Raw genomic sequence first — 57,671 nt, forward strand, 5'->3', positions numbered from 1 at the left:
CCGTGGTCGATGACTGCACCCGCGAGTGCCTGGCGCTGGTGGCCGATACCTCGCTCTCCGGCATCCGCGTGGCCCGGGAACTTGACCGGCTGATGATCGGGCGCGGCGAGCCGAAATGGTGGTCAGCGACAACGGCAGCGAGCTGACCAGCAACGCCATCCTGACATGGGCGGATCAGAGCCGCGTCGCCTGGCACCACGTTGCGCTGGGCAAGCCCATGCAGAATGCGTTCATCGAGAGCTTTCAACGGCCGGCTGCGGGATGAATTGCTGAACGAGACGCTGTTCACGTCAGTGGCCCAGGCTCGCCTCGCACTCGGATGCTGGCGGGCCGATTACAACGATGCCCGACCCCGCTCGCAGCTCGGATGGAAAACGCCCTCCGAGTTCGCCTTCACCTGTCACCCGCGCCGGAATCTGGCGCTGCGCTATGCCGAAGGCTCCGCGCCAGCTCCCGTCGCTCCCACCGCCCAACCGGGCAAATCCAACGACCGGAGCGAACTCAGGATTGGGATAAAAGTTGGGGGCAAGGTCAATCCGCGCCAACGTGAGTTGGGACGTACGCATCCGACAGGGGCCGAGGTTTTGGGCGGGCCGGAGCGGCGGCGGCGCTGGTCGCAGGACGACAAGGCACGGATTGTCGAGGAAACGATGGCGCCGGGCGCGAAGGTGACTGAGGTTGCGCGTCGCAGCGGAGTAGCGGCCAGCCTGGTGTTTACCTGGCATCGACAAGCACGGACATCGGAACAAGTTGTACCATCTTTTGCGCCGGTGCAGATCGCCGCCGCAGCGGCCTCGGCTGAGGAAACTCCGAAGCTTTGGCCTACGGCTGATGGCCGAGTTCGCTCCGTGGCAGCCGCGTGTACTGGATTGATAGAGATTGATCTCGGCAACCGACGGTGCGTCCGGGTGGATGCGCACGTCGATCCGGAGGCGCTGGCGCGGGTCCTCGATGTGCTTGGACGCCGATGATTGCTATACCGGGGAATGTGCGAGTGTGGCTCGCGACAGGCTACAGGGATATGCGCAGAGGCTTTCTGTCACTGGCACTCCAAGTACAGGAGGTGCTGCGCAAAGACCCGCTCAGCGGTCATCTGTTCGTCTTCCGCGGTCGCCGCAGCGATCTTGTGAAGGCGATCTGGCACGATGGCCAGGGAGCCTGCTGTTCACAAAAACACTCGAGAGAGGAAAGTTCATCTCGCCATCGGTTGCCGGTGAATCGGTAACGATCTCGCCGGCGCAGTTGAGCTATCTGCTGTCCGGGATCGATTGGCGCAACCCTCAAGAAACCCAGCGTCCGACGCGGGTCGGATAGCCGCTTTACGGTTTAAATCTGCTGCTTGATCTGATTCAATGGGCTTCATGATATCGAAGCCGGACGATCTTCCATCGGACCTTGTGAGTGCCCTGGCGGCGCTGCAGGCCGAGCGTGAGGCGCGGCTGCGAGCCGAGGCGATGGCCGCCAGTGCACGGGCGGAGCTGTCGGACAACGAGGCGGTGATCGCACATCTCGAACTACGGATCGAGAAGCTCAAACGCGAGCTGTACGGGCAGCGCTCCGAGCGCACGGCACGGCTGCTCGAGCAGTTGGAGTTGGAACTCGAAGAACTCGTCACCACGGCGAGCGAGGATGAGCTTGCCGCGCAGGCCGCCGGCGGCGAAGACGCAGAGCGTTCGCCCCTTCATGCGCAAGCGGCCGGTGCGCAAGCCATGGGCGGATGACATCGAACGCGAACGCGTCGTCATTGAGGCTCCAACAACCTGCGCCTGCTGCGGTGGATCGCGGCTGGCGAAGATCGGTGAGGATGTGACCGGCACGCTGGAGGAGATCCCGCGCCGCTTCAAGCTGATCGAGACGGTACGCGAGAAGTTTACCTGCCGAGATTGCGAGAAGATCAGCCAGCCGCCGGCGCCGTTCCATGCCACGCCGCGCGGCTTGATCGGCCCACAATTGCTGGCGACGATCCTGTTCGACAAGTTTGGCATGCATATCCCGCTCAACCGCCAGAGTGTGCACTTCAAGGCCGAGGGGATCGACCTGCCGTTGTCGACGCTGGCCGACCAGGTCGGCTCGGGACCTTCGCCGTCATGCCGCTCTTCCACTTGATCGAACGCCATGTACTCGCGGCCGAGCGCCTTCATGGCGACGACACCACCATACGTATCTTGGCGAAGGGCAAGTGCACGACCGGGCGGATTTGGACTTATGTGCGGGATGACCGGTCGTTTGCCGGGCCTGCGCCGCCGGCGGCGGTCTATTACGCCTCGAGCGATCGACGAGGCGAGCATCCCCAGAAGCATCTGGCCGCCTTCGCGGGCATTCTGCAGTGCGACTGTTACGGTGGCTTCGAACCGTTGTTCGACCCGCAGCGGAAAGAGCTGCCGATTACGCCGGCGTTTTGCTTTGCCCATGCGCGGCGGGGGTTCTTCGAGCTGGCTGACATCGAGAAAAATGCTCGGGAAGGTAAGAAGGGCAAACCGGTCTCTCCGATCGCGCTGGAGGCGGTCAGACGCCTCGATGCGTTGTTCGAGATCGAGCGCGCCATTAACGGCTGCAGCGCTGATGAGCGGCGCGCCGTGCGCCAGGAAAAGAGCAAGCCGCTTCTCAAGGACCTGCACGCGTGGCTGCTGCGTCAGCGCGAAACCCTCTCGCGCTCCTCCGAGGTCCTGAAGCCCATGAATTACATGCTCAGGCGCTGGGACGAAGAAGCCCTGCCGTCAGTTCAAGGCAACTTTTTTTGGCTTCTCCTTCCAGGCCGCCACCATCCGCTCGTACGCCTGCTCGACGCGTGCGACGTAGCCAGCTTCCCGCTCACGCAGTTCCTTGATCCAGTAGTCCCGACCCGGGCCAGCCTTGCCATAGGCACGAGGCGCTCCAGCCTTGAGTGCCACCTTTCGGAGTTTCATCGCTGTGAACGCCGGTCGTGCGTAAGCATAATCTTTCCCGGTCGTCAGGACGTGCCAGATCATCACTGCGAGCTTACGTGCCGTCGCGACGGCCGCGACTCCGGGCCCATGCTTCTTCTGCATGCGGTTGAAGAAGGCTCGCAGAGGCCCCGGTGCCGTCTTGGCCGACCAGGCCGCTTCAACCAGCATCTTGCGGGCGTCACGATTGCCCTGTTTCGAGATCCGGCCATGCCGTGCCGGGTGCTCGCCTGACTGCCGAACCCGCGGTGTCAACCCGAAATAGCTGCTGAGCTTATCCGGCGACGGGAAGCGTGCGATGTCGCCGATGGAGGCCAGTACACTCGATGCGACAACCGAACTCACGCCGGGGATCGTCATCAGCTTGAGAGCCCGTGGATCGTCCAGAGCCTGTTGCGCTACGGCCTTGTCGATCTCCGACAGTTGCTTCGTCACGCGTTCGAGTTCCGCGATCAGACGCCGGAGCATTGCACGCTCCTCCGATGGCAGAGGCAGACTGTCCAGCCAATGCTGTCCGCGCTTACCGAAGAGATAGCCTTTGTAGGGCGGGATGAGGTTGGCATGCAGGATAGCCTTCATGCGTCCCTTAATCCGGATGATCTGCGCCAAGACACCAGCGCGCTCGGCCATCTGGCGCCGGCGGCTGTAGGTGTCCTCGTCAGCAACCCAGACCTCCGGCAAGAAGCCGGCAGCATGCAACTTTGCCAGGGTCCCAGCATCGACCTTGTCGGTTTTGACTCGCGCATAAGCGATCGCCCGAACGAGCCTCGGATTGGCGACCGCGACGCGCTTAACGTGCGGGCGCAGAATACGTTCGACCGCCGCGCTGTTGCCCGTCACCTCGATAACCACCTCATCCTCGAGGCTGAGTGTGTTGGCAAAGGCGACAAGCCGATCGTGGACGAGATCAACGCGCAGCTGTCGGATTATTGTTCCGTCCCCCAGGATCGCCACCTGGGCGAACGATCGGTGGATGTCCATGCCGACGATTTGCATGCTTGGTTCTCCTTTGTCTCAGGAGCCAGTGGCTTGCACGACATCTACGGATCCGCGCTCGCAGCGCAGCCGGGCAAGTCGTAGGGGCGGCCAAGTAACAAAGCGAGCTCACAGCTCATGGTCATGGCGGCCTGCCACCGTTTCGTGCTCCAGCGCCCCTATCCCGGCTTGCACAGACTAATCCGGACGACCGGTCCTCTCCACCGGGTTTGAGCGCTGAAAACATCATGCCCTTTAACAATTGCGCTGAGCGCGCATTGAGAGGCATCGCCTTGGGAAGGCGCAACTGGACCTTCGCTGGTAACCAGCGTGGCGCCGACCGTGCCGCCATCATGCTGACGATGATCACGACCTGTCGCCTCAACGACGTCGATCCCAATGCCTGGCTCGCCGATGTCCTGGCCCGTATCGCCGATCTTCCCGCGTCGCGCCTGCACGAACTGCTGCCCTGGGAGTGGAAGCTCCTGCGCCAAACCGACAAGCCCGCCGGTCAGCAGGCCGCCTGATCTTCACCCAACCGATCATAGAGCTCGCCGTGCTCGCGCGCATGCGTCAATTGAGCGGCCTTCGGCGTATGAGTACGTTGGGACAGCCTCACCGAACAGCATAAACCGGCGGCTGGAAACCGCTTACAAGCAGCACACGGCCGTCGATGACAAGGTCGGTGTCATTCTGGATGTTGGGGTCACGACTGGACAAACGAACGAAGGAGTGATGATCGAGCCGCAAGTCGATGAGGTTGAAGCGATTACGGGCATCGACATAAAGGTGGTCACCGCCGACTCGGGCTATGCCTACGCTAAACGCGCTCGAGAGGCGCGGGATTGATGCCCTCATCCCAGCTAAGCCGAATCAATCAAGAGTCGCGTACCGCTCAGGCGCTTCCGGTACGATGCTGCGTGTTCCAGGCGGTCGTGATCACCCATTCCAGAGCATCGTGATCACCATTTCCAGCTGATCGTAATCGCTGTTTCCAGCGATCGCGATCGAGGACAACCAGGAGGCGCGCACGGCTGACAGTCTGCAACCCGGGTAGCTTGGTCTTTTGCCTAACCGCAGGGGATCGAGATGCCGACCGAGAGACTGTCCATGCGCCACATTCTTGAAGTTCTACGCCTGCACTACAGCGTCGGCATGTCGCAACGCGCTGTAGCCCGCAGCCTGGGCTTGGCCCAAGGCACGGTCAGCAAGTACCTGAACCGAACCCGCCGCGCCGGCCTGACCTGGCCGTTGCCGCCGGAGCTCGATGACGACGTCCGGCTGGAGAACCGCCTATATCCGCCACCATCCGACCCGCCTTAGCGACGAGCGTCCGCAGCCCGATCGGGCGCTCGTGCATCGCGAGCTGCGGCGCCCGAACGTCACGCTGATGTTGTTATGGGAGGAGTATTGCGACGCAAGCTCCGACAGCTTCAGCTATTCGTGGTTCTGCGAACGCTACAACGAATGGTCCGGTCGCCCTCAAGCCGACCCTGCGTCAGGTCCATGTCGCAGGCGAGAAGCTATTCGTCGACTATTCCGGCCACACGATGGAGGTGGTTGACGGGCTCACCGGCGAGCTGCGCAGCATGCAGATCTTCGTCGCCGTGCTCGGCGCCTCGAACTACACCTATGCCGAAGCCAGCTTCAGCCAGAGCCTGCCGGACTGGATCGCCTCGCACGTTCGGGCATTCTCCTATTTCGGTGGCGTGGCCCGGCAGACGGTGAGCGACAATCTGAAGGCTGTTATCACCCGGGCCTGCTTTCACGGAACCCATGGTCAACCGGACCTATGCCGATGTCGCCCGCCATTACCGCACCGCCATCGTTCCGGCGCGGCCGTATCGGCCAAGGGACAAAGCTAAGGTCGAAGTCGCGGTCCAATCGTCGGGCGATGGATCCTGGCGCGCTTGCGCAACCGCCGCTTCTACTCGCTTGCCGCCCTCAACGAGGCGATCCACGCGCTTCTTGTCGAGCTGAACGATCGACCTTTGCGCAGCTGGGGACGAAGTCGCCGGGAAGTGTTCGAAGAGCTCGCTCGGCCGTCGCTGACCTTCTCGCCGGATGAGCCGTACGAGTATGCCGAGTGGAAGCGCTGCCGGGTCAACCTTGACTATCATGTCGAGATCGCCAAGCACTACTACAGCGTCCCTCACAGCCTCGTGCATCAGGAAGTCGAGGCGCGGATTACACAGAAGACCGTCGAGATCGTTATGCGAGACGATGCCGCTCCGTCGCGGTCGATGGCCGCATCAGGCATGGAAGGCAATCATCGGAACATGAGAGGCCCGACCGGGTCCATTGCATTGGTCGCCAGTGGGGGACAGCGGCAAGGCACTGCCAGAGCCGCGGTCCGACCTGAGGTCGGGAGTCGGACTGGCCCATAGTACCTGTCAAGTCGTCGAAGGAAACGAGACCCATGGAGGGAAGGGGCCAGCCTGAGGGGAGCCCGCGCGAGAAGGCCAGGGTCCGGACACAGAGTCGGGTTGCCTTGCCGCCGAACCTCGAGCGGGTGAACGCGGCGGCCAAGCAGGCTGCTCAAACCGGGTTCACTGCCTTGCTGCATCACGTCAACGTGGACGCTCTGCTTCGGGCGTTTCGACGACAAAAGCGGCGGCCCGGCGCGGGGGTCGATGGGGTAACGGTGGCGAAGTACGAAGATCGGCTTACGGATAACATCCGCGAGCTCTGCGCACGGGTCCACACTGCTCGCTACCGGCCACAGCCGGTGCGGCGGGTCTACATTCCCAAAGCCGATGGCGGTAAACGACCTCTCGGTGTGCCGGCGCTAGAGGACAAGATCGTCCAAAGCGCGGTGGCCGAGGTGTTGAGCGCCGTCTACGAGGCCGACTTCTTCGGATTTTCCTACGGCTTCCGGCCGGGGTGGAATCCTCATATGGCACTTGATGCCCTGCATACGGCCATCATGAGCCAGCATGTGAGCTGGGTGCTCGATGCCGACATAGGTAGCTTCTTCGACTCGGTCGACCACGAGTGGCTTTTGCGAATGGTGGCGCACAGGATCGCCGATCCACGCATAGTGCGGCTGATCGGGCTGTGGTTCCGGGCTGGCGTTCTTGAGAGCGGCGAGAAGCAGCAGACGGACAGGGGCACGCCACAAGGGGCAGGCATCAGCCCGCTCCTTGCCAACATCTTCCTGCACTACATCCTCGATCTCTGGGTCTGCCAATGGCGTCGCCGCCATGCACGCGGTCGCGTTGTGACCGTGCGTTATGCAGACGACTTCGTCATGGGCTTCGAGAGCAAGGCAGATGCGCAGGAAATGCTCTTGGCCCTCAAGGAGCGGCTGGCCAGCTTCGGCCTAACGCTCCATGAGGACAAGACGCGGCTGATCGAGTTTGGCCGGTTCGCGCCCTTCTCGCGTCAGCGGCGCGGCGAGCGGCGGCCCGAAACCCTCGCTCTCCTGGGCTTCACCACTACTGCGGGTGGACCCGCGACGGCCGGTTCATCGTGAAGCACAAGACGGAAGGGAACTGAGACGGCGCAGTTAGAAAAGTCGACACATGGGTTGGTCGGAGTTCGAAACCCTGACGGCTCGCTTCCGTCTGCCCCGTTCCACGCATCACTCGCACTTTGGCACGGGCGGGGATATGACGCGGGTTACTCTCGGAAAGAGTCGGGTAGGGGAAAGCCGCACGCCCGGATCTGTGAGGGCGAAAGCCGAATGGCTGAGCTACTCGACCAGGACCTTGAAAGCCTCAGCCGGAGAGAGACCTTCTCTGCCGAAGATCAGGTTGCCCCTAATACGACCTGGACCGTGAGCGCTGCGACCGCTGAGGGTCTCGCGGCTGCGCGTGCGGCGCCAAAGATTGGGGTCTTTCCGTGGCCTCGGTCGCGGGTATCCCGCTGCTACTACGGTGCCTCAAAGCTCACCGGCTATGTGCTTTGTCGATCAAGGATATTCCACTGGCGCGGGCGGCTCGATCAACGTGAAGGGCGCGTACACGAACGGTGCAAAGCCGTTACAACTTCCAGCCCTACACCTCGGCGACGCACGCTATGTACCGCGGCACCGGGTTGGCCGGTGCCCAGCGTCGGCCTGGATGGACTCTCCGACGCCGTGTTTGTCACTGGCGCTGGTCAGGAGTTGACCACGACCTATCGCTTCGACGGTCCTTGCAAGCATAACTGGGATCCGCACGGGAGCACCTCGGTTTAGGGCAGTTGGGCTGCTGTATGTACAACAACAGGGGCGAAGGGTATATCTGCGGCTCCTTTGTCGCGAGCCTCGCGCTCTCGAGTGGCGTCGCTGGTTGCAATCACGACTTCAACTACTCGACCGTTGGTATGATCCCTAGCTGATCTTCTTGGCCGATCTGACTTAGACTCGGCCAGAAGTACGCGTCTTGAAGCACGGTGGTTTTGCCGCGCAGGCAGGTATCGCCAAGCGGGCGCCGCCAAGGAACGAATGACCAGAATACGTTCAGCCTGTTGCTTCGAGCTCGGCGCACCTGGCCAGTCTGTGGCAAAGTGGCGGAAGAAGAAAAGAGCGCTCTCTAGCTCTTACCTCCAAGAGAAGCCTCCGGCATGCCGGCGGGCGGCCTTTTTTCAAAATCTCTGCAGGACTTCGCCGCGCTCGTGTTCACTCTTTCGACGAAGCCATTGCCTTGGTAATTGGCCAGCCGGAACACTATGCGTCACGCAATCGTGCCAACGATCGAAGGTGATGGTGAACCACTCCTCCGTTGTTGCCGAGCGCGTTGCGCCTTCTACTCCTATAAATCCCGGGTGTTATTGAATTGAACCTGCCGTTTTCATGGATAGGCAAAATGTTCATTGGCGGCCCAACTGGCTCCCAAGGCAATGCGCGCCAATTCCGGATCGAAGTCGCGGCTCAGACTTACTGCTAGAATAACATAAGTTGCGCTGCATCGGTCATACAACCTAGCCGTTTCCGACGCGCCGGTGCGCTTACGACGTCGGAGTTCCTGAACTCAGATCGGTGTCGGTACCAATCTGCCGGGATTCAAGGCTTACGCATCAAACCGCATCATTTCCGTCGGGATGCGCACAATTTCAGTAACAAACGGCGCTAAATCAGAGAAAATCGCCTCAGTGGCCCGGTAATGTTGTCGCAAAGAAAGCAACGAGTCCCACGGGACTGGTGATCAAAATCTTGGGAGTGAAATATTGGCTCAAAGCGATGAGCTGCAACCGTCTCTCACCGGCGAACCTGCCCTCTCTTGCAGCGGACGAATTGCATCCTGTCGCCGCGACGGGGCTGAGCATTCGCGAGGATCGTTGAGGTTGTCTCATCTGCGACATTTCCCGCACTGAGTCAACTTGAGATCTTAATGGCTCTTTCAGTCCCATTCTGGATCGTGCTCCGCCGGAACGCCCGCGCTTCGAGGTCGCAAAGAAGCAACCGTTTGAGGCGCGGTTTTCAAAAAGAGCGCTACGCGTGTGCGGCGATCATTCTGAGACTACCAACAGAGAGGAGAGTTCCTTGGCTATTTCTCGACGTGACCTCATGAAGACAGGGCTGGCCGCGGGAACGGCTATATCGATGCCTTCGGTCCTGCAGGCGCAGAAAGCCACCGCCTCACGGACGGTCCGAATGGTCTTGTCCGGTGACCTTCGGGTCTTCGATCCAATTGCCACGACTGCGAACGTCACGTTTGCCCATGGCCTGGCGATTTACGACACGCTGTTCGCGGCGGATTCGAAGTTCATGCCGCAGCCGCAAATGGTGGGGAAGTGGGGCGTTTCAGAAGACAAGAAGACCTATACGTTCGAGCTTCGGGATGGTCTGGCCTGGCACGATGGGACTTCCGTCACGGCCGCCGACTGCGTGGCGTCGGTCCATCGCTGGGCTCAAGTCAACGCCGGCGGCCGGCTGATCATGTCGCGGGCGAAGGACATTGCGAAGAAGGATGACAAGACCTTCACGATCGCTCTTAAGGAGCCGCTGGGACTTCTGATTAACATACTAGCGGATCCGGGAGATCTGGGCCTATTCATTATGCGCGAGAAAGACGCGAGCCGTCCCCCAACCGAGCAGGTGACCGCGAATATCGGATCGGGCCCGTTCAAGTTCAATCATGATCTTGCCAAGCCAGGTGCGAGCTTCACCTACGACCGCAATGAGAATTACGTCGCACGCAGGGAGCCGGCTGATGGACTGGCTGGCGGAAAGGTCGTCAAGGTCGATCGCGTCATCTGGGATAATATCGGCGATCAGCAGACTGCTTTCGCGGCGCTGCAGGCAGGCGAAATCGATTTCATGGAATCTCCCCCCTCAGATCTTTACTCGGCGATAGAAAGCGACCCGAACCTTGTACTCGAGGTTCTGAACAAATCAGGCAACGACCTGCTCATCCGCATGAACTGTCTGCAGAAGCCATTCGATAACGTGAAAGCACGCCAGGCGCTGCTTCATCTGATCGATCAGGAAGCTTTCATGAGGGCCGTTAACGCAAAATATGCCCATCCTCTCAAATCGATGTTTGGTAACGATACGCTCTACTCCAACGACGAGAATACCGGATGGTACAAGAAGGGCGGCAACCCGGAAAAGGCCAAGCAGCTCTTCAAGGAGGCGGGATATGCCGGCGAGAAAGTCCTTATCCTCGACCCTACGAACGCAGCATGGGCTGACATTCCTTCGCAGCTCCTCGCGGCCACTCTGCGCAAGATTGGGGTCAACGCCGAACTTGCCCCGATGGACTGGGGCCAGCTCGTCACGCGGCGGGCCAACAAGGGACCGATCGAGGATGGCGGCTGGAACATCTTTGTCTCGTCTTACCCCGATAAGAGCCTCGGCGATCCGATCGGCGCTGCCTTGCTGCTCGCGAATGGGGATAAGGCCTGGTATGGTTGGCCAAAGAACGACGAGTACGAGGCGCTGCGGGCCAAATGGGCGGATGTCGAAACTCTCGATGAGCGCAAGGCGTTGGCCCGCCAGATGCAGCGGTTATGGTGGGATTTTGTCGGCGCGGTTTTCTTGGGTCAAATTGTCTCACCTATTTCGCGCCGCAAGACCCTGACAGGCCTTATTCCCACGCCGGGAGTTCTCCCGATGTGGAACATGCAGAAGGGCTGAGGCGCAATGGCTGCTTACGTCCTGCGCAGGATGGTCTCGACCATAGCCGTCATGGCTATGGTCGGAATTTTCGTGTTTTTGCTTCTCCGCCTCTCGCCGGGCGACCCGGCAGCCATCATTGCTGGCGATACAGCCACGCCACAGATGATCGCCGGCATCCGCGAAAAGTTGGGGCTCAACGATGCGTTGCCCATTCAGTTCGTACACTGGGCGCTGAACATCATCCACGGTGACTTCGGGACGTCTATTTTTTCTGGGCGGCCTGTTCTCCAACTGATCTCGCAACGGCTGCAGCCGACCATTTCTCTTTCAATCTTGACGATGGTTCTTTCGGTGGCGTTCGGGGTGTCATTCGGCATTCTTGCGGCTTGGCGGGTTGGAGGTCTCATCGATCGCATGCTCTCTGGCTTCGCGGCGCTCGGATTTTCTGTCCCGGTGTTTGTTGTCGGCTATTTTCTCGTCTACTTGTTGGCCATCAAAGCGCGTTGGCTGCCGGTCCAAGGGTACCAGCCTCTCGATCACGGCCTCGGACCTTGGTTTGTGCACCTGATCCTGCCTACGGTGACCTTAAGTCTTCCGTATATTGCTTTTATTGCCCGGATAACGCGGGCAAGCATGCTCGAAGTTTTATCGGAAGATTACATGCGAACGGCGGCTGCTAAGGGGGCCTCCACATATTCCATGCTTTTCCATCATGCTCTGAAGAACGCGGGTGTCCCGATTCTCACTGTGATCGGAATAAGCTTCGCATATCTGATCGCTGGCGTCGTCATCACGGAAACGGTGTTCAACATACCTGGTGTGGGTCGTTTGGTGGTCGATGCCATCAACAACCGCGATTATCCCATCATCCAGGCCGTGCTGATCCTTAGTTCGGGCCTCTACGTCCTTGTCAATCTAACGGTCGATCTTGCGTACACGCTGATCGATCCTCGCATTCGGTATTGATATGACGTTCTTATCCGCACCGGTTGAAGCCGAGCCCTTGGGCCGGCGAATATCTAGCCTTCGTCGTCTGGCAAGTCGGCATCCACTAATATTTGCCGGCGCTGGCCTCCTGGCCGCGATGATTGTTCTGTCACTCGCTGCACCTCTTTTCGCCGGCGATCCGCTGAACATGGATCCATTCCAGCGCCTTCAATCTCCTTCAGCCGAGATGTGGTTCGGTAGCGATAATCTGGGCCGTGACGTGTTTGCGCGTACGGTGTTCGGCGCCCGGATCTCCCTCATGGTCGGATTAATTTCGGCGGCGAGCGCGGCTCTCGGCGGGCTTCTGATCGGTGTGATCGCCGGTTACAACCGCCGCTTCGATAGCATCGCAATGCGCATCATGGACGGCCTGATGTCGATCCCGACGATCCTGCTGGCCATCGCTCTTGTTTCTCTGACGGGTCCAGGAATCAGTATTCTCATCTTCGCCATCACGATTCCCCAGATCCCAACGGTTGCGCGGCTGGTTCGTTCGGTGGTTCTTGGCGTTCGGGAGCGTCCCTATGTGGAGGCTGCCGTCTGTGGCGGCGCGCGCCTTCCAAAGGTGTTGTGGCGCCATATTCTGCCCAGCACCATCCCGGCGCTTATGATCCAGAGCGCCAATGTCTGCGCGAGTGCGATTCTTATAGAGGCCGGGTTGAGCTTCCTCGGTGCAGGCGTGCCTCCCGTAATTCCCAGCTGGGGCAACATGATATCGAGTTCTCGCCTGTATCTCGCTATCGCCCCATTGACTGTTTTCGCTCCTGGCATCTGTCTTGCCGTCACAGTCCTGGCCGTCAATTTACTCGGAGACGGCTTACGAGATCTTTTCGATCCCCGCTCAAGGCGGAGACGCTGACATGCGAACAGAAAATGTGACCCAGGATGACGTGCTTCTCGATGTTCGGGACTTGGAGACGCATTTTTACGGAGAAGAAAGCGTCACGCGCGCCCTAGGCGGCATCAGCTTCCAGATAAAGGGCGGGGAAACGCTCGGCGTTGTCGGTGAATCCGGATGTGGCAAGAGCGTCACCGCCCTCTCAATCCTTCGTTTGCTGCCCAAGCTGACCGCTAAGACCGTTGGGGGCGAGATCCGCTTTCATGGACGCGATCTCCTGAAGCTATCGGAACGCGAGATGCGACAGATCCGCGGCGACCGGATCGCAATGATCTTTCAAGAGCCCATGACAAGCCTGAACCCAGTTCAGACCGTTGGCCACCAGATCGCTGAAGCCGTGCAGATCCATACGAGCGCTTCCCGGTCGGAAGCGATGACAAGGTCTCAAGAAATGCTCCGGCTCGTCCGGATCGCAGACCCCGAGCGTCGCCTTAAGAGCTACCCTTACGAAATTTCAGGCGGCATGCGCCAGCGTGCGATGATCGCCATGGCCCTTGCCTGCTCGCCGGAACTATTGATTGCCGACGAGCCAACGACTGCGCTTGACGTTACGATACAGGCGCAGATCTTGCGGCTGATCATCGATCTGAAAGAGCAGATGGGAATGGCCGTGATGTTCATAACGCACGATCTGGGCGTTGTAGCCGAGACGTGTCAACGCGTCATCGTCATGTATGCTGGCCGAATCGTGGAGCAAGCGAGCGTAAAAGATCTATTCGCACAGCCCACACATCCGTACACCCAAGGACTCATGCGCTCGGTGCCCGATCCGCGGCGCGGCCGGCGCCGCCGCCTTCCCGAAATTCCCGGCATTGTGCCGAGCCTGCGCGAGCCCATCGTCGGGTGCACTTTCGCGCCTCGGTGTCCGTTCGCGATCGGCATTTGTCGTGAAAAGACCCCTGTGATGCGTGATGTCGGACCGCGCCATGCTGCCGCCTGCTGGCGTGCTGAAGAGGTCGTGGGCGCATGACCGGCCCTCTGCTTAAAGTTGAGAAGTTGACTAAACATTATCCGCTTGCGAAGGGATTCCTGAGGCGGACTGGTCCGGTGGTGCGAGCCGTGGAGGACGTCTCCTTCTCGGTTGAGGCGGGTGAGACGCTCTGCATCGTCGGCGAATCCGGCTGCGGCAAGTCCACTGTCGCGCGACTCCTGATGCGCATCGTGGAGCCAACCGGCGGGCGTGTGTTGGTGGACGGGACCGATATTGCAAGCCTCAAGACACACGAACTGCGTGCGTATCGCCGACGCATGCAGATGGTCTTTCAGGATCCATACTCATCGCTGAATCCGCGCCTGACTGCCGGACAGATCATCACCGAGCCTGTCGAGAACTTTGAGCGGCTCAACCGGACCCAGCGCCGAGCGCTTGCCGCCGAGCTTCTACAAAAAGTCGGGATGTCGCCCGAGATGATGCACAGGCTCCCATCAGAATTCTCGGGCGGCCAGCGGCAACGGCTCGGCATTGCCAGGGCATTGGCTCTCCGGCCCTCACTCATCGTCGCTGACGAAGCGGTCTCAGCTCTCGATGTCTCAGTGCAGGCACAAATCCTGAACCTGCTGATGGATCTCCAGCAGCAGCTCGGCATCGCCTTCGTTTTCATTTCGCATGATCTTAGTGTCGTCGAGCATATCGGGCACCGCGTTGCGGTTATGTATCTTGGGCGGATTGTCGAGCTAGCCCCGTGCGAGGCCTTTTTCGCAGAGCCAGCCCATCCCTATGCCGAGGCGCTGATCGCGGCGGCTCCGGTCCCCGACCCCACGCGGGCTCGGCTGCAGGTGCCCGTAGAGGGTGAGGTGCCAAGCCCCGTCAATCCGCCGAGTGGGTGTGCGTTTCACCCGCGCTGTCCGCTCGCGGTTGAGCGTTGCCGCGTCGAAGTTCCGCGTTTGGTGCCGATGCCGGATGGGCGCGCCGTCGCGTGCCATGTCCGTGCACCAGCCACAGACGCGGTCGCTCAGCGGGTTATCTCGGTCGCAGGCTCTTCGGCCGTCCCCATAGAACGGCGAAACCTTTCTATTGGCATCCGATGAAAACTGGCTTTCGCGCTCGAAATGAACACCTCGGTCCTGCTTCCGAAAGGCGCCTGATGCGGTTGCACCTCCATCGCAGGACATCGATACCGAGGCGACAGCAGCAGTTCGCAAACGGGGGCCGCCAGCGAATCCTGCGTTTTGCGCCCGGTAAGAATATTTACGAGAATTAGATTCGCCTTAGAAGCTGAAGACTGGAGCACGCTTATGAAAGAGCTTGACCGGCCCGTGGTCAACAACGTGAAGAAGGCAATGCCGCCCAAGGGGGCATTCGAATTTGATGGAAGGCAATATCTCGACGGGCAGGCGTCCGATCCGCGCGAACTCGGCTGGATGCAGGGAACGCCGCCGGCGGCGGATAAGCGCATCACTTTCGAAGGCGACAGCTTCCTGGATTTTCCGCAAATTCGCTGGTCGCTCTCGCATCTTCGCGAGCTTGTACCGACGCTCAACATCTGGCGTGGGCGGGGTGAACCGTCGTCGCTCGATCGTAGCGACAAGAGTCTCGATATCGGCGCGTTGGCGTTCACGGACATGGACGGCCGGCAGCGCCGGTTTGACGAAGCCCTTTTCGATACGTACACCGACGGTATTATAGTTCTACATCGCGGGCGCATTGTTTATGAGCGCTACTTGGGTGCGCTTGAACCCCATCTGCCGCATGCCTGCTTCTCGGTCACAAAGTCATACGCGGGCACGCTGGCTGCAGCCTTCGTACATCAAGGTCTTCTCGATGACACGAAGATGATCCTTCATTATCTGCCTGAGTTGCGCGGCTCGGCGTGGGAAGATGCCACGCTGCGCGAGGTCATGGATATGCAGACTGGTTTGGCCTATTCCGAGGACTACATCGATGAGCGTGGCAGCAATCGCACATATGCGCGTGCCTGTGGTTTGCGGCCGCGACGAGATGGGTATGACGAGCCGCAGAATTTGTGCGATTACCTGCGCACGGTCAGCAAGGAAGGTACCCACGGCAATGCCTTCGCCTATAAGACGGTGAACACTGAAGTAATGGCCTGGGTGATGGCACGCGTGACAGGCCGCTCCTTGGCGCAACTGCTTCACGAGCACATTTGGGCGCCGCTCGGTTGCGAGGAGGACGGCAGTGTTGTCGTCGATCCCGCTGGGATGGCGATGGCAGGCGGCGGCTTGTCAGCAACTTTGCGTGACATGGCGCGCTTCGGTGACTTGATGCGCTGTGAAGGCTCCTGGAACGGAAAACAGATCATTCCCGCGTCCGTTGTCGACGACGTGCAAAAGGGGGGCGACCCCGCCAAGTGCGAATACATGCCGCAACCCGGCTACTCGTATCGCAGCATGTGGTGGGTAACGCACAACCAGCTGGACGCCTTCGAAGCGCGGGGCATTCACGGTCAGCGCGTGTATGTTGCGCCGAAGGCAGAGATGACGATTGCCCGCTTTGCATCTCACCCACTGGCGTCGGCCGCTCACGGCGACCGAATCACCTTGCCGCAGATGCTGACTTTGGGGCGAGTGCTGCGCGATAGCCGGTAATGAGCGGACGCGGGCAAACCACGTCACGCGCGCTCCGCACGAAAGACTGGCAGTTATCGATGCACTCAGAAGGACACCTGCATCGCAATTCACTGAAGCTGTGCCAACTCCTGCGTTGCGGCAAGCAGCGTTCGATGAGAAAAACCAAACTCGGGGAAATCTATGGGAAAACAATTGCAGGAGAACGATTCTCACTCCGACTCGCAGGGGGACTGTTACGATACGGCAGGTTCGATCGCGACGAACGTGGCGGATGGCTTCACGATGGTAGCGGTTGGCGATCTCATCGTGACACGGCCTCTGACCAAAAGCCCGCATCAGGGCTTCGATGCCATCGTCAAGATTCTCCAAGACGCTGATGTCACCTTTGGCAACATGGAAACAAACATCTTCGACATTCGTTCGTTCACCGGGAGCCCGCAGGCCGAATACGGCGGTGCCTATCACATCAGCCTCCCCGAGCTCGGGCCTGATTTGAAGGAGATGGGCTTCAATATCGTCGGCCGCGCGAATAACCATTCGTTTGACTGGGGCGTTGAAGGTATGCGCGAGACGAGCCGAGTGCTCGATCAGAACGGGATCGTTCATGCAGGTGTGGGTGACAATCTGGCGCAAGCCGGCGCCGCTCGCTTTCTAGAGACCGCGCGCGGTCGTGTGGCGTTGTTGTCGTTTGCCTCATCTTTCACGCCGTTGTCTCGCGCCGCTAATGCCGCGGGCGAGGCGCCAGGCCGTCCAGGACTAAACAGCCTTCGACTGACGCGAAGCGTCATTGTTCCGCGGGAGACGCTCGAGGTATTGAGACGGATCAGGAACGCGTTGCCCGGTCCACGGCCTAGCCATGATCCAAACCGCGTCGTGATCGCTGGAGCGACGTACAAAGCCGGGGATGAGGCCGCTTACAGCTACGAGGCGGATCCACGCGATGTGGCTGGTATTCTGCGAAACATTCGCCAAGGCAAGCAATTTGCCGATTTCTGCATCGCCACGAACCATGGCCACGAGCCTGGCAATTGGAGTCAAGAGCCGCCTGATTATGAGCACGGGGTTGCGCACTCGCTAATCGATGCGGGCGCTGACGTCTATGCCTGCCATGGACCACACCAGTTGCGAGGCATAGAGATCTACAGAGGCCGGCCGATCTTTTACAGCCTTGGCAACTTCATTATGGACGACCTCCGCACACCTGTGGGCGCCGACATGTTTGCCACTTACGGCAAGGACCCGCGGATAGACACGGATGCGGAGGTAACAGCTGAAGAAATGGGTAGGGGGTATGAGACCGATCCCGGATTTTCCGACCCGGTATTCTATCAGAGCATCGTTGCCGTCAGCCGCTTTGAGCAGAACCAGCTTGCCGAATTGCGGTTGTACCCGATCGAGCTCGGTCGCTCGAAGCGGCTGGCTAATCGGGGGATCCCGCAGCTTGCCGGTGCGCACGAAGCAAAGGAGATTCTGGAGCGTCTACGGAAGCTGTCGGAGCCATTTGGCACCCAAATCTTGGTCGAGAACGGCGTGGGAGTCATCAGACTTTGATCCAGCTCGCCGCAATAGCGCGGTCTGGATCCGCAAGTTAAATATTGGACCGGCTCGCGCTCGATAGCGCTTTGCAATCCTCAACAGAGCGGGCGATCTTGTCCAGGCAAGCACGTGGGGCGTTCATGACCTTTACGATCTTGACCGGCGAGTTCCAACACGAGACCCATTCGTTCAGCCGGCTGAATGCGGACTATCAGGCTTTCCTTAGTCGTGCCCTCTATCTCGGAAACGACGCGGTCGCGGCACGAGGTGGTGCCAACACCGGGCTTGCCGGTTTCCTCGATGTTGCGCGCAAGCATGGCTCGACGCTGATACACAGCGTGAGCGCGTTGGCCGAGCCGTCGGGCCCAGTGACGACTGACGCCTTTGACAGGATCGTCGGCGTCATGGTGGAGACCGCTAAGCAGAATAAGGACCGGATCGACGGCGTACTGCTGGCCCTCCATGGCGCCATGGTCACTCAGTCCTTTGAGGACGGCGAGGGTGAAATTCTGGCGCGTCTTCGCCAGGTACTCGGCCCGAAAGTGCCGATCGCGATCACTCTCGATCTGCACGCAAATGTAACCGAGCGCATGTGCGAGCTGGCCGACATCATCGTCTCTTTTAAGACCTATCCGCACGTCGACATGCGAGAGGTCGCCGGCCAGGCGGCCGAGATCCTGCACCGGACCATGGCGGGCGAGATCACGCCAAAGACTATTCGCGTGCATGTTCCGATGCTGGCGGAAACCAATGGCTGTCGAACCGATATCGGGCCGATGATCGATTGGGTAACAAGAGCGCGAAGCTATGAACGAGAAACAGGGGTATTTGCCGTCAGTATTAACAGCGGCTTTGGGCTGGCCGACATCAAGGAAGTAGGGCCTACCATCTTGGTGACTGCGGAGGGCGACATGGATCTCCACCGCGATTTCGCGCGCGCAATCGCCGGCGAGATTTGGGATCAGCGTGGCAAGTTGCTGGACCACCGCTACAGCATCGCTGAAACGGTCGAGATCGCAAGAAATTACTCCAACAGCACCGGGCCGCTCGTAATTGCCGAATCCTCCGACAATCCAGGTGGCGGCGCTTACAGCGATGCGACAGAGCTCTTGCGCGCCATACTGCAGGACAACATCAATGATGCCTGCTACGGGCCAATGGTCGATGCTGAAGCAGCGGCTGAGCTACACCGCCACAAGCCCGGAGCCGGGGTCGAGATCATGCTCGGGGGCAAAACCGACCCGTCCTTCGGCGGCCCACCCTTGCTGTTTGCCGGCACGTTGGTGGGACTGTTCGACGGCCGCTTCCGCGGCGACGGGCCCATGGTGGGTGGCCTCGAACTCAGTTTCGGGCCGAGCGCAGTACTTCGAGCCGACGGTGTAACCATCCTTGTGGTGACCTATCCGATCCAGATGTTCGACGTGCAGCAATTCCGGACTTTCGGCATCGATCCCGCCAAGCATCGCGTTGTGGCCCTCAAATCGGCGCATCATTTCCGCGCGGCTTTTGCCCCGATCGCGGGTGAAATCATTGTCTGCGACGGAAATGGACTTACGACTAAGAGGCTCAGCCGATTTCCCTATCGGAATGTGCCGCGCCCCATCTACCCGCTAGACCCAGACATGAGGTTCGAAGCGTAGCTTTGGTGCGCGCGAGGTCATTAATGGGCACTCGTCAACAGGTGTTCGGACGGTTGAAGTGTCTATAAGAGACGTATTTTGCGCCTAATTTCCACGGCATCACCGAACAAATTGCAGGATACCTGCGCCAATAGCTCGGACGCGGTCGATTTTCTTTTGAGCTTCAGGGTAAGTTGTCTCCCTCGGACATCCGCGATCGAGCGGCCGGATGAAGAGGTTAAGCAAAATGAGTGCACACAGTAACAGCTTTCTGTCGGATGCAGAGCAGGATGCAGTCATCCAACTGCGTCATGCCCTGCATCGCGAGCCTGAGCTCTCCAACGCGGAATGGAAGACGCAAGAGCGGATCCGCGGCCTATTGCAGCGCTTCGGCCTCACGGCCGCAAAGGCTTTCCACACGACTGGCCTCTATATCGATATCGATGGCACCGCTTCCGGCCCCAAGCGATCGATCGCGGTGCGCGGCGACATTGATGCGCTACCGATCCAGGAGGGGCGCGAGGATCTGCCTTACCGCTCGCAGATAAGTGGTGTCATGCATGCCTGTGGTCACGACATGCACAGCTCTATAGCCCTCGGCACTGCGCTTGCTTTCCATCGGCTGCGTCACAATTTCGCGGGCAAGGTGCGGATATTCTTTCAGCCGGCCGAGGAGGCAGAACCGCTCGGCGGGCGCACCGTGCAGGAAGAGAAATTGCTGGAGGGTTTCGACCACGCCGTCGGCTTTCATATCAGCCCTGCGATACCCGCCGGCATGTTCGGCGCCCAAGAGGGCGCGGTGACTAAATCCGCCGACCAGTTCAAGCTTACTATCACCGGCAAGATGGCGCACGCTGCGTGGCCGCATTACGGCGTGGACGCCATCGCCATCGCCTCCGCCTTCGTCAACGAGGTGCAGAAGGTAGTCTCCCGCGAGATGCCTGTTGATGATGGCGCGATCGTCACGATCGGCACAATCCATGGCGGCGAGGCGCCCAACATCATCTGCCCGTCGGTCGTGATGGAGGGGACGATCAGGACCAGCAGCTCCGAACGGCGCGCGCTGCTATGTCAGCGCGTCCGCGAGGTAGCGGAAGGAATCGCGGCAACACACCGCGGCCACGCCGATTGCATTATTCATGAAGGCGAGCCCGCGGTGGTCAATGATGCCGAAATGGTCTGCCGCTTTCGGCGAGTCGTTCATGATACGGTCGGTCGCGATGCGTTCTTCAATGAACGGAGCCGGCCGGGAGGCGCCGATGACTTTGGCTTCTATGCGGCGTGCGTGCCGTCTATTTATTTCTGGTTCGGGAGCCGCGCTCCAGGCAACGAATCGTATGTGCACACGCCAACATTCGGAGCCTCCGATGATCTCATCATCCCGACGACGGAGCTCACCGTCAGATACATCCTCGATCTGCTGAATACCTGACTTCGGCAGGCCATGATCATCGCTTAAATTCGTTCGAAAGGGAGACAAGTGTTCCAAAGCACGATGATGGACGTTCCGCTCTCGCTTAACCACCTGCTGGAGCGCGCGGGCAAGATCTTTGCGGGCAGCGAGATTGTATCGCGCTTGCCCGACAAGAGCCTGCGCCGGCACACCTACGGTGAGTTTTATCGGCGGACACGCTCCCTCGCGTCGGCCCTGCAGCAGCTTGGTCTTAAGAAGGGTGACCGCGTTGCCACACTGTGCTGGAACCATCATGCTCACCTGGAGTGCTATTTCGGTATCCCAGCAGCAGGCGGGGTGATGCACACCCTGAATTTGCGGCTGACTCCCGACGAGATCGGCTGGATTGCGGAAAACGCTGGTGATCGCTTCCTGATCGTGGATGACATCCTCCTGCCCTTGTACAAGCAGCTCGCGCACTTGCATCAATTTGAGCGCGTAATCGTGTTTCCCTTTTCGCGAAGTCACGTTTCACCGGACATGGAAGACTATGAAGCCCTGCTAAGCCACGCCGATCCCGGCGCTTTCGAATACGTCGAGCACGAAGAAAGGGATCCGGTCGCAATGTGCTACACGTCAGGCACGACCGGCCGTCCCAAAGGCGTGGTGTATTCCCATCGTTCGACGATCCTGCACATGCTAGTCGGAAGCCTCGGCGAATTCTGGGCATTGCGTAGCACCGACGTTCTGCTGCCCATCACGCCGATGTTCCATGTAAACGCTTGGGGCATTCCTTATGGCGCGGTGAATCTGGGTGCGAAGCTCGTGTTCCCAGGGCCCTACCTGCATGCCGATGACATTCTAGATCTTATGCAGCTCGAGCCACCGACGATGGCTTTCGGTGTGCCGACGATTTGGATGACCTTGTTGCAGACATTCGAGTCCTCGCTGGCCGAAGGCTCGCCCGACAGCGGCCGCTGGAAGCTGCCGAAACCACTGCGCGCCGTAACGGGCGGGGCAAAGGTGCCCGATGCTTTGATTCGCGCTCTCGACGCCCACGGCGTGTGGATCGAGCAAGGATGGGGTATGACCGAAACGTCTCCTCTTTGCACCAGATCATACGGACGAGCCGAACTCAAAGACGCCGGTGAAGAGGAAAAGTATCGTCGCGCCGCCATGGCTGGCGTGCCTGTGCCGCTGGTGGAGTTACGGCTGTGCGGCGATGAAGGTGAGCAGCCGTGGGACGGCAAGAGCGTAGGCGAGATTCAGGTGCGCGGGCCGTTCATTACCGGCTCCTATCATGACACGCCCATTACGCCCGACAAATTTACCGAGGACGGGTGGCTACGTACCGGGGACGTTGCGTCGATCGATCCGCTTGGCTTCGTGCGTATCACCGATCGTACAAAAGACCTCATCAAATCCGGCGGTGAGTGGATCAGCTCGGCCGATGTTGAGAATGCGTTGATGGAGCATCCCGCAGTCGCTGAAGCAGCAGTCATTGCGATTCCGAACGAGAAATGGGGCGAGAGGCCGCTCGCTTGTGTCGTTCTTAAGCCCGGTAGGCAGGGAGTTCCAAAGGAGCTCGCCGAACATCTACTGGCATCCAGCTTCGCGAAATGGCAATTGCCCGACCGGTTCGAGTTTATTGATGCAATTCCACGGACGTCGACTGGCAAGTTTTGGAAGGCGAAGCTGCGCGAACAATTTCCGGCCTGAGAATGGCAAGGTCGATCGGCGCAGGTGCGTTTCATCTGAGCTTCATGCCCACTGGTCCGACGCGGACGTCAAGAACTGATAGCGGACGACAGTGTGCGAAGGCTCAACGTTCAGCGAAAGTGAAGCCGACATTCAGCGGATCCGGGTATTTTTTGGCTGTGAGGTCGAGAACGTACACGTCGCGTGTGGCGACTCGGGAGTTATTTATCAGCCTACTTGAGAGCCCGGATCTCACGCTCAGGCAGTTCTTGGGTATGTACCAAAATAAAAAAGCGCTGTCTCTTGGATCATTGGTCGGTTGGGCCTGACGTTGAACTGGTCGGATCGGCATTTAGGAGACGGAATGTCGCCTCTTAGCGACCGATTTGCCGCGTGTGAAAACCGCCTCGCTGCCACGTTGTGCCGTTTTAACTTCGCCGAAAACGAGGGTGGGTAGGTTGGCCAGGATACAAAGATGGAAGGCAAGTTTGTTTAGTCCCTTCTATCTATTCAGTCCTACAACGCGCCGATACTCAGCTTTTGGGATGCCAATCGGCTATTCTTCGCTATCGAGGTCAGCCGCTTGTTGAGATAGTCGAGTGAAGCCTCGTCAAGCCCCTCAAATAGCGCGGAGTTCAGAGCCTCCCTCTTAGTAGATAGCTTTGAGATTTCTCCACGAGCCCTTTCAGTCAGGGACATTTGAACGAACCTCGCATCATCTGGCGACGGCTCGCGCGCCAGAAACTCCAACGTTTCTAGCTTTTTCGTTTGGTTGGTGACGAACGCGGGGTGGATTCGGAGTTTACTTGCAACTGCAATCCCCGAGACGCCGCGGCCATCATCGAGCTCGTCGATAGCCATGAGGATCAACCACTGTGGCTCGGTCAAACCCAGTAGTTCCGCCCAGCTTTTGTGTATTTGCTCGATTTGGGAATGGATCTCAACGACATTCCAGATGAAGTCTCTGACCGCTCTGTCCATTGTTGTTTTTTCAGCCATGTGGGTGGTCCGCCAAACCGCAGCGAGCCCGATAGAGCCACTGCCTGACTGTGACCCAGAGGTATCTCCGTTCAGCTGGGACCGAAAGGCTTGGACGGGCATAGTGGCCATGTAAAAAATAAATTGATTTCTGCAATTACTACTGTTAGTAGACGTCTCAGATCGTTTAAGAGGATTCTTTGGCGATCATGTATAAATCTCCAAGGAGAGCCTCCGGGATGCCCCCTGGGGGTTCTTTTTTTCAACTATATCGGTTTTGTGCACCGCGATACACTGCTTGTCACCGGAATGCCACAGAGCGTCGCGAAACATCGCTTTCTGAAATTAATTAATTGAAGCAATTGATCTGACGAATTAGACCTTGGCTGACGGAGAGGGGGCGCCTCGACGTCGTCCGTCAAGCACCCGCCAGTAGGTGAGGCCAGCTGCAGCGGATCTTTGAAGGACGGAAACGACGTTTCCAACTTGGAGGTTCAACAATGAAATTGATGAAGAGCTTTATCCTCGGTTCGGCCGCAATGTTTGCTGGCGCCGGGGCGCAGGCTGCCGATCTTCCAGTGAAGGCAAAGGCTGTCGAGTACGTGAAAATCTGTACGCTGTATGGCGCCGGGTTCTATTACATTCCCGGCACCGACACCTGCATCAAGCTTGGTGGCTACTTGCGTGCTACAACCGCGCTCGGCACAAACAGCGTCTGGGGAGCGGCGACTGGTGGTGTCGCAGGCGCACATAACCGCTTGAGCAACTACTACACGGCGCAATCTCGTTTCGATTTCAGCACTGATACGCGGACCGCTACCGAGTATGGCGTCCTTCGCACCTATGCCGAGTTGGCCTTCACCTGGAGTGCGGGCGGATATGGCGGCGTCGGGAGCAACCTGATCAATGGCGCGACCGCCTACAACGGTAGCAATCCGGCTGGGAGTGGCAGCGGGTCCGTTGCTGGTGGTTCGCTCACCGTCTATTATGCTTTCATGCAGTTCGCCGGTTTCACTATCGGCAGAGCGCAGTCGCAGTTCTCCTCGCCTTGGACGAACTATCCCGGAAACGCCTTCGACGGCATGCCTGGCGGCGGCGGATGGGAGGCCGTCAACCAGTTTGCCTACACTGCTGATTTCGGCCAAGGCATTACTGCCTCCTTCTCGGCTGAGGATCAGGTTCAGCGTACAACGGGCATCTGGAACGTGAGCGCTGCGACGGCTGCAGGCCTTGCAACGGGTACGTACGGCGCGTACGACACCGGCGGTTCGCGCACTCCCGACCTCGTAGCAATGCTGAGGGTCGACCAGGCTTGGGGTCTTTTCCAGGCATCCGTCGCCGCCCACAATAATCATACTGGCTATTACGGTGTCGATGAGACGACCGGGCATCCGGCCGACAAGTGGGGCTGGGCCGGTCAGCTTGCGCTGTCGATCAAAAATATCCCCACCGGTGCCGGCGACACCATCAACCTCCAGGGTGTCTACACGAACGGTGCCAGCGTTTACAACTTCCAGTCATATGCGCCGCTCACTTATGCGATCTACGGCGGCACTGGATTGGCAGGGGCGTATCAGAGTGTGGGTCTCGCTGGCGTTGTTGACTCTGTGTTCGTCGCCGGCGCTGGCCAGCAATTGACGACGACGTACGGGTTCAATGGCGCGTACACTCATAACTGGAACCCATACTGGAACAGTGCCATCTTTGGCGGCTTTGGTGCCGTGCGATACAACGGCACGGCCAAGGGATATATCTGCGGCGCGTTTGTTGCAACGCTTGCGTTGTCGTCCGGTCTTGCTGGGTGCAATCCCGACTTCAACTACTCGGTTGTCGGCGTGGCGACCCGCTGGAATCCGGTCAAGGGCCTGACTTTCTCGACCGAGCTCGCTTACACGATGCTCGACCAAAAATATGCGAGCGGAAGCACGGTCGCCCTGCCGGTGCAGGCTGGCATCGCCAAGCCGGCGGAAACCTACGAGCTGAAGGATCAGAGCAGCCTGCAGTTGATGTTCCGCGCGCAGCGTAACTTCTAAGTCTTCTGTCGATCCAGCAAAGGAGAAGTGGCTCTATCGAATTAAGTTAACCTCCAAGAAGGCCTCCGGCATGCCCGCCGGAGGCCTTTGATTTGCCGACTGTCAATTGGTGAGCGTGAAAGACGGTGGCGAAGTACAAGAGGGGCTAATACATAATTTAGACTAAGCAACCCTGCGGGCGGGTCCATACTGGTCGCTACCTACGGCCGATGCGCCGGTCTACATCCGCAAAGAGACGGTGATAGCGCTTCTCGGTGTGCCGCTCTAAGGACGAGTGTGACTAGAGAAGTGGCCGAGGTGTTGAGCTGTCTGCGAAGCCAACTTCCTCGAATTCTCGTATGGCTTCCGGCCGGAGGGGAGTTCTCGCTTGATGCCTTGCGTGGAGCGATTAGATTCCGGCATCTCAACTCGGTGCTAGGATGCCGAGATAAGCGCTTCCTTGACTCAGTTGTTACAAATGGCCGTTGCGGTGCTGGTTCCAAGAATCGCCGGCTCGGGATCTGGCAGATCATCGGGCTGCCAATTGACGTTCCTGAGAGCGGCGAAAAGCCAAAGATCATCAGGGACGCCGCAAGGGGTAGCCATCGGCTGCTCGCTGCCCATCTTCCTGCACCACATCCTCCATCTCAGAGCCTGCCGATGGCGTTGTCGCCGTGCACGCGGCCGCAACATGAAATGCGGACGCCATCGCCGTTCGGCTTCGAGAGCAAGGCCGCAGGAATGCTCTTGAGCCTCGAGACGCGGCTGATCGGTTCGCGGCCTCTCACGTCAGCGACAATCGAGCGCCGGGCAAGACCTTTGCCTTACCTTGCCTTCTGGCGCGACTGCCGGCAGACGTAAGATGGCCGGTTCATCAGGAGCACTAGACGGAAGGGAAACGTCTGGCGCGCAAACTGACGGCGTTGCGACGGCACGCCTGAAGGCTCATCCAGTAACCGGGGCCAAGCAGACGAGTGGTTCGTCGCCCTGATGCCGGGCACTATGCCTGTTATGGTAGGCTGCAGAAGGCGGCTTCTACCGAACGAGTGCGTCACCTGGATGTTTTGCCTGAGGCTGCGCAGCCAACAAGTCGGCGCATTGGCCGGCCGAAGTTCGAGGTCCTGACACGCACGCTCCCCTTCTAAATCCCGCGCTTCCTCGCACATGGGCAAAGAGGCGGATAGAGCGAGGTTCTGCCGGACAAGCGAGTAGCGCGAAAGCCGGCCGACATCGGTAAGGAACCAATGTACTCGACCACGAGCGGCAAAGGGGTAGCTTTGTGTTTTGGTGTTTGGTATAACGAATGACACTGATTGCATTTGTAGGCATGATGCTAGAGAAATCGGATATTGCAGCCCCCCTCGCGCCCCTCGGTCGGCAAGCGAGTTTGGGCGAACTAGCCTACCTATCGCTCAAGGAATCCATCATTAGTGGCCAGTTTGTGCCCGGCAGCAAGCTTACGGTCCGTTCCGCGGCACAAGCACTCGGCGTGAGTACGACGCCCGTACGAGATGCTATCGTTCGGCTGATCGGTGAAGGTGCCCTTGTCAACCTTGGACCGAAGACGGTCGTCGTGCCGGTCCTCACAATTTCCACTCTAGATGAGGTGACGAAGATCCGCCTCGCACTCGAAGGACTGGCGGCGTTCGAAGCCACCCCGCACATGAACGATGCGGACATTTTGTTTCTTGAGGAGACGCAGAACCGCATCAATGAAGCAATGGACAAGGCACAATACGCAGAGGTCCTTCGCCTCAACAAAGCCTTCCACTTCCGACTCTATGCGGCTTCTGAAATGCCGCGCCTGGTCACGCTGATTGAGTCGCAGTGGCTGCGCATCGGTCCGTCTCTGAACGATCTCTACCCCGAGTTTGCAATTCATAGGCGCGGCGTCTCAAACCATCAATGGGCAATTGGTGGGTTGAAAGAGCGAGATCCCACCACAGTGCGCGCCGCGATCGAAAACGATCTGCGCGAAGGATACCGCCGCTTGAGCAAGCTGGTCCTGTCTCGGCAGACTGAACCGGAAAATGCTTGATTGCATCCCGCCGTTGCGAAGACAAAACCAAGACGCCGTCCGAATTCATAGCGCCTGACCAAACGGCTCGCCGCAGGCCATCTTTTTCCTCAGTCAAAACTTCACCACTCGCTGGCATTATCGGTGGCGCACACATCCTGCAGCTAATTGAATTGCGAGTTCGTCGAGGACATGGCTTGAGACGCCCCAAGCTTCGTCTGTAGCCATTTAAGGGTGCGATCATCGACGCTCACGAAGTTTTCAATGTCGTTACCGGAGGCTCGAATGATTGGCGCCATGGCGAGCTCAATATCAATGGACTCAGCCATGCAATTCGCCTGCAGCGCAACCGCCTCGGATGCGCTGACATGACCTCGGCCTCCAACGACCACAAGAACAGGGCACCTGAGCTGACGGAGCTTTTCCGAGCGTTGCGTTGACAACGCGGGCCCGTCAATTGCTTCCATAGCTCCCGAGAACCAGCCGATCGAGGCGCTATTTCGTGACGAAGCCCAAAGACCCCCGTCACAAACGGCCGCCGCGAGTCGGCTATCTGCGGCAGCGAAGTCGGTTGCAAGCGCACCTGCGCCTCCATCTCCATAGACCCCAATGCGACCCACATCCGATCGAGCTAACAAGTAATCCAGACAGTTTGATAAGTGCATATTCAATTCTCGGCGCGAGCCGCCAAGAAGATCGTCGTGTGAGATGATGAGTAGGGAGAGCTTCCGGCTAAAAGCTGCCGGCAAAAGTCGCCCGAGCAGTAGTGCTCTCGGTTCTTGCTCCATGCTTATGCAAATGACTGCTGGCGTCCGACCTGAACCGGCACTCAAGTAGAGGGCCTCCAACTCTAACGGCTCGCCGCACGCAATCCTGACCCGCTCGATCCTGTCTGCCATAGATAACTCGAGCCTCTGAATGCAGCTCTCGATTCTGGCGGCAATGTCGATCCCATTTCGATCATCTTCAGCAACCAGCCGCCTTGCGACTTCGTAGGCCGTCAACGCGCAAAACCAAGCTTCACTCGCCTCATCCGAGCGTCCCTTCCTTATGTTTCCTTCGGCAAGCTGCGAGTGAATTTTTGCAATATCTGTCCACTCGGCCGACCATTGCTGCGTGTTCTTCTGATCTCTGCGAGTAGATGCCGAATTGGTCAAAAACGCAGAAGCACGTTCTCTTATGGTCGCAAGATCGCTCGTGAGCTGCCAGCGTGCCGGGCCTTCCATCCGACTTGTCCCATCGCGTAGCTATTTAATTTGCCTTGCGGGTCTGCCGCGGCTGTTAAAGCGTTTCGAATATTTGATGAGCGCAATAGTGCATTGAAAAGATCCGACTTATTAAAGGACCTCGCGAAAACTCAGCATTCATCGCAGCAATAGGCTATCGGACGAAGTGGAGAGCCGGAGCCGTGTTCAATGGGCAGCGGAGCAGCCACGAACAGGCAGCGGCGGGAGGCGAGCTCCAGGTTGGCGACACATTCCAGGATGAGAATACCGTTCGGCAGCCAGTGCTTGAAGTGTCCAGGAAGAGTACCGGAGGACACGCCATCCACTATCGCCGCTTCGCATGCGATGGTGTCAGCGCCAACGGCACGGACGTTGCGCTCCTTGAAGAGCAGCACCAGTTCCTCATTCATGCCAGGAGCATTGCGCGCGTACCATTGCGCCTGCGCATCGCGCCGCCAGTACTGCTTTAGCCAGCCGAAGTTCACCAGCGCAATCTCATCAGGCCCTACGGAGATGCCATGCTTGCGTTCATATGATTCAATATCAGATGGAGTGAGAATATCGCCCGACTTCCAGTCCCGATCGGAGAAATCGTAGACGACTGCCTCGGCAACAAGCCGATCCACCGGCACCGTGTCGATAGTTGCGTGCATCTGGTCGGCAACCGTGTGTGCAGGGGCATCCACATGGCAGCCGATATGTTCGGCCATGCTTAGGTTCTGGCAGTAGTAACCGTCGTTTTCGTGGACAATCGTCGGGTCAATGATCAGATGGGGATGGGACGGCCAGCGGGGGATGCCTCGACCTAAGGTAGGTGCAAGGTCGACGGGCCGCAGACTTCGAAGGTGCCGAGCGGCAGCGCTAACTGCTTCGAATCCCTGCTTCGCTGTGTGGGTGCCAGAATCGGTCATTTCGTCTCCTTCAGATGCGGCTTTGCGACTTCGGAACGGGCGCGCAGTCTGCACCGTTGCTGAGCGTTGCAATCGAGGCCCATCTGGAGCGTACCGGAAGCGGACTGAGATCCAGGTCCGCAAGAAAGTGTCGCTCCTTGTGGCTAGGCTCAGTCATCTTTCGCTCGTCCTTTGAATACATCTTGTCGAGGCTCGTTCTGGTCGCTCGGTGTATCGAAAAAGGGCGGCTAGGGGGCCCGTGCATCGGACCGCTCCGCCCGACGCAATGTGGCGGTGCCTTCTGCGTCGAGGGTAAGCGTTCCTTGCGTGGCGTCTCCCGCAAGAATTACTTGATAGATGTCCCGCGCGCGATCGATGGTCTCGCGCATCTCGGACACATCGCGCAGTACCAAGGCAGGGTCTCGCTTTGATGGATGGCCGAACCCGCCGCCCCCATTGGTCGTGCCGCGCACGGCCTGTCCCTTGCGGATGACCTGCACACCGAAGCCGGGCATCCGCTCCTCGCTGCCGTCCTCATGGATTAAAAAGGAAGAGCCGAGAGACCCCGGTTGCCCGCCGAGCACTCCTTGCGGCGCAAACAACTGCCCATCTGAGTTGGTGACGACTGTCATCGTGTCTGCACGGGCACGGTAACGTGTTTCAACCGACAGCCCGCCGCGATGGCTGCCTGCTCCAGCGCTCCCAGGCACGAGACGCATGTGATCGATGATCATGGGAAACTTGATCTCATTGATTTCGACGCTGTCGCGATAGGTCAGTCCCGAGGCTGCTGGAATGCCGTACGTTCCCCACCCATCGGCAAACGGAGAAGCTGGCCCGCCATTAGAGGCCAGCGTCAGCTGGCTGATGTAGGGGCGCGCGCCGTTTCGAAAGTCATTGCCGGAAATGACGGCGGAGTTTACTCCCATGCAAAGTCCGCCTTCCGCGAGACCAATCTCATGACCGAGGCCAGCGAGGGCCGATTGAACCAAGTTGACGAGGCGATCGGCGACATTGGTCGTGGCGATCGAGCAACTTGCCGGAAAGCGGGGAATGCCGACGACGGAATTCTCGCGCAACAAGACCTTGATACGGCGAAATGCGCCCGAGTTGCGTGGTAGTCCAACGCCCAAGCTGTGATAGATCGCGGCCATAACGCTGCTGCGGGCCGTTGCCTCGGTCTGATTGAAGCCCGCCCTGACGCAGTCATCGTTGTGGCGGAGGTCGACGGTGATTTCACTCGCATCCGGATTGACCTGGATCACGGCTTTGACCGGGATGCCTTCGGGCAAAAATCCTGGGACCGGGTCGTGCCGCGAACTCACCTCCATGCGTCCCCCGGGCAGGGCGGCGATGCGCGACGCCATGAGGCGCTCGGAATAGTCGAGCCATTCCTTAATGAAGGTCTTGATCCTGGCCGTTCCTTGCTCGCGGCAGAGCTCCTTCAGCCGCCGCTCGGCAATACGTGCGGCCCCAAGCGTCGCGAGGAGATCGCCGCGCCATTGCTCTGGAACCCGAATGCGCCGCATCCCTAAGCGAATAACGTCCTCAATGGTGCGCCCGTTTCGCTGTAGCCGCATGCAGGGGAAGATGATGGCGCCTTCCTCATAGACGTCCTTTGCAAACGGGTGATAGGTGGTCGGCAGGCTGTTGCCGATGTCGGCCTGGTGCGCCTTGGCGCAGGCTGTAAAGAGATGTTCGCCATCGACAAAGACCGGGACCATGACGGTCTGGTCAGCAGGATGCGTGTTGCCCGTATAAGGATCATTGTCGATGAACGCGTCACCCTCCGCCAAATCAGGGTGAAGACGCGCGATGTTGGCTGCCTGCATGTGCGAGTTGAAGGTATGAACGGGCAGGCCGTCGGCTACCGATATGAGCTCGGAATCGCTACTTACGATCGCGCACGAGAAATCGCGCCCGTTGCTGACGATGACCGACCGCGCAGAACGCAAGACGGTGTTGGTCATCTCGCGGACAATTGCCTCGAAGCGGTTGGCAAGCACCGCCGCCAGGACAGGATCGGTGAACGTTCCGGCCGTCGGCTTAGTCACCTGCTTCTGGATGCGGCTGTCGTTGATCGACTGCGTCATGGACTTACCTTTCCAGCTTCAGAAGATAGCTGCCGGTGGGGGACAGACGCGCCGACGCATTTGGTGGAACGACGATCGTCGTAGTCGGCTCGAGGATGATCGCAGGGCCGACAACGTCTAGGTCGGGCCTGAGGGCAGGACCATCATAGAAGGCCGTCTCGACAAGTCCCAACCCCGGAAAATAGGCTCCCTTCCTCTGGAGCAGAGCGCTGGAAGCCACCTCGGCGATCGGCTTGGCAGTCGGACGCGGCAGCGCGACGCGAAGTCTTACTTTCCAGGTCAGAAACTCAACGATGCCATGAGGATCGTCGACGCCAAAGGTCCGCTCGTGAATCTTGTGAAAACGCTGCGCGAGCTCGGTCCCGTCGAGTTGGCTTTCGATCGATAGGCCGGCCAGAGGAACCTCGAGCTCCCAGATTTGCGCCCGATAACGCGCATCGACCGCGATTTCGAAGCTGCAGTCTGCGTCGCGAGCAATCTTCAGTCCGACTTGCAACGTTTCCAGCGCTGTGTGGGCGCGCAACAGCGCCTGCCGGACGATTGTCTGATCGAACGCGTCGCTGCTGGTTATGCCACTGGCGGCCTCCTCCGCGACGACGTCGGAGAACTGCATACCACAGGCACTCAAGGCGCTGGCGGTCTGCGGCAGCAGGACTGTCTCACAACCAAGAGCCCGAGCGACCGAGGCGATGTTGAGGCCGGCCGCTCCCCCACCTGCCACGAAGACGCTCTGCCGTGGATCCACGCCTTCGGAGACCGTAATATCCTGGATAGCGGAAATCATGGTCTCATCTGCGATGGTCAGGATCGCAAGCGCGGTCTCCTCCACTGAAAGCGAGAGCCGGTCTGCAATCGTTGCAATGGCGGTCCGTGCTGCGGCAGCATCCAGCGTCATGCGACCGCCCAGGAAAAGGTGCGGATCGATGTAGCCGGCGACCACCGCTGCATCCGTGACGGTCGGAAGTTTGCCGCCGCGCGGATAGCAGGCCGGCCCTGGCACAGAACCGGCGCTTTGCGGACCGACACGCAACAGCCCGCCATCGTCGACCCAGGCGATGGAGCCGCCCCCCGCGCCAACGCTGCGGATGTCTACCGAGGACAGAGCGAGCAGTTCTCCGGTGTAGCGGGGTCCAAGCCAAGTCTCCCGCGTCCGCACGACCTCTCCGTCTCGGATTAGGCCGACGTCAAAAGTGGTGCCTCCGGTGTCGCAAATGATGACGTCCCCGTTTGTGGTCACCCGGCGGGCATATTCCTTGGCGGCGAGCGGCACCATCGCCGGGCCGGATTTGGCGAGGTGGACGGGCGTGCGCGCTGCGGACGCGACTTCCATGCACCCGCCTACGGTTGTCGAAACGAGCAAATCACCTGAGAAGCCAAGCTGCTCAAGATCGGTTGCCATGTCCTCAAGAAACTTCTGCATCACCGGCTTGAGCGAGGCATCCAGCACGGCTGCCGAGGCGCGGCGATATTCACGAGGGACTGGCAGGATCTCGTGCGATAGCGTTACAGCTACGCCGGGAGCGTGCTCTTCAAGCAGTTGCGCAACGCGGAGTTCATGCGCGGGATTGACGATGGACCACAGGAGGCAAACCCCGACAGCCTCGATGCCCAGACGCTCCAATTGGAGCGCGGCAGCGATGACGCCGGCCTCGTCAAGGGCGGTCTCAATGCCACCTTCCGCATTGATCCTCTCGCTGATTTCGAAGGTCAAGCGACGCGGGACGTAAGGTTCGGGGTAAGGCGTGCGGAAGTCGTGCGCATCCTTCTTGCCACCCTCTCTTAGATACAGAATGTCCGGAAAGCCCGCGCTAACGAAAAAGGCGGTTCGTGCCGTTGACCGCGTGACAATCGCGTTAGTCGCACGAGTGGTTCCGAATATGAGGCGGCTCGCGCGGCGGATCACGTGCTCAGGTGTCAGGTCGAGCAGACGGGCAGCAGAAGAGATCGCGCCATACATCCCTTCGAAAGCGCGCTTGGGAGTCGTCAACGCTTTGCCAATCGTCAGTCGGCCAGTTTCGTCCTGGATGACCGCATCGGTAAATGTTCCTCCAGTGTCGATCGTGATGACATAAGACATGTAATTCGTTGACTCCAAGAGCTGGACCGCGATTGCCGGGCGATTCGCTGGTTAGTTTTGTTGGGTCCGGAGGCGGTCGAGGAGGACGCCGGCGACGACGATGACGCCGAGCACAACCATCTGCACGTAGCCGCTAATCTGGACGAGGTTCATGCCATTCGAAAGGACAATGATGAACAGAGAGCCGAGGAGGGCCGTACCCGCGCTGCCGGTGCCGCCAGAAAAGCTAGCCCCGCCAACGATCGCAGCAGCCGCGGATTGCAGTGACAGGGTGCCGCCGATGCTCGGCTCGCCGGACCCTGTTCGCGCGGTAAGGATCATCGCTCCGAGCGCCGTCAAAACCGAGCTCAGGACATAGGCCGAAAAAAGGATGAGCCTGACCGGAACGCCTGCAACTTCGGCCGCACGCGCGTTCGAGCCAACCAGATACAGGCCGCGCCCGAACACAGTGCGGCGAAGCACGAAATGAAGCGCAAGGCCCGCAGCGATGGCGATTGCAATGGGAGCCGGCAGGCCCAGCAACGTCCCCGTACTGAGAAGCTGGGAGAATAGTTCGGGCATGCCCTGGACCGGATGTCCCCCGGACAATGTTGTGGCGATCCCTGTCGCAATGTTGAAGCTGCCAAGCGTCACTACGAAGGGCGTGACGCGCAAGAAGCCGATGACCGATCCGTTGAAGGCCCCGAGTAAGGCGCCAAGCCCGGCGCCCGCGGCAAGGCCAACGGCCACGATCACGGCCCCGCCAAGATGGGCCGGACCAAGTGCCGCCATCGCGAGCGCAGACCCGACGCTCACCATCGACGCGGTCGGACCAAGAGACAAGTCAAACCCCTTGGCTATGATCACGATCGTTTGTGCCATCGCGAAGAGAAACAAAAAACTCGTCTGCTGCAGGATATTGATGAGGTTGGCGGGCGACATCACGCGGGGATCCGCAAGGGTGAAGCCCGCAAACAAGATGACGACACCGGCCGGGAGAACCAGCTGGACGAGCGAAAAATGTGTCCGCTCCGGCTGCGTTGCAGGTGAGGGGATGTTCATGCCGGCCTCTTGATCAGTCATGCACAAACCTCCGCCGGCGAATTTCGTCGAGCGCAACTGCGCAAATCAGGATTATTCCGATAATGATGGGCTGGACGCGGGAATCGACCCGCAACAGGTTGAGCGCATTGGACAGGACGCTCAGAAAGATCGCGCTGAGAGCGACCATCCCGACGCGCCCCACGCCCCCATGCAGGCTCACCCCCCCGATCACGGCAGCCGCGATCGATTGCAGCATCATGAGGTCGCCGCCGAAGCTTGCTTGCCCCGACCCGACGAGAGCGGTCAAAAGCAGTCCCGTCACTGCCGCGAGCAGGCCGGATATCACGTAAGCGGCGATTTGATAGCGGCGCGTCGCAATGCCGGAGACGATCGCGGCCTCCTTGTTGCCGCCGATAGCATAGAGATAGCGCCCAAGGGCGGTCCGGCGTTGGACAAACGTGAGCAGGAGAAGGATGGCGATAGCGACATAGGCTGCGCTCGGAAGCTCCAGCCAACGTGCCCGCCCGAACTGGGTTATGAATGACTGTGGCAGGCCATAGACGGGAATTCCATTTGTGATCATCAGCGCAATGCCGAGCGTCATCGACATTGAGCCAAGTGTCGCGATGAAGCCGGATATGCGCAGCACGGCTACGCAAATTCCGTTCACGAGGCCGACCAGAAGTCCCGTTCCGAGCGCTGCGCCGACGCCCAGGGCGATCACAAGAGCGTCGTGCTCGGGAAACGCCGCCCCAGCCCAACGCATCGTGACGGCGGCGATTTGACTCGCGAGTGCAACAATCGCTCCAACCGACAGATCGAAGCCTCCAGCGATAAGCACGAGAGCCTGGCCGAAAGCGACAATCGCAAGCACCGATCCATTTCGAAGAATATTCGTTACGTTCGCCATGCCGAAGAATCTCGGGTCGGCAACGCACATCGCTACAATCAAGCTTGTCAGAAGGATAGGCAAAATGCCAGCCGCCGACAGCAAGCGCGCAAATGCCAGCACACTAGGGCGCGATGACGCGTTCATGGGCGCATCTTCAATGGTCACGACGCTGTTCCAGCGGGTGAATGGGCTCATCGCGAAAGAAGCTGGCCAAGACGTTTTGTTCGGTCTTCTCATTGCCCTCGAGCTCATTGACGATGTGGCCATGGTGCATCACGTAGAGACGGTTTGATAAGGCGAGGACTTCGGGAAGTTCGGAAGAAACCACCACGACTGCGGCACCAGCCGCGAGAAGCCGCCCCATGAAGTCATAGACTTCGCGCTTGGCGCTGACATCGATGCCCACCGTCGGCTCGTCGAACAGAAAGATCGAAAGATCGCGCATCAATCCGCGGGCGAGCATCACCTTTTGCCGATTGCCGCCGGAAAGCTTGCCGGCCGGGCGTTCGAGATTCGGCGGACGCAGTTTTAATCGATCGACCGCCTGTTGGACGAGCGAACGCTCCCTCCGCATGTCCAGAATGCCTCGCCGCGCGATGCCTGGAACATCGAGGCTCGACATCGAGGCATTCTCTCGCACGATGCGCGCAAGCGCCAATCCTTCCGTGGCGCGGTTGGCAGGGAAGTACACAACACCGCGGCGAAGGCTGTGCCTTGGCGACAAACTGTCTTGCGCTTCGTCATGAATCCGAACTTCGCCGCGTTCGATCTGTTCGAGCCCGTATATGGCGCGCACCAGCTCGGACTTGCCGCAGCCAACGAGGCCCGCGATGCCCGTGATCTCGCCGGCGCGGGCCACGAAGTTCACTCCCTTGATCGCACCTCTCGCGGCCGACAGGCCTCGCAGCTCGATAGCAATGCGCCCCGGCTGGTGGTCGAAATTCGGAAAGAAGCCGTCGATCTTGCGGCCAGTCATCAATTCGACGAGCTCGGAATCCTGAACAGAGGCAGCATCAAGTGTGAGCACAAGCTGTCCATCCCGGAGCACGGTAATGCGGTCAGCGAGAGCGCGGATTTCCCGCATGCGATGCGATACGTAGATGATTCCGACACCACGTAGCTTCAGAGCTGCCACGAGCTCAAAAAGGCGTTCTGCCTCCCGCTCTGTCAGAGAGGCGGTCGGCTCGTCAAGGATGAGAATCCGGGGCTCTCCAAGCAGCGCCTTTGCAATCTCGACCATTTGCTGATGTGCGCGTGACAGCGTTCCGACTTGGCGGTCGAGCTCAAGCTCGAATCCCAGATCGGCAATGAGACGGCCGGCGCGGCTTCGCATTGCGGCAAGGTCGAGCACTCCCCTGCGCTTGATCTCGCGGCCTAGAAAAACGTTCTCGATTACTGTCAAATTCGGCGCGAGCGAGAACTCCTGAAAAACTGCGCAGATCCCCGCGTCGCGGGCGCGGTGGGGGGTGAGACTGCCGAGATCCTCCGCATCGAAGTGATAGCTACCTTCATCAGGCTGGAATGTACCTGCAATGACATTGATCAATGTTGACTTGCCGGCGCCGTTCTCGCCGAAAAGCACATGCACCTCGCCCGGCCGGACGTCAAAATCGACCTGCCGGAGCGCGGTGATGCCCTGAAAGCGTTTGGTGATCCCCCGTAGGGTCAAAATCGGCTCAAGAGTCTTTTCCTTCGCCATCAGAGGTGGCTCAACAAACGCTTCCGACATCGCTCTTGCCTGCAACGCGACGAGTTACTGCTTCACGCTGTACACGGGGCTCCAGCTCGCCGGGGCCAAGACGGTGGACATGTCCATCTTGCCCATCGTGGCCTTGTCGATCACGCCGGCAATCGGCTGGACCAGGCGGATGAAGGGCATTTTGTCGAGGATGCGAACCGCCTGGTCGATGGCCACGCGTCCTTCGATGACCGGGTACTGGGTTGTGAATGCGGCAATGTCGCCTCGTTTGAGCGCGTCGAGCATCGCCTGGTTTTCATAGGTCGAGATGATCTTGACGTCGCTGCGGCCCGCCTCGGCCAAGGCGCCGATGGCAGCCTCCGCTGTCGGAGCGGTGCCCCAGATGCAATTCATGGACGGGTACGCCTGGAGCGCGTCCTGAACCAGCTGCAGCTGGACCGCAACGCCAGTGTCTCCGAATTTGGACGAGAGTGTCTTCACGTTTGGATTCTTCGCGACGACAGCCTCGAAATCCTTGTTCATGGTCTCTGCCCAACCTGAACCGGCAGGGCCAGGGAACGTCACGACGTTTGCCGTCTCACCGGCCTTGATGCTGGCGAGAAGGGCGTTCGCCGAGGCGGAAGCCATCGACTTGAGATCAACAAACACGCCGGCGGTGAGATCAGGCGAGATGAAGCTGTTTGTAACGGCGATGACAGGGATATTTTTCGCCTTCGCGGCAAGCACCTGTTTGGCAACGCCCACAGTGGAGATCGCGCCGATCACGATCGCATCCGCGCCGCTCGCAAGGCAGTCGTCAAACTGCGACAGCTGCTTGGGCAGATTGTCGTATCCGCCGGCCTCATAGAGATTCATGTTCACGCCGAGCGCCTTCGACTGCTCGGTGATGCCGTAGGCCACAGCCACCCAGAAGCTGTCCTTCATATGGGGGAACAGCACGCAAATCTTGTGAGGCTTCTCGGCCTTTTCGACTGGCGAATAGTCGATGACCTTCAGCGCATCTGCCGAGGCATCGTTCATCTTGAAGGGATACCACTTTGCGTCCCCGGCCGAGGCCGGCGCGACTTTGAATGCGAGCGGGAGGGCAATGGAAAGCAAAAATAGTCCGCGAAACTTCTTCATCAATGGACCCCATCCTTTTGAGAATGAACCGCCGGGCGGAATAACAAGTCCCAGCCTTTTCATGTATCAAATATGATGTAACAAAAGTTTTCGGCCCTCAAGCCCGGGAACTGACTAAATATTGGGCGAGATTGCTCGTTGTGCACCGCAAGGAACAATCGCCGCAGCTTAGAGCCATTTTTGTTGCATCAAATACCAAGCTGGTCTAAGCGCGAGGTGCGTGGCAAATGGCGAGGAAATCCGTGACAGGTGGTCGGGCAGGTTCGAACGGCGCAGCAGAATTTGAGCGCGCGGGGCAAGGCTCCAAAGAGAGTTTTGCTCGGGCGCGTCTTGTTTTTCCGGATGGGACCTCTCGCGTCACGATCGAGCGGGATCCGGAGCCGGTCTATATCGAGCGCGGCTCCGGCAGCTATGTGTTCGACATCGATGGCCGGCGCTTTCTGGATCTCAACTGCAACTTCACAACGCTGATCCACGGTCACGCATTCGCGCCTGTTGTCGAAGTCCTGACCGACCAGCTGCAGCGGGGAAGCTGCTTTGCCAATCCGACGCGCGGCGAAATCGAGCTCGCGGAGCTGCTTTGCGATCGGATTCCGCGCGTCGATCGGGTCCGCTTCGTCAATACAGGCACTGAGGCAGTGCTTTTTGCAGTGAAGGCCGCGCGGGCATTCACCGGCCGGTCGAAGATTGCCAAGCTCGAGGGTGCCTATCATGGCGCTTATGATTGGGTTGAGGTGAGCCAGGCTGCGGCGCCGAACAATTGGGGTGATCCTGCCTCGCCCAAGTCTGCGCCCTTCTATCGGGGCATGCCTCAGAGCGTGCTCGATGAAGTTGTTGTCCTGCGCTTCAATGATGTCGAGGGGGCGCGCCGGCTCTTGTCCTTGCATGCGCACGATCTCGCGGCGGTCGTTTTGGATCCGATGCCAAGCCGCGGAGGTTTGACGGCGCCTACCGCAGAATTCATTGCTGCGGTTCAGCAGACGGCGCGCGAAAACGGCATCCTGGTGATTGCTGATGAGGTTCTAAATCTGAGGCAAGGCTTTGAAGGCGCGGCCGCGCGTTACGGCCTCATTCCGGATCTTGTTACAATGGGCAAGATTATCGGTGGTGGCCTGCCTATCGGCGCGATCGGCGGCCGCGAGGACGTGATGAGGGTTTTTGACGCCTCGGCGGGCCGTCCAATGCTGCCCCAAGGGGGGACTTTCTCCGCCAATCCATTGTCCATGATCGCTGGACTCGCCTCGATGCGGCACCTGGACCACGCAGCTTTCGCTCAGCTTGAGACGCTTGGCAATTTCGTGCGGGAGGGAATTGGCCGGGCTATCGAAAAGAGGGGCGTCTCCCTCTGCGTGACCGGGGCCGCCTCGTTGTTCCGCATTCATCCGACGGCGAAAGCGCCAATCGACTATCGCGATGCGCATCCAACTCCGGGTGGAGCGGCGGTCATGAAGGAGCTTACACGCTTCTTCGCGGCGAACGGCATCATCTTGCCGTATGGCGCCGCTGCCGCACTCTCGACGCCGATGACGCGCGCCGACGCTGAAATCATCGTCGAGGTTTTCGAAGGTTTCCTCGCCCATCATCAAAACCAGTTGGACGCCATTGAGGTGCAGAAGTGACCGAAGTAACAGTTGCGCAGCGTATTGCTCTCGCTTTACAGCGTCATGGCGTGAAGCTGATTTTCGGGCAAAGCCTGCCCTCAGCGGTCATCCTTGCTTGCGAAGCGATCGGTATCCGCCAGCTCTCCTATCGGCAGGAGAACATGGGCGGCGCAATGGCGGACGGCTTTGCGCGCGTGTCCGGGCAGATCGCCGTCGTTGCTGCTCAAAATGGGCCTGCGGCCACCTTGCTGGTCCCGCCTCTTGCGGAAGCCTACAAGGCGAGTGTTCCCGTCGTTGCGCTGGTGCAGGAGGTCGAACGCAACCAGCTCGACCGGAATGCCTTCCAGGAGCTCGATCATTTCGCGCTGTTTTCGTCGTGCGCCAAATCAGTGCGGCGCCTCATCACCGCCGATCGCATCGACGACTATGTGGACGCTGCCTTCGTCGCGGCGGGCAGCGGCCGTCCGGGCCCAGCCGTCCTGTTGCTGCCCGCTGACCTCTTGCGAGAAAAGGTGCCCGTTTCAAGCCGCGAGCGCCGCCTGAGCTTTGGTGCATGGCCGATTGACCGGACCCGTCCGGCCGAGCCCGAGATTCGCGCAGCAGCGGCAGCGATCGCGGCAGCCAAGGCTCCGGTCGTGGTCGCCGGCGGCGGGGTTGCGTCTCCGGCGGCGGCTGCCGCGATTGCCAAGTTGCAGGACATCGCGCATTTACCGGTATTCACCACAAACATGGGAAAGGGTGCGGTCGATGAAACGCACCCGCTCTCTGCAGGCGTCCTCGGTGCTCTCGTCGGCCCTCGCTCGCTCGGCAGGCATACGCTTCCGATTCTCCAAGAGTCCGATCTCATCATCCTGGTCGGAACACGCACCAACCAGAACGGAACGGACAGCTGGCGGCAGATCCCTGCAAGCGCCCGTGTCATGCACATCGACGTCGATCCCCAGGAGATCGGGCGGAATTATGAGGCCACCCGCCTCGTCGGAGACGCCGCAGCCACCTTGGAGGCGATTGGCGCGGCGCTAGAAAACGTTGACCTCTCGGCACGACGCGATAGGCGCGAACGCCTGGAGAAGCGTATCGCTGCGGCCTGGAAGAGCTTTGAAGAGGAGCGCTCGGTATTTTCGGGCAGCAACGGCAGCCCGATCCGGCCTGAGCGCGTGATGCGCGAGCTCCAGGCTCGTCTGACCCCTGAAACAATCGTTGTCGCCGACGCAAGCTACTCGTCCATGTGGGTTGTCGGTCAGCTTCGCGGAAAGGCTGCGGGCCAGCGCTTCATCACGCCACGCGGGCTGGCCGGACTGGGGTGGGGATTGCCGCTTGCGATCGGCGCCAAGCTGGCGCGGCCGGCGAGTCCTGTCATCGCCTTGGTCGGAGATGGCGGATTTGCACATAGTTGGGCTGAACTCGAGACGATAGTTCGCAGCAATATTCCGGTCGTCGTCATCGTGCTCAACAACGGTATTCTCGGCTTTCAGAAGGATGCAGAGACGGTTAAGTTCGGTAGCTACACGACTGCCTGCCATTTCTCACCGGTTGATCACGCGGCGATCGCCCGCGCCTGTGGCTGCGGTGGCGCGTTGGTTGCGGCACCGGGCGATCTGGCCAAGGCGCTAGATCTGGCGCTGGCAGACAATCGTCCTTGGCTGATCGAGGTCACGACCGATCCATCGGCTCATCCGCCCATCTCGCTTTTCGACGGCACGCTCGATCACGGCCTCGCCGCTGTTTGAGACGGTCGTGTGAGGCCGCGCAAAAAAGAACGCTGGGCCTCTCGAAGGAGAACTTGCGGCCGTCGAAGGCTCGTCTACGGGGCGAGCTCTTTGAAGACCTTTTTTGATTTGTCACCGCGTTTCATCGCGGACGGCCAATGAACGCAGCTGAGACGAGCTGCTTACAATGATTGAGACTGCAATGGACGTTCATCAACACTATATCGCAGGACGCTGGGTTGGCTCGGCCAAGACGCTGGACGTGATCAATCCCTCAGACGGCACGAAGATCGCCGAAATATCGCGCGGCGGAGCAGCGGAAATCGATGCTGCGGTCATGGCCGCTCAAGCGGCTCGCAAGGGAGTCTGGGGAAAAACGGACGCGGTCTCCCGCGGCCGGCTCCTCCTTAAGCTCGCTGAGCTCATTCGCCGCGACGCCCAGAAACTTGCAAAGCTCGAGAGCGAGGACGTCGGAAAGCCAATGACCGTTGCGCTTGCCGACTCTGCCGTTTGCGCCAGGTACTTCGAATATTATGGCGCGGCGGCCGACAAGGTCCATGGCGAGACCATTCCGTTCCAGAGTGGCTTCACCGTGATGACGTTCTATGAGCCGCACGGCGTCACCGCACATATCGTGCCCTGGAACTACCCGCTACAAATGACAGGCCGGTCGGTCGCCCCCTCTCTGGCGATGGGCAATGCCATCGTCCTTAAACCTGCCGAGGACACGTCCCTCTCTGCGCTAGCACTGGCAACGCTGGCCGAAGAGGCGGGCATTCCGCCCGGTGTGTTCAACGTCGTCACGGGCCTTGGTGAAGAAGCGGGCGCGGCGCTATCGATTCATCCCGGCATCGGACATGTCAGCTTCACGGGATCCGGTGAGGTCGGCCGCCTTATCCAGACAGCCGCTGCCAGAAACACGATCCCGGTCACACTCGAGCTGGGCGGAAAATCACCGCAAGTCGTCTTTTCGGACGCGCCCCTGCACGAGGCGGCTACTACGATCGTCAAGGGCATCGCACATAATTCCGGTCAGACCTGCAGCGCGGGCTCGCGGGTCCTAATCCAGGATGACATCTACGACGAATTCACAAGCGAGCTCGCCAAGCGCTTCAAGGCACTTCGTGTAGGCTCCGCCAGCCAGGACCTCGATCTCGGTCCCGTCGTCAACGCCGCACAGCGGAGCCGGATCGAAGCCTATCTGGATGCTGCGCGGGGCGACGGATTGCAGATTTTGGCAGAAGGTTCGTTCGGGACGAACCTGCCTTCAGACGGCTATTACGTCAGACCGACGCTGATCGGTAACGTTCCGCCAGACCATCGATTGGCCCAGGAGGAGATCTTCGGTCCGGTGCTGGTCGCGCTGCGCTTCCGCGACGAGAACGACGCGATCTGCATCGCGAACGGGACGCCGTACGGGCTGGCTGCCGGAGTCTGGACATCCGATCTTGGCCGGGCAATGCGCCTGTCTCGCAGCATCGAGGCAGGACAGGTGTTCGTGAACAATTACGGCGCCGGCGGCGGCGTTGAGCTGCCGTTTGGCGGCGTGAAGGGATCAGGTTTCGGCCGAGAGAAGGGATTCGAGGCGCTGTACGGCTTTGGCGTACTGAAGACGGTGACGATCCGTCATGGTCTCTGAGAGCCTCAAGCTGCGTCGAGCGCGGTCGGTTAGCTTGCGTGGTCTGCCATTTCGTACCGTTCGTCGTCAGTGTCTTTCCTCCCGCGACGAACGTCAACTGGCCGCCCCCTCGCGGGGCGGCCACTTTTCCTGTTTCAAGCCGCGCCTCGATGCGGGCTTCGCATCAAGTTCTAGAGATAACTGACGATGAGTAGATCAATCTATGGCGGTCCCGTTTTCGAAATGGCCAGGCAGCAGTTCGACCAGGTTGCCAACCATCTGCAGATTCCGGAAATGGACAGGGATCGGCTACTTTATCCGATTCACCGGGACGATGGTCGAACGGAGGTCTTTCAGGGATACCGGGTCCAGCATCACCTGACGCTTGGACCTACGAAGGGCGGCACCCGGTTCGCTCCCTCGGTGGATGTCGGCGAGGTTGCTGCACTGGCTGTTTGGATGAGCTGGAAGTGCGCGCTGGCAGGACTTCCCTACGGCGGAGCGAAGGGAGGCATCACCGTCGATCCTTACACGCTGTCGCCGCGTGAGCTCGAGGCGCTGTCTCGGCGCTACATGCAGGAGATGATACCCTTCGTCGGACCGCACACCGATGTCATGGCGCCGGACATGGGCACGAACGAGCAGGTCATGGCCTGGTTCATGGATACCTATTCCATGTACCAGGGACAGACGATCAACGAGATCGTCACCGGCAAGCCGGTGTCGGCTGGAGGCACACTTGGCCGCCGCGAAGCGACCGGGCGGGGCGCTGCCTATCTTGTTGGCCGGGCCCTTGATCATCTTGGAATCAAGGCCGGCCATGCAACGGCCATTGTCCAGGGGTTTGGCAATGTCGGGTCGGTTACCGCGTATTCTCTTGCCGAGAGAGGGGTCAAGATCATCGGTGTCAGCGATCACACCGCCGCATACTTTGATGCCGCGGGGCTCAACATTGCGGAGCTACAAAAGCACGTCTCAAAACACGGCCAGCTCGCAGGCTTTTCGACCGAGAGCACCATTGAGCCTTCGGAGCTGCTGCTGCGAAAATGCGATGTGCTCGTGCCAGCTGCAATGGAACAGGTGATCACAGGTCAAAATGCGTCCGCGCTCAAATGCCGTATCCTTGCTGAGGGCGCCAACGGTCCGACCACGCCTGAAGCCGACGCCATCCTGGATCAGCGGCGCGATGAAATCTTTGTGCTGCCCGATATTCTCTGCAACTCCGGCGGAGTCATCGTGAGCTATTTCGAGTGGGTGCAGGATCTGCAGCGGCTATTCTGGGAGGAGGCCGAAGTGTTCGACCGCCTGTACCGAATTCTCGAGCGCTCGTTGCAGCAAGTGATCGCTCGCGCCAAGCGCGAGAGCATTTCTCATCGCATGGCGGCCATGGCCATCGGCGTCAATGTTGTGCAGTCCGCCAAGAATACCAGAGGCCTTTTTCCGTGATGACTGTCGTTCCGACCCATCGTACCGAAACGGAGAGACCCATGCTTGTTGCCCCCTGGCGGATCGGAATCGACATCGGAGGCACGTTTACCGATGTCGTGGCTATTGATGCCAACGGCCAGATCGAGGTCCTCAAGTCGCCCTCCAGGCCTGACGATCCCACAGCTGGCGTGATGGGAGCACTTGAAGGGCTCGCGCGTCGTCTTGGCCTTGCCACGAAAGACCTGCTTGGCGGCTGCGCGATGCTCGTGCACGGTTCGACAATTGCGACGAACACCGTCCTCGAGGGCAAGGGGGCCAAGATCGGCCTTCTCACGACCAAGGGCTTTCGCGACACCCTTGAGATCCGGCGGGGCATCCGAGAGGAGCCTTGGAACCATCGTCCGGCGTTCCCGAACGTGCTCGTGCCACGCCGCTGGCGCTTGGGGGTCGGCGGGCGTCTCGACAAGGATGGGCGTGAACTCGCAGCTCTGGACGAGGCAGAGGTGAAGGCGGCATCAGCGGCATTCAAAGCCGCTGGTCTTGATTGTGTCGCGGTGTCCTTTCTCCATAGCTATGCCAATGGCGCGCAGGAGCGCCGGGCCATGGAGATCCTGTCGGCGGAGTGGGATCCGGATGCAATCTTCTGTTCCCATGAGATCTCCCCTTACGCTGGTGAATATGGTCGCACGTCTTCGACGGTGCTCGCTGCCTATGTCTCGAAACGAGTCGTTCCCTACCTGCGCTCCCTGGAAGGTATTTTGCGCCAGAGCGGACTATTCGGTCCGCTGCTCCTCATCCAAAGCAACGGGGGGATCTCATCCGTCGACGAAATCGCGCGCAATCCCGCCTGCCTACTTCTGTCGGGCCCTGCGGCGCAGGTTGGTGCGCTGAGACATGTCGCAGCGACGGCGGGCACCGATAACCTGATCTCTCTGGAGATGGGAGGGACGAGCTGTGACCTCGCATTGATGGAAGGGGGCCGAGTCCATTCGACCGACCGAATCGATATTGCAGGATACCTCGCCCTTGTGCCGAGCGTGGACATTCACTCTGTGAGCGCCGGCGGCGGGAGTATTGCTCGCCTCGATGCTGGCGGAATGGTGACGCTTGGACCCGATGGCGCCGGATCGATACCGGGCCCGGTCTGCTATCGGCGCGGAGGACAGAACCCGACCAACACGGACGCCCAGCTCGTCCTCGGCCGACTTGCCCCAGGGCCATTCGCCGGCGGCACGCTCGATCTTGACGATCAGGCGGCCCGGCAGGCGCTTCAGCGTGTCTATGGCGATACCGTTGGGTTAGCGCCCGAAGCGGCCGCGCTTGGCGTCGTCGAACTGATGGATCAGAATTTGCGGCATGCCGTGGAGCATGTGAGCGCGGAGCGTGGCTTTGACCTTCGTAACTTTACGCTCGTTGCCGTCGGCGGCGCCGGCGCGTTGCATGCATGTTCCGTGGGCCGGAGCCTCGGCTGTTCGACGGTTTACATTCCGCGGCTTGCAGGCGTCTTCTGCGCGTTCGGCATGCTCAATTCCGACGTGCGCCTCGACGAGGTCCGAACCATCCGCCGACCATTCAATAAGGAGGCGCTGCAGGATCTGGAGCGTGTCGCGCACGAGCTGGAAATCGGGTTGCGTGCACGTCTCATGGCATACGGCGAGGCTGGCAGTCTTCCGCGTTTCACCCGCTACATCGATCTCAATTACTTGGATCAGCAGTCTCAGCTTTCGATCGAATGGGCGGATGACAATATCAACAGCATCGTCGCGAACTACGAGGAGCGCTACAGCCTGCTTTATGGCCACGCTCACAAGCATTCGCCGATCATGACCTGCGCGTTGCGTGTCAGCGGATCTCGCCAGTTTCCGGGCGTTTCGATCGAGAAACTACCAGTCACCGACTACGTTCCGCCACCCTCCGGCAAACGTCACATCTACGTCAGTCGGGAGATTGGAGCTGTTGATGCAGACGTCTACGAAGGCTCAGATCTGCGGCCAGGCGCGCATCTTACCGGACCTGCAGTCATCAACGACGTGACAACAACCGTGTTCATCGGAAAGGATGACAGGTTGGAAGTGGACGCGACGAACAATTTCGTCGTTCGGCTGGCCATTCCGGCTCAAGGAGGCAAGGCATGAGGGCAATCGATCCAATCAGCTTGGCGCTCGGCCAGAAGCAGCTCGATCACATCTGCCGCACGATGGGTTGGGTCATGGCGCGCACAGCGCGAAGCCCGATCTTCAGCCAGTCGCACGACTTCTCTTGCTTCATCGGAAGCAGGTCGGGGCAGGTTGTATCTCAGGCTGACGGCATTCCAATTCATACCGGAGGTGGCGGCATTGCGCTGGCACGGCTTCTGGAAACCTTCGGCGATCGCATTAATCCCGGCGATTGTTTTCTGGCCAACGACCCCTATGTCGCCGGCGGCAATCACCTGCCTGATTTTACAATCATGCGACCGGTGTTTCTGAACGGCGCACTTGTGGCATTCACCTGCAACCGCGCGCATCAGTCCGACATCGGCGGCGGAGCGGCCGGAACCTACAATCCGAAGGCCGAGGAGATCTTCCACGAAGGCCTGCGCATCCCTGTCGTCAAGCTGGTCTCGCAAGGAGAAATCCAGGATGATCTCTGGCGTCTGATCCTTCTTAACTCGCGGACACCCGACCTTTTGGACGGCGACCTCCGCGCCATGCTGGGCTCGACGGAAATCGGCGCCAAGCGAGTTCAGGACATGGCGAGCCCGATGGGAGCCGAGGGGCTGGACACATTATTCGCATCCTTGCTCGATTGGGCAGAGGAAAGCTTCCTGGCAGCGATCCGTAAACTCAAGCCTGGAACGTACACGGGCGAGGACTTCTTCGATCACGATTGCTTCGAGACCACTGACGCACGCATCAAGACCGCCATTACCATCGGGACCGACGGAGTTCTCGTCGACTTCGCGGGCACAAGCCCCCAGATGCGCGGGTTCAAGAACAGTTCACTGGCGAATACCCGATCGGCCGTGCTGTTTGGGCTGGTCTCGTTTCTTGGTGCACACATCCCTCGTAACGATGGCGTCTTCCGCCGTGTTCGCGTCGAGGCCCCCGAGGGATCGCTCGTCAATGCCAAGCCGCCAGCCCCCGTCACCTCCGCGACGACCTATCCAGCACATCAGATCATACATGCGATCTGGCAGGCCTTGAGTCCGACGGCTCCCGAACTGAGCTGCGCTGGCTGGAGCCGGATCTCGCATTGCAATACGTCCGGCACAGATGACAGCGGACGATACTACGTCGCATATCAGTGGCTGGCGCAGCCTGGCGCCGGCGCCGTCAAAGGGCGGGACGGATTCAACGTCATGGGGCAGATCACGACCCTTGGCGGTCTTGCATTGCCGGACGTAGAAGACTTTGAAACGAGCTATCCTTTCCTTGTTGAGCGCCAGGAATTTGTCACCGATGGCGGAGGCGCGGGGCGCTATCGGGGCGGCACCGGTGCGATAGCAACAGTCAAAGTACACTATCCTGCAGAATATTCGTTCCGCGGCGAAGGCAACGGCAATCCGACGTCCTTTGGCGTTCTGGGGGGCCGTGCCGCGGGCATCGGGAGCTGTTCAATCAAATTCGAGGATGGTTCGTCCTATGCACCACCCCGTTTTGGTGTCGAACGGCTGCAACCGCTGACACTCACGATTAAAGCTGCGGGTGGAGGCGGTTTCGGATCACCATATCTGCGACTGGCGGAAGAGGTCCTCAACGACGTTCTCGATGGAATGGTCAGCCGTGAAATGGCCGAGGCAGACTATGGAGTTGTTCTGACCGGTCAAGATCTGCAAATCGATGAAGAAGCAACGCGCGTGCGCCGTCAACTGCTGAAAAAGGCCGAAAGCGTAGCGCAACCGAACCCTGTTCCCTGAAGGGCCGAACCGCTCAAAGCCTAAATTTGGAGTCCCGAGTGCATGACCTGAGCGACATCAGCAAGTCCGCCCTGCTCACGCGTCCCGACCTGCATGAAGCAACCGAGGGCGAGTTCAAGGGCTGGCGCACCTGGACGTTCGATAGTTTCCTGAACGGAAACGGACCGTTTTGGCATCGTGTGAACGCGGATCGAACAGTCCATTGTGCTTTCCGCGCGCAGTCGAAACATCTCAATGGCCATGGGAATGTTCATGGCGGCTGCTTTATGGCCTTCGTGGATTATTGCGTGTTTGCCATTGCAGGCCTCGTGCTGGAGAGCCCCGGTGTAACGGTCTCCCTGTCCAGCGAATTCCTCGATGCAGCGCGCGAGAACGAGCTGATCGAGGGAACGGGACAGGTGACCCGGGCCGGCGGCTCGCTGATCTTTATACGAGGTGAGTTGAAATCCGGCGACCGAATGCTTCTCACGTTTTCCGGGACTATCAAACGATTGAAGCAAAAGGATCGCAAGTAATGCAGTAATGAGCCGCAATCCGGGGATGGCCTTGCTCGGCTCGCTGTGGCCTGCGGTGTTGGACGCTATTCCGATTGGACGCGGCGATCTTTGCGAAGCGCCACGCGTCTTCGCCACTTCTGTTCACCCGAACGACCGGTCGATCGTGCGGCGCACGCGCACCTTGCCTGGACCCTCATGGTATTCTTTTATGATGCGGTCTTCCAGCGCTCGCTCGGTTTGAGTGGAGCGGTTGCGCTGGCGTAGATAGTCGTGCCACGTGTGGAAGTGATAGCGCTCGATCCACATATCCGGCTCCGCCATGTTTCGCGCAAGTGACCAACCGTAGGCGCCGTTGCGCTTCCGGACGAGCCGGAGGTCCTGCATACTCCTCCGAAACCCTGGCGAGTTTTTCGGCTGAATTCGATATTCGATCTCGATCACCACAGTTCCGTCGCGCCCGCTTATGGGCACCCGCACCTCTGGATCCTCGAGAAGACTTCCTTCTTCCGCACGCCCCTTCACAGGCGGCATCCGCAGCCCTAGGCCAATCAATGGTGACGCAATCATCAATGCGGCCGCGATGAGGAGGGCAGTTTCGACACCCGCGAAGTGCGCCAAGTGCCCCCAAGCCCAACTGCCGAGGGCCAGCCCGCCGGCTGATGCCGCCTGATAGGCTGCCAGAGACCGTGCTGCGACCCAGCGGGGAGCGGAGAGCTGTACACCAACATTCAACAGCGTCCAACAGAGGGTCCACCCAGCACCTGCGACCGCCAATCCCAGTGCGGCGATGAAAGAGTTTCGGCTGACCGCCATAAGAGCAATGCCTGCGCCCATAGCGAGTGCGCAATATCGAAGGGCTGCTTCTCCGCTCAAGTGCTTGCGCACCATTCCGATATTTGCAGCTCCGATGACAGCTCCCGCACCAAAGGCTCCCAGCATCAGACCGTATGTTGATGCGCTGCCGAGGAGGAGATCGCGGGCCACCAGCGGCAAGAGAGCCAGGATGACTGCGCTTGTTAAGCCCATGATAGTCGTCCGCAACAGCACGACCATGATAGGGGGTGAGTTGGCGATATACCGGACGCCCAAAAGAATCGCGCGGTCGAGCCGTTCCGGCGGTAGTCGCGACCGCTCAGCGGCGCGCTTCCACAGATAGAGCGCACCGATGAGCGGCACATAGCACACGGCGTTCAATGCAAACGCGGCGAAAGTCCCCGCAGTAGCCACAATGATGCCGCCGATTGCCGGTCCTACGCTTCGTGCAATGTTGTAGCTGATTCCGTTGAGTGCGATGGCGGCAGGCAGAGCTTGCGCTGGCACCTGCTCGCTGACGGCCGCCTGCCATGCGGGCCCCCACATAGCGGTCCCAGTGCCCGCTGCAAAGCAAAGCGCGAGCAGGAGGTTCGGCGTGAGTAGCCCCAAGCACGCGAGTGTCGCCAATGTGGTCGTGGCCGCCAAGGCGATAACTAGTGAGATCAAAGCCACGATGCGTCGATCATGCAGATCCGCGATCGCGCCCGCGGGAATTGCAATGAGCATCACCGGAAGTCCAAGAGCAGTTTGCACCAACGCGACCTTGTCAGCGGAGGATGACATCTCAGTCATGGCCCAAGCCACTCCAACTCCTTGTACCAGACTGCCCAGATTTGAGATCAGGCTTGCGATCCAGATACGACGGAATGCGCGGTGGCGCAGGGGAGCAGCAATATGATCAGCCCTGGCAGAGTCCGCGGGACCTGCAAGGTCAAGTGCGCAACTCTCTGTGCCCTGCGTCTTCGGCCGGTCTGCCGAACGACCTGGCGCCGCGGCGGCGTGGTTTGTTGAACGAAGTGAATTGTCCGGACACACGAACGGTCTACCTTCCGAAGGGCTTGTTAAACCCGACCGATTCGACATCGTCATCTATCGTAGCCCCATGCGCAGCAGAGTTGCAGTAACGAAGGCCTCTTTGGCGCCGGATTGCTGCGTGGCCCGGGATACGCCGACAGTTGCTTTTGAACTGATCGCCGGAGGAGTTTTACGTGTGACCGCGCCTCAGTGCTCAAGAACAAGGTCGAGATTTCGGGCAGGGATTGCATCGCTCCGGAACTCAGCGCAGCCCCAAAAGTGGTCGGTGAAGCGGACGCATCCATTGACAAATAGCAGAACCAAATGGTTCATGTCACCCATGATGTAACGATTGACGGATGGTTAGGGCCATGTCCGACTGGAGCGAGATGCGTCAACGGCTGGTTTCGGCCGCAACTAAGATTACCGGTGCGAAGGGCATCCTTTCGTTGCCTTCCGAGACGGCTGGCTACCTCATCGATTGGCGCCGACGATATAAGGGCGAGGCTCTCGCCGTAGCGATGCCGACGAGTGCGGAGCAGGTTTCGAAATTGGTTAGCCTGTGCTCCGGTCTTGGGATTGCATTAGTGCCGCAGGCGGGAAATACCGGCATGACCGGAGGTGCCGTCCCCATCAACGATCGTCCCTCCATGATCCTGAACGTTTCAAAGCTGAATCGGGTGAGAGAGATCGATAGCAAAAACAATTCGGTTATCGCCGAGGCCGGCTGTATTTTGGCGACCCTTCGAGAGACCTTGGAGCGCGAAGGTAAGCTGTTTCCGATGCAGCTTGGCAGCGTCGGCAGTTGTCAAATTGGCGGCTTGGTCTCGACAAACGCTGGTGGCATAAATGTCCTGCGCTATGGAAACATGCGCGACCTCATATTGGGCCTGGAGGTCGTCCTGCCGGACGGCAAAATTTGGAATGGTCTCAAGGTTCTGCGGAAAGACAACTCGGGATACGATCTCAAGCAGCTCTTCATCGGAGCAGAGGGAACGCTTGGGATTGTAACTGCCGCAGCGCTTAAGCTCTTTCCGCAGCCGACGAATAGCGGAACGGCGATGGTGTCACTGCCAAGTATACAATTTGCCGTCGACCTCCTGAGGGCCTTCGCCGATGGTGCAGCAGGCAAGGTCGAGGCGTTTGAAATCATCTCAAAGGGGCAGCTCGAGAACGTTCTCTCGCACCATGAAGAGTTGCCGCCGATGCCGCTGTCCTCGCCGTGGTATGTCCTGATCGAACTGGCCGACAGCAGTCTCGGCTGGGACCCGAATCAGGTTTTTGAGCAAATTCTAGCGGGCGCCATCGAGCGAGGCTTGATCCATGATGCCGTCATTGCCTCAGATTCCAAAAAAGCTGAGCGTCTATGGAAGTTGAGGCATACGATCTCTGAAGCGAACATGCGTAAAGGATTTTCCGTCGCCAACGACACATCCGTGCCAATCTCGAAGATAGCGGTCTTTATCGAGCGAGTGGATAAGCGGCTGAAGCAAGAATTCAAATCCGCCGACGTGTACTATGCGGGACATGTGGGGGACGGGAACATTCACGTAATCATCGTCTTCGACAGAGCGTTCTACGATACTCACGAGAAGCGAGAAAAAGCGGCTGCGCGCGCCAACTTCGTTGTTCATGAAGCAAGTGTTGAGCTGGATGGCAGCATCAGCGCCGAGCACGGGGTTGGCCTTATGCATGTCGATGAGCTCGAACACTTCAAAAGCGATGTCGACCTTGAAATGATGGCACAGATCAAGAGAGCTTTCGATCCTGATAACATCATGAATCCCGGCAAGGTACTGGCCACCCCCCGCGTTGTTGCGGCGCGCAACATTACGATTTGAAAGAGAATCAACATATGAAACTTGTGTGTGCAGCCTATCGCGATGCGGTCCGCATTGGAGTGGTTTCGGGCGAAACGGCCATCCTGCTCCCCAAGGAGTTTGGTGATCTCCTGCCAATCATAGAGGGTGGGGCCGAAGCACTAGCCGAGGTAAGGAGACTGGCCGGTGGAAAGGAAGCTGAGCACGTACTGCTTGCAGATTTGGCGCTCCTGCCGCCGATCCGGCGCTTTCGCCGCGACATCCTTTGCACAGGATGGAATTATCTGGATCACTTCAACGAAGGCAAAGAAAAGCGCGCCAGCCAAGAGGTTAAGGAGCTGCCCAAAGCGCCGACGTTTTTTACGAAGGGGCCCGATACAGTCATCGGACCGCGGGATTCCATCGCATTCGACCCGAGGATCTCGAGCAAATGGGACTACGAAGCGGAGTTGGCCGTGGTCATCGGAAAGGCCGGCCGCAGCATTCCGGAGCGCGAAGCGGCAGCCCACATCTTCGGCTATTGTTTGGCAAACGACGTTTCGCAGCGAGACTTGCAGCGGCGGCACGGCGGCCAGTGGTTCAAGGGCAAAAGTATTGATGGGACGATGCCGATCGGTCCATTTCTGGTGACCCAAGACGAGGTCGATCTCGCTACGGTCAGGCTTCAATGCCTGGTGAACGGAGAAGTTCTCCAGGATGCTCTGGTCTCCCAGATGGCTTTTCGGGTTGAGAAGTTGATTGCGGAGCTCTCATTTGGGATGACGTTGAGGCCTGGAGACTTACTGCTGACGGGAACACCTAGCGGTGTTGGTTTCGCCCGCACTCCGTCCATCCTGCTGGCTGAGGGAGACGAGGTCATTGTACGCGGGACGGGTCTTGGCGAACTGCGTAACCGTCTAGGGCGCGTAGATCTTTTTGGCGACTCGGACGTCTCGCTGGAATGATACGTAGGCGCCACTGGATCAGACCGAGCTGAACAGCCAAGGGCCTGCTGCACTTCCTCCGAGGAGTGCTCCGAGCATCTACCGCAGTATGCCGAAGAGGATGGCCAGACACGAGAGGCATCGCTAGGATATCTCGTCCAGTCAGTTGGGCTGGCACAATATGGAGATGCCGGGTGGGGTCAGTGGATCTGATTGAAGAAATCAAGGAAATCTGCGTCGATTTGTCGGGGCAGTCTGTAGACGCTGCGCACTATCTTATCAACAATCCGGACGAAGCAGCCTTCCATTCGATGCGGGAGATTGCACGTCGCGCAAACGTCCCTCCGGTGAGCCTTGTCCGGCTGGCGCAGCGCATGGGCCTACCCGGCTATGGCGAACTGCGGCAGCGCTTCATCGACACGATGCGCGATCGTCAACAGAGGGATCGCCTGTCTACAACGCGAAACGAACAAACCGCACAGGTATTGATCCATAAAATGGGCGAGGGCGCCCGATTGGATGACGTTATCGAGTCGTTTTTCGCGGCGGAACTTGACGTCGTGCGGCGAGCTCGCGCGCACCTGTCCGAGGAAAAGGTGACCAAAGCAGTCGGACTTTTGGCCAAGGCGCCGAAAGTGTTTGTTTGTGGCAGAAGGACAACATTCACTCCAGCTTATACATTGGCGTACGCCTTACGAAAGGCTCGCCCAAACGTGATCCTGTTGGATAGCCCGGGAGGAGCGCCTGAAGGTCTGCTGGATGACCTCTCGCCCGGAGATGCGTTCGTGGCAGTGACTTTTGCTCCCTTCAATCGGGTCGTTCACAAGCTTGCTCAGAAGGCGGCGCAATCCGGAGCGCGCATAATCTCAATTACAGATAGCTTCGCTGCTCCAGTGAGTGAGCTTGAGGGTCTGCATTTTGTTGCGCAAACGTCCGGGCAGGCGTTTCCAGAATCGACCCTGGGGGCCATTGCGATAGCCAACCTCCTTGCTGCCCTAACAATTGGACGCCTTGGCGAGCCTGCACAAACCAGGATCCGCGAAAACGAGCGTTTCTTGCACGGATCGGGCGAATATCTCTTCTCGGGGAAGGCTATCAAGCGCCGGCGGCCTTTGGTCGCGATTTCGCAAAAACCGACAGGCAAAGACAAGCGAAAAAAGCGCTGAAACGCCAGTCCAGTCATTCTGGTTGCGGTGCAGGAGGTCGCAACTTATCCCGGTTGGATCAAATGATCCGCTTGACAGAAATGCGGATCATGTTGTTCATTGAGTTCATCTGATTTTCCGGAGATGATGAATGACTGGTCCAGGAGCAGTTGGGGCGGGCGTGAGTGCTGCCGCGAAATCGCGGTCCGAGGCGGCCTATGTGCGCGAAACCAAGGTGGTGCCGGGCGGCTCGATGCGCGCCGCCCAATGGTTCAAGCCTCATCCTCCTTACGCTGCGCGGGGCGAGGGGTGTTGGGTCACTGACATCGACGGGCGGCGAATACTCGATTGTGCGAACAACTTCTTTTCGCTCATTCACGGCCATGCGTTTCCTCCAGTTCTGGACGCGGTGCATCGCGCGATGGCCAGCGGTACGGCCTTTGGGTTGCCAACCGAGGGCGAGATCCTGCTGGCCGAAGCGCTGGCTGCGCGTAACCCAAGGATGGAGCAGACGCGCTTCTGTAACTCCGGAACAGAGGCGGTACTCTCGGCGGTAAAGGGGGCGCGCGCCATCACTGGTCGGGAAAGGATTGCAAAATTCGAGGGTTGCTATCACGGCGCCTACGATTGGATGGAGGTGAGCCTCGACCCGACACCCGCCAGTTGGAATGACGAGAATGGAAACCCCGTTTCGGTGCGATCCAATGCTGGCGCGCCGGAGTCGGTCCTGCGCGAAACGGTCGTGTTGCCCTATGACGATCCGCAGCGTTGCGCTGACATTCTCCGCCGTGAGGGGCGCTCTCTAGCTGCAGTCGTCGTCGACCCTCTCGCCTCGCGGGCCGGAACGGTGCCGATGTCGAAGGAGGTTGTGGCTGTTCTGCGCGAGGCGTGCCGGCGTGATGAAATTTTGTTGATCGCCGATGAAGTAATCAGCTTTCGCCTTTCGTTTGATGGAGCGTCCCGGTCTTTCGGCCTTGAGCCAGACTTCATAACAACCGCAAAGATCATCGGGGGAGGTCTGCCGATCGGAGCCGTCTCCGGCTCGGCAGGTCTCATGTCGGTCTTCAATCATGCCGAGGGCAAGCCGAAAGTGTCGATGGGCGGTACATTCAGCGGCAACCCGCTAAGCATGGCGGCAGGGCTCGCATCCCTCGCTCACTACTCGCAGTCAGCAATTGAGCGCCTGAACGGACTGGGTGATCGGCTCCGCAATAGGGTCGCAGATGGTTTCTCTGCCGCCGGCGTTGAAGCAAGCTTTACGGGAATGGGGTCGCTGTTCAGACTTCATTTGGGAAGCGCCAATGTCACCGGCTACAGGACGGCTTACACGAGCCCGGAAAAAACCCAACTCATCCGCCGCATCCAGTTTGCGATGTTGGACGAAGGCATCCTGTTGACGCCAAACTGCTCAGGTGCGCTATCGACCCCGATGACGGAGGCTGAGACCTCCTTGATCGCAGACAAGTTGGTCGCTGTCGTTGCCCGCGAATTGGCGGGGCTTGGGCGCGTTACTGCCGGCTGACAGCCGCGCCTGTGACACAAACCTTGGACCGTCAGGCCTAGACCCGAGAATGTATTTGATGGGACCCGCTCCATGTTAGTTGCGCCGTTTCGAGTTGGAGTTGATATCGGGGGCACTTTTACGGATCTTGTGCTCGTTGACTCTCAGGGCAGGATCGAGGCATTCAAGTCGCCATCGGTTCCGACAAATCCCACCGAGGGAGTCCTCGCGGCGGTTGAACTGGCCGCTAAGTCACTGAAGATCAGCGTCAAGGATTTTCTTTCTAACACCGGCTTGTTCGTCCATGGGTCGACGGTTGCGACGAACACCCTGCTCGAAAAGAAGGGAGGAAGGGTCGGTTTGTTGCTCACGGATGGGTTTCGTGATTCACTGGAAATTCGTCGGTCTATTCGGGAAGACGTCTGGGACCATCGCCGGCCGTTTCCGCAAGTCCTCGTTCCCCGATATCTTCGGCTCCCTGTGAAAGAACGGATAGAGGCCGATGGTACTGTCCGAATTCCGTTCGATCCGGAATCGGTCGCCGCCGCTGCCCGGATATTTGCGGAAGAAGGGGTGGAGGCGGTCGCCATCTGCTTTCTTCATGCTTACGCAAATCCCGCACATGAGCGTGCGGCAAAGGCGGAGCTGCAGAAGCTCCTTCCCAGGGTATGGGTTTCCACGTCGTCAGACATCGCCCCAACAATCGGGGAGTATGAAAGAACATCGACGACCGTCGTCAACGCATACGTCGCTCCGCGCGTTGTTCCTTACCTGAAAAGCTTGGCCGAGCGGCTGGGCGGGTTGGGCCTGCCACGCAAGCTGCTCATGATCCAGTCGAATGGCGGTGCAATCTCGATCGACGAAATCGGCCATGCGCCTGTTAATCTGGTCTTGTCGGGACCCGCAGCCGGCGTCGGGTCGCTGAGGTTCTTCGGCAAGGATGCAGGCTCGGACCATTTGATCTCAATAGAAGTCGGCGGCACAAGCTGCGACGTCACATTGATGCAGCGCGGTGAGGTCAGCATGACTGACCAGATCGTGCTGGATGGTTACCACTTGAATATTCCCGCGG

At 59.5% G+C, this 57,671-nt stretch carries 41 protein-coding genes and 4 pseudogenes (1 of these 45 running past the window's edge); 34 read left to right on the top strand and 11 right to left on the bottom strand.

The genetic code is table 11. The features are described 5' to 3' along the window. From AC24YW_RS35865 to tnpC, 4 genes and pseudogenes are all read left to right on the top strand, one after another. Positions 1-512 (top strand): annotated as a pseudogene (locus AC24YW_RS35865) (integrase core domain-containing protein); the annotation flags it as partial. Further along, positions 513-971: an IS66-like element accessory protein TnpA gene (gene tnpA / locus AC24YW_RS35870; RefSeq protein ID WP_487487157.1), complete on the top strand. Its 459-nt coding sequence runs from the start codon at positions 513-515 to the stop codon at positions 969-971. Beyond that, positions 968-1,314, top strand: a pseudogene (tnpB, locus tag AC24YW_RS35875) (IS66 family insertion sequence element accessory protein TnpB). Before tnpA ends, tnpB begins: the two are co-directional and overlap by 4 nt. 47 nt (positions 1,315-1,361) lie before the next feature. Then, a pseudogene (tnpC, locus tag AC24YW_RS35880) lies at positions 1,362-2,711 on the top strand (IS66 family transposase); the annotation flags it as partial. Positions 2,712-2,717: 6 nt separating this feature from the next. Here the strand turns inward: tnpC and AC24YW_RS35885 are convergent. Next, positions 2,718-3,905 carry an IS110 family RNA-guided transposase gene (locus AC24YW_RS35885; protein WP_487487158.1) on the bottom strand — a complete coding sequence of 396 codons (1,188 nt, stop codon included), beginning with the start codon at positions 3,903-3,905 and terminating at the stop codon, positions 2,718-2,720. 251 nt (positions 3,906-4,156) lie between these two features. On the opposite strand from AC24YW_RS35885, the pseudogene AC24YW_RS35890 reads away from it, so the two are divergent. From AC24YW_RS35890 to AC24YW_RS35965, 16 genes and pseudogenes are all read left to right on the top strand, one after another. After that, positions 4,157-4,426 (top strand): annotated as a pseudogene (locus tag AC24YW_RS35890) (transposase domain-containing protein); the annotation flags it as partial. Further along, complete coding sequence (locus AC24YW_RS35895) at positions 4,314-4,748, top strand: transposase (protein ID WP_487487099.1); 435 nt, start codon at positions 4,314-4,316, stop codon at positions 4,746-4,748. The pseudogene AC24YW_RS35890 and the gene AC24YW_RS35895, both read left to right, overlap by 113 nt. Positions 4,749-5,009: 261 nt before the next feature. Next, on the top strand, positions 5,010-5,222 hold the full coding sequence (locus tag AC24YW_RS35900) for a helix-turn-helix domain-containing protein (protein ID WP_487487100.1): 213 nt from the start codon (positions 5,010-5,012) through the stop codon (positions 5,220-5,222). 227 nt (positions 5,223-5,449) lie between these two features. Then, positions 5,450-5,764 (top strand): hypothetical protein, encoded by a 315-nt coding sequence (locus tag AC24YW_RS35905; RefSeq protein ID WP_487487101.1) that lies wholly within the window; start codon positions 5,450-5,452, stop codon positions 5,762-5,764. 45 nt (positions 5,765-5,809) lie between these two features. Beyond that, positions 5,810-6,286 (top strand): Mu transposase domain-containing protein, encoded by a 477-nt coding sequence (locus AC24YW_RS35910; protein ID WP_487487102.1) that lies wholly within the window; start codon positions 5,810-5,812, stop codon positions 6,284-6,286. Between the two features lie 104 nt (positions 6,287-6,390). Further along, complete coding sequence (locus tag AC24YW_RS35915; protein WP_487487103.1) at positions 6,391-7,374, top strand: reverse transcriptase domain-containing protein; 984 nt, start codon at positions 6,391-6,393, stop codon at positions 7,372-7,374. A gap of 1,992 nt (positions 7,375-9,366) precedes the next feature. After that, entirely contained in the window at positions 9,367-10,962 is a 1,596-nt protein-coding gene (locus AC24YW_RS35920) for an ABC transporter substrate-binding protein (RefSeq protein ID WP_487487104.1), read from the top strand. A 6-nt stretch (positions 10,963-10,968) separates the two neighbouring features. Then, the gene (locus AC24YW_RS35925) at positions 10,969-11,910 is read left to right on the top strand and encodes an ABC transporter permease (RefSeq protein WP_487487105.1); all 942 of its coding nucleotides are present in this window, start codon (positions 10,969-10,971) and stop codon (positions 11,908-11,910) included. A gap of 1 nt (position 11,911) precedes the next feature. Beyond that, positions 11,912-12,790, top strand: coding sequence for an ABC transporter permease (locus AC24YW_RS35930; protein ID WP_487487106.1), 879 nt, complete (start codon positions 11,912-11,914; stop codon positions 12,788-12,790). Between the two features lies 1 nt (position 12,791). Then, complete coding sequence (locus AC24YW_RS35935) at positions 12,792-13,799, top strand: ABC transporter ATP-binding protein (RefSeq protein ID WP_487487107.1); 1,008 nt, start codon at positions 12,792-12,794, stop codon at positions 13,797-13,799. After that, entirely contained in the window at positions 13,796-14,857 is a 1,062-nt protein-coding gene (locus AC24YW_RS35940; RefSeq protein ID WP_487487108.1) for an ABC transporter ATP-binding protein, read from the top strand. Before AC24YW_RS35935 ends, AC24YW_RS35940 begins: the two co-directional genes overlap by 4 nt. A gap of 207 nt (positions 14,858-15,064) precedes the next feature. Then, entirely contained in the window at positions 15,065-16,375 is a 1,311-nt protein-coding gene (locus AC24YW_RS35945; protein ID WP_487487109.1) for a serine hydrolase domain-containing protein, read from the top strand. A 162-nt stretch (positions 16,376-16,537) separates the two neighbouring features. Next, positions 16,538-17,908, top strand: coding sequence for a CapA family protein (locus AC24YW_RS35950; protein ID WP_487487110.1), 1,371 nt, complete (start codon positions 16,538-16,540; stop codon positions 17,906-17,908). A 125-nt stretch (positions 17,909-18,033) separates the two neighbouring features. Then, complete coding sequence (locus AC24YW_RS35955; RefSeq protein WP_487487111.1) at positions 18,034-19,533, top strand: M81 family metallopeptidase; 1,500 nt, start codon at positions 18,034-18,036, stop codon at positions 19,531-19,533. Between the two features lie 226 nt (positions 19,534-19,759). Continuing rightward, entirely contained in the window at positions 19,760-20,944 is a 1,185-nt protein-coding gene (locus AC24YW_RS35960) for a M20 metallopeptidase family protein (RefSeq protein ID WP_487487112.1), read from the top strand. 48 nt (positions 20,945-20,992) lie between these two features. Continuing rightward, positions 20,993-22,624 carry a long-chain fatty acid--CoA ligase gene (locus tag AC24YW_RS35965; protein ID WP_487487113.1) on the top strand — a complete coding sequence of 544 codons (1,632 nt, stop codon included), beginning with the start codon at positions 20,993-20,995 and terminating at the stop codon, positions 22,622-22,624. Positions 22,625-23,119: 495 nt separating this feature from the next. Here the strand turns inward: AC24YW_RS35965 and AC24YW_RS35970 are convergent, their stop codons facing one another. Further along, on the bottom strand, positions 23,120-23,602 hold the full coding sequence (locus tag AC24YW_RS35970) for a MarR family winged helix-turn-helix transcriptional regulator (protein WP_487487114.1): 483 nt from the start codon (positions 23,600-23,602) through the stop codon (positions 23,120-23,122). 479 nt (positions 23,603-24,081) lie between these two features. Here AC24YW_RS35970 and AC24YW_RS35975 point away from each other — a divergent pair, with 479 nt between their 5' ends. Next, entirely contained in the window at positions 24,082-25,614 is a 1,533-nt protein-coding gene (locus AC24YW_RS35975; protein ID WP_487487115.1) for a porin, read from the top strand. A 1,282-nt stretch (positions 25,615-26,896) separates the two neighbouring features. Beyond that, positions 26,897-27,631, top strand: coding sequence for a GntR family transcriptional regulator (locus AC24YW_RS35980; RefSeq protein WP_487487116.1), 735 nt, complete (start codon positions 26,897-26,899; stop codon positions 27,629-27,631). 143 nt (positions 27,632-27,774) lie between these two features. Here the strand turns inward: AC24YW_RS35980 and AC24YW_RS35985 are convergent, their stop codons facing one another. The 8 genes from AC24YW_RS35985 to torT all read right to left on the bottom strand — a co-directional run bounded on the left by AC24YW_RS35985 (position 27,775) and on the right by torT (position 38,632). Continuing rightward, on the bottom strand, positions 27,775-28,836 hold the full coding sequence (locus AC24YW_RS35985; protein WP_487487117.1) for a hypothetical protein: 1,062 nt from the start codon (positions 28,834-28,836) through the stop codon (positions 27,775-27,777). A 131-nt stretch (positions 28,837-28,967) separates the two neighbouring features. Continuing rightward, positions 28,968-29,747 (bottom strand): cyclase family protein, encoded by a 780-nt coding sequence (locus tag AC24YW_RS35990; RefSeq protein ID WP_487487118.1) that lies wholly within the window; start codon positions 29,745-29,747, stop codon positions 28,968-28,970. 227 nt (positions 29,748-29,974) lie between these two features. Then, the gene (locus AC24YW_RS35995) at positions 29,975-31,819 is read right to left on the bottom strand and encodes a hydantoinase B/oxoprolinase family protein (RefSeq protein ID WP_487487119.1); all 1,845 of its coding nucleotides are present in this window, start codon (positions 31,817-31,819) and stop codon (positions 29,975-29,977) included. Positions 31,820-31,823: 4 nt separating this feature from the next. Beyond that, positions 31,824-33,896, bottom strand: a complete 2,073-nt coding sequence (locus AC24YW_RS36000) for a hydantoinase/oxoprolinase family protein (RefSeq protein WP_487487120.1) — start codon at positions 33,894-33,896, stop codon at positions 31,824-31,826. A 51-nt stretch (positions 33,897-33,947) separates the two neighbouring features. Beyond that, the gene (locus AC24YW_RS36005) at positions 33,948-34,958 is read right to left on the bottom strand and encodes an ABC transporter permease (protein WP_487487121.1); all 1,011 of its coding nucleotides are present in this window, start codon (positions 34,956-34,958) and stop codon (positions 33,948-33,950) included. After that, positions 34,951-35,976 carry an ABC transporter permease gene (locus AC24YW_RS36010; RefSeq protein WP_487487122.1) on the bottom strand — a complete coding sequence of 342 codons (1,026 nt, stop codon included), beginning with the start codon at positions 35,974-35,976 and terminating at the stop codon, positions 34,951-34,953. Before AC24YW_RS36010 ends, AC24YW_RS36005 begins: the two co-directional genes overlap by 8 nt. Beyond that, positions 35,966-37,540 (bottom strand): sugar ABC transporter ATP-binding protein, encoded by a 1,575-nt coding sequence (locus tag AC24YW_RS36015; protein WP_487487123.1) that lies wholly within the window; start codon positions 37,538-37,540, stop codon positions 35,966-35,968. The genes AC24YW_RS36010 and AC24YW_RS36015 overlap by 11 nt, the downstream gene beginning before the upstream one ends. A gap of 24 nt (positions 37,541-37,564) precedes the next feature. Continuing rightward, positions 37,565-38,632 (bottom strand): TMAO reductase system periplasmic protein TorT, encoded by a 1,068-nt coding sequence (gene torT, locus AC24YW_RS36020; protein WP_487487124.1) that lies wholly within the window; start codon positions 38,630-38,632, stop codon positions 37,565-37,567. A gap of 227 nt (positions 38,633-38,859) precedes the next feature. Between torT and AC24YW_RS36025 the strand changes: the two genes are divergently transcribed. The 7 genes from AC24YW_RS36025 (at position 38,860) to AC24YW_RS36055 (ending at position 49,401) form a co-directional block, all read left to right on the top strand. Then, positions 38,860-40,251, top strand: a complete 1,392-nt coding sequence (locus AC24YW_RS36025) for an aspartate aminotransferase family protein (RefSeq protein WP_487487125.1) — start codon at positions 38,860-38,862, stop codon at positions 40,249-40,251. Continuing rightward, positions 40,248-41,963 carry an acetolactate synthase catalytic subunit gene (locus AC24YW_RS36030; RefSeq protein ID WP_487487126.1) on the top strand — a complete coding sequence of 572 codons (1,716 nt, stop codon included), beginning with the start codon at positions 40,248-40,250 and terminating at the stop codon, positions 41,961-41,963. Before AC24YW_RS36025 ends, AC24YW_RS36030 begins: the two co-directional genes overlap by 4 nt. Positions 41,964-42,144: 181 nt before the next feature. Continuing rightward, positions 42,145-43,581 carry an aldehyde dehydrogenase family protein gene (locus AC24YW_RS36035; protein ID WP_487487127.1) on the top strand — a complete coding sequence of 479 codons (1,437 nt, stop codon included), beginning with the start codon at positions 42,145-42,147 and terminating at the stop codon, positions 43,579-43,581. 186 nt (positions 43,582-43,767) lie between these two features. Beyond that, on the top strand, positions 43,768-45,006 hold the full coding sequence (locus AC24YW_RS36040) for a Glu/Leu/Phe/Val family dehydrogenase (protein ID WP_487487128.1): 1,239 nt from the start codon (positions 43,768-43,770) through the stop codon (positions 45,004-45,006). A gap of 41 nt (positions 45,007-45,047) precedes the next feature. Continuing rightward, on the top strand, positions 45,048-47,123 hold the full coding sequence (locus AC24YW_RS36045; RefSeq protein WP_487487129.1) for a hydantoinase/oxoprolinase family protein: 2,076 nt from the start codon (positions 45,048-45,050) through the stop codon (positions 47,121-47,123). Continuing rightward, the gene (locus tag AC24YW_RS36050) at positions 47,120-48,886 is read left to right on the top strand and encodes a hydantoinase B/oxoprolinase family protein (protein ID WP_487487130.1); all 1,767 of its coding nucleotides are present in this window, start codon (positions 47,120-47,122) and stop codon (positions 48,884-48,886) included. Before AC24YW_RS36045 ends, AC24YW_RS36050 begins: the two co-directional genes overlap by 4 nt. A 47-nt stretch (positions 48,887-48,933) precedes the next feature. Beyond that, positions 48,934-49,401 carry a PaaI family thioesterase gene (locus AC24YW_RS36055; RefSeq protein ID WP_487487159.1) on the top strand — a complete coding sequence of 156 codons (468 nt, stop codon included), beginning with the start codon at positions 48,934-48,936 and terminating at the stop codon, positions 49,399-49,401. Between the two features lie 123 nt (positions 49,402-49,524). Here the strand turns inward: AC24YW_RS36055 and AC24YW_RS36060 are convergent, their stop codons facing one another. Further along, complete coding sequence (locus AC24YW_RS36060; protein ID WP_487487160.1) at positions 49,525-51,090, bottom strand: MFS transporter; 1,566 nt, start codon at positions 51,088-51,090, stop codon at positions 49,525-49,527. Positions 51,091-51,581: 491 nt separating this feature from the next. Here AC24YW_RS36060 and AC24YW_RS36065 point away from each other — a divergent pair, with 491 nt between their 5' ends. From AC24YW_RS36065 to AC24YW_RS36085, 5 genes are all read left to right on the top strand, one after another. After that, a complete protein-coding gene (locus AC24YW_RS36065; protein ID WP_487487131.1) occupies positions 51,582-53,051 on the top strand; it encodes an FAD-binding oxidoreductase in 1,470 nt (489 codons plus the stop codon). Beyond that, positions 53,048-53,974, top strand: a complete 927-nt coding sequence (locus AC24YW_RS36070; protein WP_487487132.1) for a fumarylacetoacetate hydrolase family protein — start codon at positions 53,048-53,050, stop codon at positions 53,972-53,974. Before AC24YW_RS36065 ends, AC24YW_RS36070 begins: the two co-directional genes overlap by 4 nt. Before the next feature lie 182 nt (positions 53,975-54,156). Further along, a complete protein-coding gene (locus AC24YW_RS36075) occupies positions 54,157-55,119 on the top strand; it encodes a MurR/RpiR family transcriptional regulator (RefSeq protein WP_487487133.1) in 963 nt (320 codons plus the stop codon). Between the two features lie 130 nt (positions 55,120-55,249). Next, positions 55,250-56,620 carry an aspartate aminotransferase family protein gene (locus AC24YW_RS36080; protein WP_487487134.1) on the top strand — a complete coding sequence of 457 codons (1,371 nt, stop codon included), beginning with the start codon at positions 55,250-55,252 and terminating at the stop codon, positions 56,618-56,620. 72 nt (positions 56,621-56,692) lie between these two features. Beyond that, positions 56,693-57,671, top strand: partial view of a hydantoinase/oxoprolinase family protein gene (locus tag AC24YW_RS36085; protein WP_487487135.1) — the start only. Its footprint extends 1,100 nt past the window's final position; only the first 979 of its 2,079 coding nucleotides appear in the window; its start codon is at positions 56,693-56,695; its stop codon lies beyond the right edge, outside the window.

It is taken from the genome of Bradyrhizobium sp. USDA3516 (assembly GCF_057651995.1).

Coding starts and splice junctions, on each gene's coding strand:
- AC24YW_RS35885 (WP_487487158.1), bottom strand. CDS start 3,905: ATGGACATCCACCGATCGTTCGCCCAGGTGGCGATCCTGGGGGACGGA.
- AC24YW_RS35895 (WP_487487099.1), top strand. CDS start 4,314: ATGTCCTGGCCCGTATCGCCGATCTTCCCGCGTCGCGCCTGCACGAAC.
- AC24YW_RS35900 (WP_487487100.1), top strand. CDS start 5,010: ATGCGCCACATTCTTGAAGTTCTACGCCTGCACTACAGCGTCGGCATG.
- AC24YW_RS35905 (WP_487487101.1), top strand. CDS start 5,450: ATGGAGGTGGTTGACGGGCTCACCGGCGAGCTGCGCAGCATGCAGATC.
- AC24YW_RS35925 (WP_487487105.1), top strand. CDS start 10,969: ATGGCTGCTTACGTCCTGCGCAGGATGGTCTCGACCATAGCCGTCATG.
- AC24YW_RS35930 (WP_487487106.1), top strand. CDS start 11,912: ATGACGTTCTTATCCGCACCGGTTGAAGCCGAGCCCTTGGGCCGGCGA.
- AC24YW_RS35935 (WP_487487107.1), top strand. CDS start 12,792: ATGCGAACAGAAAATGTGACCCAGGATGACGTGCTTCTCGATGTTCGG.
- AC24YW_RS35940 (WP_487487108.1), top strand. CDS start 13,796: ATGACCGGCCCTCTGCTTAAAGTTGAGAAGTTGACTAAACATTATCCG.
- AC24YW_RS35945 (WP_487487109.1), top strand. CDS start 15,065: ATGAAAGAGCTTGACCGGCCCGTGGTCAACAACGTGAAGAAGGCAATG.
- AC24YW_RS35950 (WP_487487110.1), top strand. CDS start 16,538: ATGGGAAAACAATTGCAGGAGAACGATTCTCACTCCGACTCGCAGGGG.
- AC24YW_RS35955 (WP_487487111.1), top strand. CDS start 18,034: ATGACCTTTACGATCTTGACCGGCGAGTTCCAACACGAGACCCATTCG.
- AC24YW_RS35960 (WP_487487112.1), top strand. CDS start 19,760: ATGAGTGCACACAGTAACAGCTTTCTGTCGGATGCAGAGCAGGATGCA.
- AC24YW_RS35970 (WP_487487114.1), bottom strand. CDS start 23,602: ATGGCTGAAAAAACAACAATGGACAGAGCGGTCAGAGACTTCATCTGG.
- AC24YW_RS35975 (WP_487487115.1), top strand. CDS start 24,082: ATGAAATTGATGAAGAGCTTTATCCTCGGTTCGGCCGCAATGTTTGCT.
- AC24YW_RS35980 (WP_487487116.1), top strand. CDS start 26,897: ATGACACTGATTGCATTTGTAGGCATGATGCTAGAGAAATCGGATATT.
- AC24YW_RS35985 (WP_487487117.1), bottom strand. CDS start 28,836: ATGGAAGGCCCGGCACGCTGGCAGCTCACGAGCGATCTTGCGACCATA.
- AC24YW_RS35990 (WP_487487118.1), bottom strand. CDS start 29,747: ATGACCGATTCTGGCACCCACACAGCGAAGCAGGGATTCGAAGCAGTT.
- AC24YW_RS35995 (WP_487487119.1), bottom strand. CDS start 31,819: ATGACGCAGTCGATCAACGACAGCCGCATCCAGAAGCAGGTGACTAAG.
- AC24YW_RS36000 (WP_487487120.1), bottom strand. CDS start 33,896: ATGTCTTATGTCATCACGATCGACACTGGAGGAACATTTACCGATGCG.
- AC24YW_RS36005 (WP_487487121.1), bottom strand. CDS start 34,958: ATGACTGATCAAGAGGCCGGCATGAACATCCCCTCACCTGCAACGCAG.
- AC24YW_RS36015 (WP_487487123.1), bottom strand. CDS start 37,540: ATGTCGGAAGCGTTTGTTGAGCCACCTCTGATGGCGAAGGAAAAGACT.
- torT (WP_487487124.1), bottom strand. CDS start 38,632: ATGAAGAAGTTTCGCGGACTATTTTTGCTTTCCATTGCCCTCCCGCTC.
- AC24YW_RS36025 (WP_487487125.1), top strand. CDS start 38,860: ATGGCGAGGAAATCCGTGACAGGTGGTCGGGCAGGTTCGAACGGCGCA.
- AC24YW_RS36035 (WP_487487127.1), top strand. CDS start 42,145: ATGGACGTTCATCAACACTATATCGCAGGACGCTGGGTTGGCTCGGCC.
- AC24YW_RS36040 (WP_487487128.1), top strand. CDS start 43,768: ATGAGTAGATCAATCTATGGCGGTCCCGTTTTCGAAATGGCCAGGCAG.
- AC24YW_RS36045 (WP_487487129.1), top strand. CDS start 45,048: ATGCTTGTTGCCCCCTGGCGGATCGGAATCGACATCGGAGGCACGTTT.
- AC24YW_RS36050 (WP_487487130.1), top strand. CDS start 47,120: ATGAGGGCAATCGATCCAATCAGCTTGGCGCTCGGCCAGAAGCAGCTC.
- AC24YW_RS36065 (WP_487487131.1), top strand. CDS start 51,582: ATGTCCGACTGGAGCGAGATGCGTCAACGGCTGGTTTCGGCCGCAACT.
- AC24YW_RS36080 (WP_487487134.1), top strand. CDS start 55,250: ATGACTGGTCCAGGAGCAGTTGGGGCGGGCGTGAGTGCTGCCGCGAAA.